The organism is Polaromonas sp., assembly GCF_039930745.1.
Taxonomy (GTDB): domain Bacteria; phylum Pseudomonadota; class Gammaproteobacteria; order Burkholderiales; family Burkholderiaceae_C; genus Polaromonas.
On sequence record NZ_JBDTTH010000018.1, the window covers coordinates 1 to 56914 of the forward strand.

Annotated in this window: 53 protein-coding genes and 1 tRNA gene (1 of these 54 cut by a window edge); 19 read left to right on the top strand and 35 right to left on the bottom strand. The window is 62.9% G+C overall.

Features of this window, described 5'->3' with window-relative positions; translation table 11 throughout:
• The 7 genes from ABI660_RS08330 to ABI660_RS08360 all read right to left on the bottom strand — a co-directional run.
• A partial coding sequence (locus tag ABI660_RS08330) for a hypothetical protein (protein ID WP_348066798.1) occupies window positions 1-205 on the bottom strand: 205 nt, incomplete at its 3' end.
• Between the two features lie 263 nt (window positions 206-468).
• Window positions 469-1686: a hypothetical protein gene (locus ABI660_RS08335; RefSeq protein WP_348066800.1), complete on the bottom strand. Its 1218-nt coding sequence runs from the start codon at window positions 1684-1686 to the stop codon at window positions 469-471.
• 51 nt (window positions 1687-1737) lie between these two features.
• Window positions 1738-2493, bottom strand: coding sequence for a hypothetical protein (locus ABI660_RS08340; RefSeq protein ID WP_348066802.1), 756 nt, complete (start codon window positions 2491-2493; stop codon window positions 1738-1740).
• A gap of 33 nt (window positions 2494-2526) precedes the next feature.
• Complete coding sequence (locus ABI660_RS08345) at window positions 2527-3093, bottom strand: hypothetical protein (protein ID WP_348066804.1); 567 nt, start codon at window positions 3091-3093, stop codon at window positions 2527-2529.
• Window positions 3094-3132: 39 nt separating this feature from the next.
• Window positions 3133-3408, bottom strand: coding sequence for a DnaJ domain-containing protein (locus tag ABI660_RS08350; protein WP_348066806.1), 276 nt, complete (start codon window positions 3406-3408; stop codon window positions 3133-3135).
• A gap of 196 nt (window positions 3409-3604) precedes the next feature.
• A complete protein-coding gene (gene lolD / locus ABI660_RS08355) occupies window positions 3605-4279 on the bottom strand; it encodes a lipoprotein-releasing ABC transporter ATP-binding protein LolD (RefSeq protein ID WP_348066808.1) in 675 nt (224 codons plus the stop codon).
• 160 nt (window positions 4280-4439) lie between these two features.
• The gene (locus ABI660_RS08360) at window positions 4440-5693 is read right to left on the bottom strand and encodes a lipoprotein-releasing ABC transporter permease subunit (RefSeq protein WP_348066810.1); all 1254 of its coding nucleotides are present in this window, start codon (window positions 5691-5693) and stop codon (window positions 4440-4442) included.
• 45 nt (window positions 5694-5738) lie between these two features.
• On the opposite strand from ABI660_RS08360, the gene ABI660_RS08365 reads away from it, so the two are divergent.
• The 3 genes from ABI660_RS08365 (at window position 5739) to ABI660_RS08375 (ending at window position 8731) form a co-directional block, all read left to right on the top strand.
• Entirely contained in the window at window positions 5739-6806 is a 1068-nt protein-coding gene (locus tag ABI660_RS08365; RefSeq protein ID WP_348066812.1) for a hypothetical protein, read from the top strand.
• Window positions 6803-8527 carry a single-stranded-DNA-specific exonuclease RecJ gene (recJ, locus tag ABI660_RS08370; protein ID WP_348066814.1) on the top strand — a complete coding sequence of 575 codons (1725 nt, stop codon included), beginning with the start codon at window positions 6803-6805 and terminating at the stop codon, window positions 8525-8527. Before ABI660_RS08365 ends, recJ begins: the two co-directional genes overlap by 4 nt.
• 75 nt (window positions 8528-8602) lie before the next feature.
• On the top strand, window positions 8603-8731 hold the full coding sequence (locus ABI660_RS08375) for a hypothetical protein (protein ID WP_348066816.1): 129 nt from the start codon (window positions 8603-8605) through the stop codon (window positions 8729-8731).
• 73 nt (window positions 8732-8804) lie between these two features.
• Here ABI660_RS08375 and ABI660_RS08380 read toward each other — a convergent pair whose 3' ends face one another.
• Complete coding sequence (locus ABI660_RS08380) at window positions 8805-9476, bottom strand: glutathione S-transferase (protein WP_348066818.1); 672 nt, start codon at window positions 9474-9476, stop codon at window positions 8805-8807.
• 149 nt (window positions 9477-9625) lie between these two features.
• Here ABI660_RS08380 and ABI660_RS08385 point away from each other — a divergent pair, with 149 nt between their 5' ends.
• The 6 genes from ABI660_RS08385 (at window position 9626) to ABI660_RS08410 (ending at window position 14988) form a co-directional block, all read left to right on the top strand.
• A complete protein-coding gene (locus ABI660_RS08385; protein WP_348066820.1) occupies window positions 9626-10486 on the top strand; it encodes a 3',5'-nucleoside bisphosphate phosphatase in 861 nt (286 codons plus the stop codon).
• On the top strand, window positions 10483-11388 hold the full coding sequence (locus ABI660_RS08390) for a DMT family transporter (RefSeq protein WP_348066822.1): 906 nt from the start codon (window positions 10483-10485) through the stop codon (window positions 11386-11388). Before ABI660_RS08385 ends, ABI660_RS08390 begins: the two co-directional genes overlap by 4 nt.
• Before the next feature lie 21 nt (window positions 11389-11409).
• Window positions 11410-12045: an L-threonylcarbamoyladenylate synthase gene (locus ABI660_RS08395; protein WP_348066824.1), complete on the top strand. Its 636-nt coding sequence runs from the start codon at window positions 11410-11412 to the stop codon at window positions 12043-12045.
• A gap of 160 nt (window positions 12046-12205) precedes the next feature.
• A complete protein-coding gene (locus ABI660_RS08400; protein ID WP_348066826.1) occupies window positions 12206-12874 on the top strand; it encodes a site-2 protease family protein in 669 nt (222 codons plus the stop codon).
• A 2-nt stretch (window positions 12875-12876) separates the two neighbouring features.
• Window positions 12877-14202 (top strand): tryptophan--tRNA ligase, encoded by a 1326-nt coding sequence (locus tag ABI660_RS08405; RefSeq protein WP_348066828.1) that lies wholly within the window; start codon window positions 12877-12879, stop codon window positions 14200-14202.
• 201 nt (window positions 14203-14403) lie between these two features.
• A complete protein-coding gene (locus ABI660_RS08410) occupies window positions 14404-14988 on the top strand; it encodes a response regulator transcription factor (RefSeq protein ID WP_348066830.1) in 585 nt (194 codons plus the stop codon).
• On the opposite strand, the gene ABI660_RS08415 is transcribed toward ABI660_RS08410, so the two are convergent.
• The 7 genes from ABI660_RS08415 to ABI660_RS08445 all read right to left on the bottom strand — a co-directional run bounded on the left by ABI660_RS08415 (window position 14985) and on the right by ABI660_RS08445 (window position 21010).
• On the bottom strand, window positions 14985-16424 hold the full coding sequence (locus ABI660_RS08415; protein ID WP_348066832.1) for a HAMP domain-containing sensor histidine kinase: 1440 nt from the start codon (window positions 16422-16424) through the stop codon (window positions 14985-14987). The two genes, ABI660_RS08410 and ABI660_RS08415, sit on opposite strands and share 4 nt — an antisense overlap.
• Window positions 16425-16503: 79 nt before the next feature.
• Window positions 16504-16866: a HipA domain-containing protein gene (locus ABI660_RS08420; RefSeq protein WP_348066900.1), complete on the bottom strand. Its 363-nt coding sequence runs from the start codon at window positions 16864-16866 to the stop codon at window positions 16504-16506.
• A gap of 113 nt (window positions 16867-16979) precedes the next feature.
• A tRNA-Ser gene (locus ABI660_RS08425) sits at window positions 16980-17067 on the bottom strand.
• 157 nt (window positions 17068-17224) lie between these two features.
• Complete coding sequence (gene serS, locus ABI660_RS08430) at window positions 17225-18565, bottom strand: serine--tRNA ligase (RefSeq protein ID WP_348066834.1); 1341 nt, start codon at window positions 18563-18565, stop codon at window positions 17225-17227.
• Window positions 18566-18609: 44 nt separating this feature from the next.
• Window positions 18610-19551, bottom strand: coding sequence for a threonine/serine dehydratase (locus ABI660_RS08435; RefSeq protein ID WP_348066836.1), 942 nt, complete (start codon window positions 19549-19551; stop codon window positions 18610-18612).
• A 2-nt stretch (window positions 19552-19553) separates the two neighbouring features.
• Window positions 19554-20543: a 4-hydroxy-3-methylbut-2-enyl diphosphate reductase gene (gene ispH, locus ABI660_RS08440; protein ID WP_348066838.1), complete on the bottom strand. Its 990-nt coding sequence runs from the start codon at window positions 20541-20543 to the stop codon at window positions 19554-19556.
• Window positions 20543-21010 carry an FKBP-type peptidyl-prolyl cis-trans isomerase gene (locus ABI660_RS08445; protein WP_348066840.1) on the bottom strand — a complete coding sequence of 156 codons (468 nt, stop codon included), beginning with the start codon at window positions 21008-21010 and terminating at the stop codon, window positions 20543-20545. The genes ispH and ABI660_RS08445 overlap by 1 nt, the downstream gene beginning before the upstream one ends.
• 159 nt (window positions 21011-21169) lie before the next feature.
• Between ABI660_RS08445 and radC the strand changes: the two genes are divergently transcribed.
• Window positions 21170-21844, top strand: coding sequence for a DNA repair protein RadC (gene radC / locus ABI660_RS08450; RefSeq protein ID WP_348066842.1), 675 nt, complete (start codon window positions 21170-21172; stop codon window positions 21842-21844).
• Window positions 21845-21848: 4 nt separating this feature from the next.
• Entirely contained in the window at window positions 21849-22511 is a 663-nt protein-coding gene (locus ABI660_RS08455; protein WP_348066844.1) for a Smr/MutS family protein, read from the top strand.
• Between the two features lie 164 nt (window positions 22512-22675).
• Here ABI660_RS08455 and ABI660_RS08460 read toward each other — a convergent pair whose 3' ends face one another.
• The 17 genes from ABI660_RS08460 to apbC form a co-directional block, all read right to left on the bottom strand.
• Window positions 22676-23539, bottom strand: coding sequence for a hypothetical protein (locus tag ABI660_RS08460; RefSeq protein WP_348066846.1), 864 nt, complete (start codon window positions 23537-23539; stop codon window positions 22676-22678).
• A gap of 393 nt (window positions 23540-23932) precedes the next feature.
• On the bottom strand, window positions 23933-25027 hold the full coding sequence (locus ABI660_RS08465; RefSeq protein WP_348066848.1) for a patatin-like phospholipase family protein: 1095 nt from the start codon (window positions 25025-25027) through the stop codon (window positions 23933-23935).
• Window positions 25028-25084: 57 nt separating this feature from the next.
• Window positions 25085-25501, bottom strand: coding sequence for a group II truncated hemoglobin (locus tag ABI660_RS08470; RefSeq protein ID WP_348066850.1), 417 nt, complete (start codon window positions 25499-25501; stop codon window positions 25085-25087).
• 111 nt (window positions 25502-25612) lie between these two features.
• On the bottom strand, window positions 25613-28156 hold the full coding sequence (locus tag ABI660_RS08475) for an FtsX-like permease family protein (protein WP_348066852.1): 2544 nt from the start codon (window positions 28154-28156) through the stop codon (window positions 25613-25615).
• 9 nt (window positions 28157-28165) lie between these two features.
• Entirely contained in the window at window positions 28166-29710 is a 1545-nt protein-coding gene (locus ABI660_RS08480) for a C13 family peptidase (protein ID WP_348066854.1), read from the bottom strand.
• A 23-nt stretch (window positions 29711-29733) separates the two neighbouring features.
• On the bottom strand, window positions 29734-30606 hold the full coding sequence (locus tag ABI660_RS08485) for a formate dehydrogenase accessory sulfurtransferase FdhD (RefSeq protein WP_348066902.1): 873 nt from the start codon (window positions 30604-30606) through the stop codon (window positions 29734-29736).
• A 74-nt stretch (window positions 30607-30680) separates the two neighbouring features.
• Window positions 30681-31067 carry a hypothetical protein gene (locus tag ABI660_RS08490; RefSeq protein ID WP_348066856.1) on the bottom strand — a complete coding sequence of 129 codons (387 nt, stop codon included), beginning with the start codon at window positions 31065-31067 and terminating at the stop codon, window positions 30681-30683.
• A gap of 14 nt (window positions 31068-31081) precedes the next feature.
• Complete coding sequence (locus tag ABI660_RS08495) at window positions 31082-32278, bottom strand: formate dehydrogenase subunit gamma (protein ID WP_348066858.1); 1197 nt, start codon at window positions 32276-32278, stop codon at window positions 31082-31084.
• A gap of 10 nt (window positions 32279-32288) precedes the next feature.
• Entirely contained in the window at window positions 32289-32519 is a 231-nt protein-coding gene (locus ABI660_RS08500; RefSeq protein WP_348066860.1) for a hypothetical protein, read from the bottom strand.
• Entirely contained in the window at window positions 32516-33133 is a 618-nt protein-coding gene (fdh3B, locus tag ABI660_RS08505; RefSeq protein WP_348066862.1) for a formate dehydrogenase FDH3 subunit beta, read from the bottom strand. Before fdh3B ends, ABI660_RS08500 begins: the two co-directional genes overlap by 4 nt.
• A gap of 2 nt (window positions 33134-33135) precedes the next feature.
• Window positions 33136-36111: a formate dehydrogenase subunit alpha gene (locus ABI660_RS08510; protein ID WP_348066864.1), complete on the bottom strand. Its 2976-nt coding sequence runs from the start codon at window positions 36109-36111 to the stop codon at window positions 33136-33138.
• 39 nt (window positions 36112-36150) lie between these two features.
• Entirely contained in the window at window positions 36151-36351 is a 201-nt protein-coding gene (locus ABI660_RS08515) for a twin-arginine translocation signal domain-containing protein (RefSeq protein WP_348066866.1), read from the bottom strand.
• 214 nt (window positions 36352-36565) lie between these two features.
• Window positions 36566-37186, bottom strand: coding sequence for a molecular chaperone TorD family protein (locus ABI660_RS08520; RefSeq protein WP_348066868.1), 621 nt, complete (start codon window positions 37184-37186; stop codon window positions 36566-36568).
• A 5-nt stretch (window positions 37187-37191) separates the two neighbouring features.
• Window positions 37192-39279 carry a 4Fe-4S binding protein gene (locus ABI660_RS08525; protein WP_348066870.1) on the bottom strand — a complete coding sequence of 696 codons (2088 nt, stop codon included), beginning with the start codon at window positions 39277-39279 and terminating at the stop codon, window positions 37192-37194.
• A complete protein-coding gene (locus tag ABI660_RS08530; protein ID WP_348066872.1) occupies window positions 39209-39901 on the bottom strand; it encodes a DUF3306 domain-containing protein in 693 nt (230 codons plus the stop codon). The genes ABI660_RS08525 and ABI660_RS08530 overlap by 71 nt, the downstream gene beginning before the upstream one ends.
• Window positions 39894-40487 carry a DUF3305 domain-containing protein gene (locus tag ABI660_RS08535; protein WP_348066874.1) on the bottom strand — a complete coding sequence of 198 codons (594 nt, stop codon included), beginning with the start codon at window positions 40485-40487 and terminating at the stop codon, window positions 39894-39896. The genes ABI660_RS08530 and ABI660_RS08535 overlap by 8 nt, the downstream gene beginning before the upstream one ends.
• A 14-nt stretch (window positions 40488-40501) precedes the next feature.
• Window positions 40502-41593: an iron-sulfur cluster carrier protein ApbC gene (apbC, locus tag ABI660_RS08540; protein ID WP_348066876.1), complete on the bottom strand. Its 1092-nt coding sequence runs from the start codon at window positions 41591-41593 to the stop codon at window positions 40502-40504.
• A 180-nt stretch (window positions 41594-41773) separates the two neighbouring features.
• On the opposite strand from apbC, the gene metG reads away from it, so the two are divergent.
• On the top strand, window positions 41774-43876 hold the full coding sequence (gene metG, locus ABI660_RS08545) for a methionine--tRNA ligase (protein WP_348066878.1): 2103 nt from the start codon (window positions 41774-41776) through the stop codon (window positions 43874-43876).
• A 7-nt stretch (window positions 43877-43883) separates the two neighbouring features.
• Here the strand turns inward: metG and ABI660_RS08550 are convergent, their stop codons facing one another.
• Window positions 43884-45650 (bottom strand): 7TM diverse intracellular signaling domain-containing protein, encoded by a 1767-nt coding sequence (locus tag ABI660_RS08550; RefSeq protein WP_348066880.1) that lies wholly within the window; start codon window positions 45648-45650, stop codon window positions 43884-43886.
• A gap of 147 nt (window positions 45651-45797) precedes the next feature.
• Here ABI660_RS08550 and ABI660_RS08555 point away from each other — a divergent pair, with 147 nt between their 5' ends.
• Window positions 45798-47468, top strand: coding sequence for a SulP family inorganic anion transporter (locus tag ABI660_RS08555; protein ID WP_348066882.1), 1671 nt, complete (start codon window positions 45798-45800; stop codon window positions 47466-47468).
• Window positions 47469-47525: 57 nt separating this feature from the next.
• Here ABI660_RS08555 and ABI660_RS08560 read toward each other — a convergent pair whose 3' ends face one another.
• A complete protein-coding gene (locus ABI660_RS08560) occupies window positions 47526-48047 on the bottom strand; it encodes an outer membrane protein assembly factor BamE (protein ID WP_348066884.1) in 522 nt (173 codons plus the stop codon).
• 126 nt (window positions 48048-48173) lie between these two features.
• Between ABI660_RS08560 and ABI660_RS08565 the strand changes: the two genes are divergently transcribed.
• From ABI660_RS08565 to nadB, 6 genes are all read left to right on the top strand, one after another.
• Entirely contained in the window at window positions 48174-48395 is a 222-nt protein-coding gene (locus tag ABI660_RS08565) for a DUF3460 family protein (protein WP_348066886.1), read from the top strand.
• A gap of 164 nt (window positions 48396-48559) precedes the next feature.
• Window positions 48560-49357, top strand: coding sequence for a ScpA family protein (locus tag ABI660_RS08570; RefSeq protein ID WP_348066904.1), 798 nt, complete (start codon window positions 48560-48562; stop codon window positions 49355-49357).
• A gap of 189 nt (window positions 49358-49546) precedes the next feature.
• Window positions 49547-51250, top strand: a complete 1704-nt coding sequence (locus ABI660_RS08575) for a ShlB/FhaC/HecB family hemolysin secretion/activation protein (RefSeq protein ID WP_348066888.1) — start codon at window positions 49547-49549, stop codon at window positions 51248-51250.
• Between the two features lie 55 nt (window positions 51251-51305).
• The gene (locus tag ABI660_RS08580) at window positions 51306-53534 is read left to right on the top strand and encodes a filamentous hemagglutinin N-terminal domain-containing protein (RefSeq protein WP_348066890.1); all 2229 of its coding nucleotides are present in this window, start codon (window positions 51306-51308) and stop codon (window positions 53532-53534) included.
• An 86-nt stretch (window positions 53535-53620) separates the two neighbouring features.
• Window positions 53621-54364: a hypothetical protein gene (locus ABI660_RS08585; protein ID WP_348066892.1), complete on the top strand. Its 744-nt coding sequence runs from the start codon at window positions 53621-53623 to the stop codon at window positions 54362-54364.
• Between the two features lie 266 nt (window positions 54365-54630).
• Window positions 54631-56304, top strand: coding sequence for an L-aspartate oxidase (nadB, locus tag ABI660_RS08590; protein ID WP_348066906.1), 1674 nt, complete (start codon window positions 54631-54633; stop codon window positions 56302-56304).
• Window positions 56305-56315: 11 nt separating this feature from the next.
• Here nadB and pabB read toward each other — a convergent pair whose 3' ends face one another.
• On the bottom strand, window positions 56316-56914 hold the 3' end of the coding sequence (gene pabB / locus ABI660_RS08595) for an aminodeoxychorismate synthase component I (protein WP_348066894.1). It continues 1180 nt past the right edge of the window; 599 of the gene's 1779 nt are visible here — the last part of the coding sequence; the start codon falls outside the window, past its right edge — the gene reads right to left on this strand; it ends in the stop codon at window positions 56316-56318.

The window sequence follows — 56914 nt, forward strand, 5'->3', positions numbered from 1 at the left end:
CGCGCTTCAAGGACTCCGGATGGGAGTTCGGTATCTGTATTCGGATTTGCGTTTGTTTTCTCCCCCACCCGTCGGGCTGGGCCGAGGAGCGCAGGCGAAAACGGATCAGGGCGAGCGATTGTCTGAGCGCAGCGAGTTCGAGCTCGACCCCGTTTTCGGCGAGCACCGCAGGTTGCCTGGAGCGAAGCGCAAGGACCCAGACCATCGGGTCGCCTTTCTTTTGGGTACTTTTCTTTGGCGAAGCAAAGACAAAGTGCCTCGCCCGCCGGGGCGAGACCCGGCTTGCTGGCAAACTGACAGAAGCGAAGGGCTGAAGTAGTTGGTGAACCTGGATCCCGGATCAAGTCCGGCTGACAGCCTGCGCCAAGAATTAGCTATGAATTCAATAGCTACTCGCGCCCGTCAGACAAGGGCTGGAGGCCGAAATCGCTTACAAAACGTGTCTCGCAACCCAGGGCGCCAACCACCCTACTGCACATGACATTCCCGCCGCAGCAAGGCCAGCGCGTCGTTGAGCGAGTGCACCGCATCGCTTTCCAGCGTGGCCTGCGCCTCGTCCACAAAAGCCTCCCACAAGCTGGCGTACGCATCCTGGTGCTGCACCGGCGCGTGGTCCGCAATGTACTGGTGGGCCAGCGCGGGCATGAAACCGGATTTGCGAATTTTGCGCACCAGGGTCGCAGCGCTTTTTTCGGTCAACATGGTTTTGGGAGGGGCGGCCGCGGCCACGCACAGGAACAGGGTGAGCAAAGAGCCATCGTCCGCATTGCCGCCGGTGACCTTGTTCCACGCGGCAGATGCCGCGCGGTCATGGTGATCGATCTCGTTCAAGCCGTCGTCCACCCAGAAATACCGGCCCATGAAGGCCGGGCTGCGGTCGAACAAGGAGCGCACTGGCACGGTTGCATCGAGTATTTTGGGCGCGTCGGCCATGACCGACTGCCGCGCCGCTTCGACCGCTGCCTGCAATTGAGCCGGCAGCTTTTTCGGAATCGCAACCGTCATTGCCGCAGGTGCTGCGCCATGTTTTTTTCTCAGCAGGGCGATCATTTTTTCAAACGCAACCCAGTCGGGCATCTCGGTGCGGCCTGCGGCCATGACCAGCAGGGCGGTACGGATCACTGCATCGGCGTCCTTGCCCGCCTCCTCGAGTTCGTCCGCGTCCACGCCCAGCTCGCCAGCCATCCACAAGGCCGCATTCACCACGTGCGCCACCTGGCTGCGCCGGGCGAGTTCGGCCTGGTAATCGGCCAGGCTGCGCAGCGACCATTTGGCCAGCAGCGGAATGTGCTCATCCCTGAAGCCACCGCGTTCATTCATGCCGAAGTGGCTGTTCTGCGGCATGGCAATCAGGGCTTTGAGCATGTCAGAGCCGCCCTTGGAGCGCGACAGCAGCGAAAAATCGCGCAGCGACTCGGCGGCCTGCTTCAGGTCGCCGCCGCTTGTGCTTTCCAGGTGCAGGCTGATGAGGTTCACCATGCGGTCGCGGGCTTTTTCAAGCTCTGGGCGCAGGAATTCGTTGCCGAAGTACCGCGCAATCTGCACCATGCCCTTGGGTCCTTCGGCACGCATGGCCTCGATTTTTTCCGGGCCGATGATGCCGCTGCGCACACCATGCTGCAGCGCCTTTTCAAAAAAAGGACGTGCGTCGTAGAGCGAAACGGCAGAAGGCGAGGACAGGGACACGCTGCTTGCTTTGATAAGGAAATGATTCGGGGCGCTCGGCTCTATGCGCCGTCAGATCGCCGATTCTTCGTCCGACTCGCGCGCCGTCGGCGTGGCCTTGCCACGATCGGTGTCGCCGGTCTCGACCTTGCCGTCGTCCTCAATATCTTCCTCGTCCTCATCGACGGAGGCGGCAGCCTGGTGCGCACTGACCTTGGCGCGCAGCACCATCAGCATTTCAATAAACAGGTCCGGCAGTTCGTAGCGCAGGATCCAGGCGAGCTGCATCCAGTCCTGGTCGGCAATTTCATCCTGCTGCACGCGCGGCTTCTCCCAGGCCGAGGCCAGCAGGGCGGTTTGCGACAGCATCTTGCCGTACTCGTCAGCCGGCTCGAAACTTCCGCTGCGCGCAAATCCTTCGACGCGGCTCCACTGGTCGGAAAAATAATCGGCCAGGGCCTCGACGCCACCGTCGAGCTCGCCGATCGCCGTGAGGAACTCCACCGGGTCCGCATCTTCCCGGAAGATGACCGCGTTGACCATGCCGCGCAAGTGCGTGCGGGTCAGGTCCTTGTAGAGCTTTTCAATCACCACGGCGCGCGCGAACTGCGCAGGCGATACCAGCAGGCTGACCACCGACTCGCGCGAGTTGTCGTACTCGCGAATGACGGCCAGCACATCCTTGGGCGGCAACTGTTCCAGCACCACCATCAGCGCGCCGTCACCTTCGGCGTCTGCCAGCCCGACCAGCGCCGACTCGGCGCCAACGATGTCGCCGGCCGCAATCAGGCTTTGGGTTTTTTCGATCAGGGCGAGATGGGTTGTCATCAGGGTTTCACCTTCCAGGTCATGTTGCTTGCATCAGTCTTTGTGGTCAAAGCCCTGCTGGACCAGCCAGTCGGCGCCCGCTTCGTGGCGGGATCGGGCATCACCGCCATCCTGGCCGTCACCATCGTCCTCCAGGACTACCAGGCCATCGTCGCCGTCCTGATCGCTGTCTTCGTCCTCGTCCTCGTCACTGACGATGAGACCGGCGGCGACGGGCTGGCCCGCCATGTATTCGAGCCCGGCGGTCACTGTCAAAAATTTGTCGCCCCCCGGCGAGTCCAGGACAACGTCGGCCAAGTCCCGGGCCCAGGGCGCCAACTCAAAGCTGCCGGCCAGACTGCTCCATTCAGGGCACGCATCGCCGTCATGCGTGAGCAGATGCTCCATGACGGCTTTTCCCGTGAAATCAAAGCCCTGGTGAAAGACGACGGCCACCATCTCGGGGCTGATGTCCATCATCTGGACCAGAAAAGCGATCTCCTGGCGTTTTCCTGCCAGGCGCTGCTGCAGCACGTCGCGCCCTTCGGAGTCGAAACGCAGATCGTCCATCTCGGACTGGTAAGCCGAGCGAAGGTCGAGAAAATAAGGAGAGATGCTCATGCGGACGGTTTTTTCATGTTGCTTCCAGGGTCCGCTGGCTCACAGCAGCGGGTTCAAATAATCGGTCCAGATCACACGCGCCGTGTCTATCGGGCTGTCCAGCAGGTTGCGGCGGCGGTTGTCGTCATAGGCCTGGCGCTTGTCAGCATCCGCCAGCACCTCGTAGGCCTGCTGCACGGCCCGAAAACGAGCAGGCGCCTGGGGATCGGAATTCCTGTCCGGATGCCAGGCCGATGCCAGCTGGCGAAAGGCTTTTTTGATGTCGGCCAGCGTTGCTGCGCTGTCCAGTCCGAGGGCGCTGTAATGATCGGTCATGCGAAAGTGGCGTGGTGCTGGACCCGCGGGCAAAGGGGTGGCCGGGGCGGAAAGACACCAGACCAGGGAAAGGCCAAGGGTGCGCTGAGGAGGCTGGAGGATTATGCACGTCCGCCGGCCATTCCATTCTTGAGGCGTGGATTGCCCTTATTCGGCCATGGCGCCGGCCAAGCGGCGCTGGGCCGAGCGCTTCGCCTCAGACCCAGGCGGAAAGCCGGCCCGACACCAGCCTGAAACGCCTGGCGCAGCGCGCCGCCAGCGTTTCATCGTGCGTGACCAGCACAAAGGCTGTGCCGAAATCACGAGCGAGTTGCAGCATCAGTTCAAACACGCCGTCGGCCGTGCTGCGGTCGAGGTTGCCGGTTGGCTCGTCGGCCAGCACGCAGGCTGGCTGCGTGACGAGCGCACGCGCAATCGCCACGCGCTGGCGCTCACCGCCTGAAAGTTCTGCGGGGCGGTGGTGGATACGGTCTTTGAGCCCTACGGCAGCCAGCATCTTGGTGGCCACGCGCGCGCATTCTGCGGGGGAATCACGGCGAATCCACAGCGGCATCGCGACGTTGTCGAGTGCGCTGAACTCGGGCAGCAGGTGGTGGAACTGGTAGACGAAGCCGAGGTGTTTGTTGCGCAGGTCGCCTTGCTGTTGGGGTGACAGGGCTGAGAGCGTCTGGCCTTTGAGTTCGACTTGGCCGCTGGTGGGTGCGTCGAGGCCGCCCATCAGGTGCAGCAGCGTGCTTTTGCCGGAACCGGAGGCGCCGACGATGGCGAGGGTTTCGCCGGCGTGCACTTGCAGGTCTACGCCGTGCAGCACGGTTAAATCGATCATGCCTTCGTGGAAGCGTTTGGTTAGGCCGCTGGCTTTTAACACCACTTCGGTGTTGGTTTGAGGCTGCTGGCCCTCACCCCTGCCCTCTCCCAGGGGGAGAGGGAGTGAAGATGCAGGCGCGACCTGAGTTAGTGAAGACGCAGGTACAGTCTGAGGGCGTGAAGACCCGGGGGCGGGGAGCGTTGAGGTCATATCGTTTTTAAGTTCACTCATAGCGTAGGGCCTCCGCTGGATTCACGCGGCTGGCGCGCCAGCTGGGGTAGATGGTGGCCAGGAAGGCCAGCACCAGCGCAATCACGGCGATGGGCATGATGTCGGCGTACTGCGGGTCACTGGGCATGCGGCTGATCAGGTAGATGTCTTTCGGTAAAAAACTGGCGTTGAGCAGGCGCTCCAGCGCCGGCACAATCACGTCGATGTTGAGCGCAATGCCCAGGCCCAGCAGCAAGCCGGAGAAGGTGCCGATGACACCCACCATGGCGCCCTGCACCATGAAGATGCCCATGATGCTTTTCGGGCTGGCGCCCAGGGTCCGCAGGATGGCGATGTCGGCGCGTTTGTCGGTCACCGTCATCACCAGCGTGCTGACCAGGTTGAAGGCAGCCACCGCAACGATCAGCGTCAGGATGATGAACATCATGCGTTTTTCGAGCTGCACGGCGGCAAACCAGGTTCTGTTCTGCCGTGTCCAGTCGCGAATCAGGAGGTCGCCGCTCAGGCTGCGCGACAGCTCGGCCGCCACCTCGCGCGCTTGATGCAGGTCCTTGAGCTTGATGCGTATGCCGGTGGGGCCCTCCAGCCGGAAAATCCGGGCGGCGTCGTCCTGGTGCAGCATGACCAGCGCCGAGTCGTATTCAAAGTGGCCGGAATCAAAGGTGCCCACCACCGTCATCTGTTTGAGGCGCGGCACCACGCCCGCCGGAGTAACCTGGCCGCTCGGGGCAATCAGCGTCACGCTGTCGCCCTCGCGCACGCCCAGTGCACGGGCCAGCTCGCCCCCGAGCACCACGCCGAACTGGCCAGGCACCAGCCTGGCCAGCGTGCTTACCGAGGCGGCCGCGAGATCGGTGACCTCGCCCTCCAGCGCCGGATCGATGCCGCGCACAAGCGTGCCCTTCATGTCCTCGCCGCGCGCCACCAGGGCCTGTGCCGCGATAAAACTGGCGGCGCCAACCACATTCGGGTTCTGCCTGATCTCGGCCAGCGTCTTCTGCACATTGGGCAGGGCCGCGCCGTTGGGCGCAAACACCTCGATATGCGAGATCACGCCCAGCATGCGGTCGCGCACCTCCTTCTGGAAGCCGTTCATCACGCTGAGCACAATGATCAGTGCCGCCACGCCCAGCGCAATGCCCAGCATGGAAACGCCGGAGATAAAGGAAATAAAACCGTTGCGCCGCGTGGCACGGCCCGCGCGGGTGTAGCGCCAGCCCAAAATCAGTTCGTAGGGAATTTGCATGGGGCAATTGTGGCACTGGCCCGCGCCATCCCGGACAATACACGCATGCCCGACTCCTTCTCCCCGGCCCGGCACCACTGGGTGCTGCCGTTCGCCGCCTGCGCCTCCGATGAATGGCTGCCTGCGGTAAAGGCCATGCCGTCCACAAGTTTTCACCACTTCGGCAAGCTGCTGCAGGGCATGAAAGAAGTCCACAGCGACCGTGGCGACGTGTATTCACTCTCACCGCCGCATGAACGTGTACAGGCCCGCGCACTGGGCCTGCCCGCAACCGACGGCCTGATCCCCTGGGCAGCCTGGCAACAGTTGAAGGCAACCGAGGTGTGTGATGGCAAGGCCTGGGCTTACATCACGCCTTGCCACTGGGCCATGGGACGCGAGCTCGCCACCATGACCGACCCGGCCGCGCTGGGCCTGCAGGAGAACGAGTCGCGCACGCTGCTGGCGGCCATGCAGCCCTATTTCGAGACCTATGGCGTCACGCTGCACTATTCGGAACCGACACGCTGGCTGGCCGAGGGTGAGCTGTTTCGCAACCTGCCCAGTGCGTCACTGGACCGCGTGCTGGGCCGCAATGTGGCACCCTGGTTGCCGGGCGCTGGAAGCGTGGCGGCCAACCGTTTCGGCGCCGGACCGCCCCAAGCTGAAGCAGCCCCCTCGGAGGGCAGCGTATTACACGACGTGAAAAGTGTGGGGGCCAGCGCCATGCGGCTGCTGCAAAACGAGATGCAAATGCTGCTTTACACGCATACAGTCAACGACGCGCGTGCAGCCAGCAGGCAACCCGCCGTCAACTCTTTCTGGATCAGCGGCAGCGGCGCCTTGCCGGAGAATTTCAGCCCCAAGCCGCAAGCCGATGTTGTCCTCTCGCGCAGCCTGGCACAGGCGGCCTTCATCGACAACTGGGCCGCCTACGCGCAAGCCTGGGCGGCACTGGATGCCGGCGAAGCGGCCCGCCTGCTTGCCTTGCAGCAAGGCGGCGAAACCGTCCGCCTGAGCCTGTGCGGCGAACGCCATGCCGTGAGCTTTGAAACCACCAAAACCGGTATTTTCTCCAGAATGACCAAGCTTTTTAGCCCACAGCCCTTGCCAGCCGTGCTGGAGCAGCTATGAAAATAATAGTACGCGAAGCACCACCGCGCAGTGTGTGGGCGCTGCAGCAGGCCGGCGTTCACCCGCTGCTGGCGCAGCTGTATGCGGCACGCGGCGTGCTGACGGCCGACGAGCTCGACGATGGCCTGGGCCGGCTGCTGCCGCCCGACACCATGAAAGGAACGCAGGAGGCCGCCGTGCTGCTGGCCGATGCCATGGCCGCACAAAAGAAGATCTGCGTGGTGGCCGACTACGACTGCGACGGTGCCACCGCCTGCGCCGTCGCGCTGCGCGGCCTGCGCCTGCTGGGCGCGGCGCAGGTCAGCTACATCGTGCCCGACCGCGTGGTGGACGGCTACGGGCTGACCGCACCCATCGCCGAGCGCGTCAAAGCGCTGGGAGCCGACCTGCTGGTCACGGTGGACAACGGCATCGCCAGCATGGACGGCGTGGCGCGCGCGCGCGAACTCGGCCTGCAGGTACTGGTGACCGACCACCACCTGCCGGCCCTGCGCGACGGCCAGACCGTGCTGCCCGATGCCGAAGTCATCGTGAACCCGAACCAGCCGGGTTGCGCTTTCGAGAGCAAGTCGATTGCCGGCGTTGGCGTGATGTTTTATGTGTTGCTCGCATTGCGGGCGGAGCTGCGCAAGCGCGGCGTGTTCGACGCCACCACACAACCAAAGCTCGATGCATTGCTACCGCTGGTCGCGCTAGGCACCGTTGCCGACGTTGTGAAACTCGATGCCAACAACCGTCGCCTGGTGGCGCAAGGCCTCAAGCGCATACGCAGCGGCGCCTTGCCGGCCGGTGTGGCGGCGCTGTTCACCGCGGCAGGCCGTGTGGCCGCCATGGCGACCAGCTTCGACTTCGGCTTTGCCCTCGGACCGCGCATCAACGCCGCCGGCCGGCTCAGCGACATGACCCTGGGCATCGAATGCCTGCTGACCGACGATGCCGGCCGCGCCGGCGATCTGGCGAAAACACTGGACGGCATCAACCGCGAGCGGAAGGGCATCGAGGCCGGCATGCGCGAGCAGGCTCAGTACGCGGCCGACGCCATGATTGACGAAGACGAGGTGCCGCCACCGGCGATTGCGATTTTTGACCCCGACTTTCACGAAGGTGTGGTCGGCATCGTGGCTTCGCGCATCAAGGACAAGCTGCACCGCCCGACCTTTGTGTTTGCCGCCAGCCAGGCGCCGGGCAAGGAGCACGAGCTCAAGGGCTCCGGCCGCTCGATTGCCGGTTTTCACCTGCGCGATGCGCTGGACCTGGTGGCCAAGCGCCACCCCGGCGTGCTGCTGCGTTTTGGCGGCCACGCAATGGCGGCCGGCTGCACCATCAACGAGGAGCAGTTCGAAGTGTTCGAGCAGGCGCTGCAGCAGGTGGCGCACGAGTGGCTGGACGCTGCCACCCTGATGCGCCGTCTCGACACCGACGGCCCGCTGGCGCCCGAATACCGGCGCGCCGACCTGGTGGACACGCTGCACAAGGAGGTCTGGGGTCAGGGCTTTGCCGCGCCGACCTTCAGCGAAGAAGTGGAGGTGGTGTCGCAGCGCCTGGTGGGGGAAAAACACCTGTCGCTCAAACTCAAGCACCAGGGCCAGCCGGTGGACGGCATCTGGTTCGGCCACACCGAATCTCTTCCGGCGCGCGTCAAGCTGGCCTTCCGGCTCGACGCCGATGAATGGCAGGGGATCAAGCGCGTGCGTTTTCTGGTGGAAGCTGCCGAGCTTTGACAGGCTTGTCGGACTAGCACTTGTCTGACGGCCGCTGGCAAGGGCTGCCTACAGCCGGCGGCAGCCGTCCCAGCCATGATCTGGACTCAGAAGGCGCCCACACCGGAACGCCACACAGCCCGGAAAACCATGAACACCATCATTTACATCGTCGGCCTTGTTGTCATCATCGGCTTCATCCTCTCTTACTTCGGCTTTCGCTGAAATTCAAGCCTTTTAAGCCTTCAGCCCAATAGGAATGGGCGCAAGCAGCTATCAAGACGATAGCAAGCGGGGCTCAGGTCAGTATCGAATATTCGCCGCCGCGTTCTATGGCGCGCTGGTAGGCCGGCCTGGCGTGGATGCGGCGCAGAAAGTCCATGAGCCGCGGCCGGCTGTGGTTCAGCCCACCGCGCGCGGCTGCGGCCTCCAGCGCAAAGCTCAGCTGGATGTCCGCGCCGCTGAACGCCTCGCCCGCAAACCAGGTGCTTTTGCCTAGCTCGCCTTCCAGGTAGTCCAGGTGCTGCCGGATCTGCGGCTCGATCAGCGTGCTCTTGACCTTCCCGCAAATGGCCTTCGCCACCGGTTTGGCAAAAAAGGGCATGGGCGAGGTTTCTATCTTGTCGAACACCAGCTTGAGCAGCAGCGGCGACATGGCCGAGCCTTCGGCGTAGTGCAGCCAGTAGTTGTAGCGCAGGCGCGCGGGTGTCCCCAGCGCGGGCGAGAATTTCCCGGCACCGTAACGCTCAATCAGGTAATCAATGATGGCGCCTGACTCTGCCAGCGTCAGATCCCCGTCCGTGACCACCGGCGACTTGCCCAGCGGGTGCACCTTGCGCAGCGAAGCCGGGGCCAGCATGGTTTTGGGGTCTCGCTCATAACGTTCGATCTCGTAGCCCAGCCCCAGCTCTTCGAGCAGCCAGAGAATGCGTTGCGAGCGGGAATTGTTCAGATGGTGCACAGTGATCATGGCAAAAATTCCGGTGAATTCAGAGGAACCGCCATGGTAGGCGATCACGTTGCCAAGGCCGGAAAACCGGTGACAGGCCTGCCCCTGCCGTCGGCCCGGCCATGCCCTGGCCCACAGCGACGGCCAGGCAGAACGCCTAAAATGAAACGGTGACTGCCAAAAACATCCTGAACGCCGACCTGCATTGCCATTCTGTCGTGTCGGACGGCACGCTGACACCGGAGGCGCTGGCGGAACGGGCCAAAACCAATGGCGTTGAACTCTGGGCCCTGACCGACCATGACGAGATCAGCGGCCAGCACCGCGCCGCTGCAGCAGCCAAGGCGGCCGGCCTCCACTACCTGACCGGCACTGAAATATCGGTGACCTTTGCCGGCGAAACCGTGCACATCGTTGGCCTGGGTTTTGACCCCGACGACGCGGGTATGCAGCAGGGCCTGCGCAACACGCGCGGCGGTCGTGAGCAGCGCGCCATGGAAATGGCAGCCGGCCTGGCCCAGGTCGGCATCCACGGCGCCTACGAGGGCGCATTGAAGTTTGTCGGCAACCCGGACCTGATTTCGCGCACCCACTTTGCCCGCTTCCTGGTGGAGTCCGGGGTCTGCAAGGAAACCTCCGAGGTATTTCGCAAGTACCTGACCGAAGGCAAACCCGGCTACGTACCGCACCGCTGGGCCAGCCTGCACGATGCCGTGGCCTGGATCACCAGCGCCAAAGGCGTGGCCGTGATCGCCCACCCGGGCCGCTACAAGTTCACCCCGAATGAAGAGTACGCACTGTTCACCGAATTCAAGGCCCACGGTGGTCAGGGGGTGGAGGTGGTCACCGGCAGCCACACCACGCAGGAATACGTGAAATACGCCGAAACCGCGAAAGAGTTCGGCCTGGCCGCCTCGCGCGGAAGCGACTTCCACAGCCCCGATGAAAGCCACACCGACCTGGGCACCCTGCCCTTCCTGCCTGGCAACCTGACCCCGGTCTGGGAGCTCCTGGAAGACCGCATCCAGTGAGCCGTGCGCCTTCCGCCCTGGCGGGCATTGCGCTGGTCATCGCAGCCGTCGCCTGTTTTGCCATGCTCGACACCACCACAAAGTTTGTCAGCGCCAGCGTGCCGATTCTGATGGCGCTGTGGTTTCGCTACTTTTTCCAGGCCGTGGCCACCACCGCAGCCATGTTGCCCGTGCGCGGCTTGAGCATTCTGCGAACAGCGCACCCGAAGTTCCAGTGCCTGCGCGGCCTGCTCTTGATGATGAGCAGCCTGTTTGCCTTCCTGAGCCTCAAATACATGCCGGTGGCCGAGTTCACCGCCATCGGCGCCATCGTCCCCCTGGTCATCACGCTGGTCGCGGCCACTGCACTCGGTGAGAAAGTCTCGGCCCTGCGCTGGTCGCTGGTGGTCGGCGGGTTTGTGGGCACGCTCATCATCATCCGGCCGGGCGGCGAAAACTTCACCTGGACCCTGCTGCTGCCGCTCGGCATGGTCGTCACCAACACCGGTTTCCAGGTGCTCACCAGCCGGCTGGCCCGCACCGAAGACCCGATCACCATGCACCTGTACACGGGCTGGGTCGGCACGCTGCTGGTGTCGACCGTCCTGCCTTTCGTCTGGACCAGCCTGTCCTCCTGGTCGCTCTGGGGCTGGCTGGTACTGATGGGCGCGGCGGCCACCGTCGGGCATTTCCTGCTGATCCTGGCTTACATGCGGGCGCCGGCCGCCACGCTCACACCCTACCTGTATGCCCAGATTGCGTTTGCGATGATCGGCGGCTGGATCGCCTTTTCGCATGTGCCCGACCGCTGGTCCCTGGTCGGCATGGTGATGATTGCCATCTGCGGTGCCGCCGGCGCCTGGCTGACCGCGCGCGAAAGCCGGGTACTGAACCAGTTCAATGTGCAACCGGCAGAGTCCTGACATCATTACGCCCTACCCACCATGGCCCAGTATTTCGAAGTTCACCCCGACAACCCGCAAGCGCGGCTGCTCAAGCAGGCCGTGGCGCTGCTGACGCGCGGCGCGGTTGTTGCCGTGCCCACCGATTCGAGCTACGCGCTGGTGTGCCATCTCGACGACAAGACCGCCGCCGACAACCTGCGCCGCATCCGCGGAGTAGACGACAAGCATCACCTGACCCTGCTGTGCCGTGACCTCAGCGAGTTGGCCAACTACGCGCGGGTGGACAACAAACAGTTCCGCCTGATCAAGGCCGCCACGCCGGGGCCCTACACCTTCATCCTTGAAGCCAGCAAGGAAGTGCCGCGCCGCCTCAGCCACCCCTCGCGCAAGACAATAGGCCTGCGCGTACCCGGGCACAAAACCCTGCAGTGCCTGCTGGAGCTGCATGGCGCACCCTTGCTTGCCACCACCTTGATCCCACCCGGCCAGGCCGAGCCGCTGAACGACGCCAGCGAAATCCGCGACCAGATGGAGCACGAACTTGCCGCCGTCATTGACGCCGGCGCTTGCCCGCAAGAAGCCACCACCGTGATCGACCTGACCGCCATGGGCCAGGGCGGCGAGCCGGTCGTGGTGCGGCAGGGGCGCGGCGACCTCGCCGCGTTGGGCTTGTAGAGCCCCCACGGTCGCTCACTGCGAGCCTGCGGCAGCTCCCTGCCCCTTGCACTGGAAGGGGGTCGCTGCGCCTGCGGCCCGGCAAAGCCGGTTCCGCGGCCCCGGCTGGTCTGGAGATCTCACCTTGGGAGCAGCGCAGCGTGCGGGCGATAATCCACAGATGGACTTTGCCAACCTGATTCAAACCGTCGCGATCTACGCCCTGCCGGTGCTGTTTGCCATCACCGTGCACGAGGCGGCGCATGGTTACGTCGCCCGCTACTTTGGCGACAACACGGCCTGGATGCTGGGCCGCGTCACGCTGAACCCGGCCAAGCACATCGACCCGGTGGGCACCATCCTGATGCCGCTGCTGCTGTATGTCGCCACGTCGGGCACCTTTTTGTTCGGCTACGCCAAGCCGGTACCGGTTCAGTTCGGCAATCTGCGCAATCCCAAGCGCGACATGATCTGGGTGGCCTTGGCCGGCCCGGGCGCCAACCTCGCGCAAGCCCTGCTGTGGGGTATCGCGTTCTACTTGCTGCAGGGCGCCGGCATCACCGAGCCCTTTTTCCTCAAGATGTGCCAGGCCGGCATTCTGGTCAATATCGTCATGTTGGTGTTCAACCTGTTCCCCTTGCCCCCGCTGGATGGCGGGCGTGTGCTGGTGGGCCTGCTGCCCTGGAAGCAGGCCGAACTGGTCTCGCGCATCGAACCCTGGGGATTCTTCATTGTGATGGCGCTCGTGATTTCGCGGGTGATCACCGACCTGTGGATGCGGCCCCTGATGACCCTGACTTATGCCCTTCTTGAAATTGTGTTGATGCCGCTGGCAATGCTGGTTCGATGATCATGACAAAAAAACAAAACTCCGCGCCGCAGCGCTTCCTCACCGGCATCACCACCACCGGCACGCCGCACCTGGGCAACTATGTCGGCTCCATCCGCCCCTCCGTGGCGGCGAGCACGGGCACTGGCGCGGAAAGCTTTTACTTTCTGGCCGATTACCACGCCCTCATCAAATGCGACGAGCCGGCGCGCATCCAGCGCTCCACACTGGAGATTGCCGCGAGTTGGCTGGCCGCCGGGCTAGACCCGGAGCGCGTCACTTTTTACCGCCAGTCCGACATTCCTGAAATTCCCGAACTCACCTGGCTCCTCACCTGCGTGACGGCCAAGGGTGTGCTCAACCGCGCCCATGCCTATAAGGCTTCGGTGGACAAAAACACCGCCGCCGGCAACGACCCCGATGCAGATGTGAGCGCGGGCCTCTTCATGTACCCGGTGCTCATGGGTGCCGACATCCTGATGTTCAAGGCGCACCAGGTGCCGGTCGGCCGCGACCAGATCCAGCACATCGAAATGGCGCGCGACATGGGGCAGCGCTTCAACCACCTCTACGGGGAGCACTTTGTGCTGCCGCAGGCCCTGATTGAGGAATCCGTCGCGCTGTTGCCAGGCACGGACGGCCGCAAGATGAGCAAGAGCTACGACAACACCATTCCCCTGTTCACCCCGCGTGAGCAGCTGAAAAAACTCATTGCCGGCATCGTGACCGACTCACGCGCGCCGGGTGAGCCGAAGGAAACCGAAGGCTCTGCCCTGTTCCAGATCTACCAGGCCTTCGCCAGCGAACAGGAAACCGCCGCGCTGCGCCAGGCCTACAACGAAGGTATTGGTTGGGGAGATGCCAAACAGCTGCTGTTCGAGCGTATTGACCGTGAAGTGGCGCCCATGCGCGCGCACTACCAGGAACTGATGAACGATCCCGCGAAGATCGAGGGCATCCTGCAGGCCGGCGCCGACAAGGCCCGCCGGCTCGCCAAGCCCTTCATGCGCGAACTGCGCGAAGCCGTTGGCCTGCGTCACCTGGGTCTGGGTGCCCAAGCCGCCTCCGCCGCCAAGGGAAAAACGGCCAAATCATCCCTGCCGGCCTTCAAGCAGTATCGGGAAACCGACGGCCGCTTCCATTTCAAACTGATGGATGTCAAGGGCCAATTGTTGCTTCAAAGCAACGGATTTACCTCCCCCAAAGATGCCGCGCAAGCCATTGTGTTGCTGCAGACGCAAGGTGCCGGTGCCCTGTTTGGCCTGGAAGGCAAACTGCAATCTGTTCCCGGCGTAGCGACAGAGGCTGTAGAAGCAGCATTGCAGCAATTGATCGATGCGAAAAGCTGACAAAAAGAGCAAGATGGGTCCTTATGCCCGCTGCACTTTGGCACAGGTGCATTACTAAAAAAGAATGCATTTTTGGGAAATACTGTGTATTAGTGCCGGAATGAATATTTTTAGTTAGCTCGCCAACTTGACATACACCGGGTATGCTTACTTTTTGCACCACTAACTGACATTATTTAACACTTCGAGCGCCATCACCCCATGCGTATTTTTGTCATAGACGACCACCCGCTCATGCGCGAAGCAGTGGTCCTTCTTATTCGTCGCCTGCATACCAAAGCTTCAGTGATCGAGCTGGACCGGCTGGCCGCCATCGGTGCCGCCGTTGAACAGCACGGTGTACCGGATGTCATCTGCCTGGACCTCAAATTACCTGACACCCATGGTGTGTCGGGCGTGCGCGAGGTGAGGCAGCAGTTTCCCGAAGTACCAATTGTGGTGTTGTCCGCCGCGCCGGCGCAGGACTACCAGGAGCTCTCGCTGGAAGCCGGAGCCGATGTTTACATTGAAAAATCGGTCGGTGCCACCGAGATCTCCAAAGTCCTGAGGTCTTTCCTGGACGACAGCACCGATCCGGAGGCCAGCACAGAACCCGAAAAACTGTCCAAGCGTCAAAAGCAGTTGCTGGTCATGCTGGACAGAGGCATGAGCAACCGCGACATTGCCGCCGAATTGCAGATCAGCGAACACACCGTCAAGGTGCACCTGTGGCGGCTGTTCCGCAGGCTCAATGTGAAAAGCCGCTCGCAGGCCAGCCACCTGGCCCGTACACAAGGCCTGCTTTAAGGCCTTTCCTGGGCCGTTTCGAAGTTGTCTTCGGGACCTCTGGTGGGGTCGGCCTTGTCGTCAAAAGCCGGAATATCCACCCGAAAAAGGCTGCCCCTGCCCGGTACTGAGCGCATGCTCACACCGTGGCCCAGGGCCTCGGACAAGCGGGAAACAATGGACAAGCCCAGCCCGAACCCCTCCTCGGTTCCGTTGTGTTTGGCCACACGGTAAAACTCTTGAAAAATCGCCTGCTGGTGCTCGGGCGCAATTCCCACGCCGGTGTCCCACACGTCCACCCGCCAGCCTTCGCCCGCGCGGCGAACAGCCAGCAAAACCCCTCCCCGCTCGGTATGGCGCACCGCGTTGGACAGCAGGTTGCCAAGCAGCCGCTTAAGCAGCACCGGATCTGACAGCACCTGCGCTTTCACCACATGGGTACGCAGTGCCAGGCCCTTCTCGCGTGCCACTGGCGCGTACTGCAACTCCAGCTCCCCGATCAGCGACAGCAGGTCTATCCGCTGCAGGTTCACCTCGATCACCCCGGCGTCAAGCTTGGCCAAGTCAAACAGCGAATTAAACAGCTCATTGACGGCGTGGGTGGACTGCACGATTTTCGGCGTGATCTGCAGAACCAGTTCGGGCTCGGCTTGCAGCCAGTCGGCATACAGGCTGAGCGCATGCACGGGCTGGCGCAGATCGTGGGCGGCACTGGCTATAAAGCGGTTCTTCGCCTCTACCGCCTCCAGTGCCGTGCGTGTCTTTTCTGTCAGCGAGGCGATCAGCGCCGAATTGGCAAACTGCAGCTCAAAGGTCTTGCGCAGCCCCTGGTTAAAACGTTTGCCGCCCAGCCTTAAGGCCAACCAGTAAATCAGCACCAGCACGACCAAGCCATAGGTCGCGGCGGTACCGATAAACGGCTGCTCCACCATCACGCTGTAGCCCACAGCGGCCAGGGTGCTGTACGCCAGGCCATTGGTGTAGCCCATGAAGTAGCGCAACGACGCAGAAAACGCCCCCACGGCGAATCCCGCCATGCCGGCCAGCACGATCAGGCAGATGAACTGGTCGTGGACCGGGGCCTTGCGGAAATGCAGGAACATGGACGCTCCCCAGACCACGGCACTCATGGTCCAGGTCCAGCTGTGGCGCGACGTGAAGGCACGCAGCTTCGCCCCGCTGGCGCCCGCGTATTCGCGGTGGTAGAGGTTGACCACGTGGTAGCGCCACAGCGTCATCCCAACAGCAGCCAGCGTCCAGAGAAACAGGGCCAAATCGTCCACATCGCCATACAGCACCACCACAATGATCGGGATCACCATCGACGCGGAATGCAGCCCCGGCAGGCCGCTGCGCATGAAGCTGCGCATCAGTTTCGCCTCGACCCACTCATCGCGCGCGGCAAGGTCCATCACCACATGACGGCTGTCAGACACGGGTGGGCTTGAAGAATTCATGGGTGGAGTTTAGCGGCCGAAGGTGCGCCGCCAAACGGCATCAACCCATGTAAGACGAAAGGATCAAGTTATCAAGGCGTCAGCCGGCCAACCGGAACGCTTCTGTCATTCGCTCCTGTTCTCGGGGAGAAAGATGCAGGCTGCGGGCAATCTTGGGCCACTGTGCCACCACTGTTTGACTGCGCTCGATGATTTCGTCTGCAAGCTTCTTCGAAACCCGGAAAACCGGCGCCACAGAGCGCGCGAGATCGAGGTCCATCGCGTTGTCCGCCCCGCTGACGTTGAGCTTCAAGCCGCGCGACTCCGGCACAGGATTCATATCGTAGGCATCGGACAAGCGCCAGCCCTTTCCGGGTACGAGAATAAAGCCGTGATTGCGCAGGTGATCGTCGGTGTTGGAGACAAGCATGTTGAACACGATGCGCGACCACAGTTCGCGCAGATCAGCGTGCTACATGTCGTGCTACGGCGAAGGCGGCGCAGTATGCGCCCGCAAAAAAACCCCGGCTTGCGGGGCTTTTGGGGGTCTGTGTTGGACTACATCAAACCGTTTCTTGGCGGAGAGGGTGGGATTCGAACCCACGGTACCTTGCGGTACGCCTGATTTCGAGTCAGGTACATTCGGCCACTCTGCCACCTCTCCAGTGTGGAGCCGTGATTCTAGCAGCCATCTAGAAGCCCCCACGGTCACTCACTTCGTGTAGTTCCCTGCCCCCCGAGGGGGCCGCTGCGCCAGCGGTCCGGCTAAGCCGGTCCCGCGGCCCCTGCTGGGCTGGGCTGGGCTGGGGTTTCTCAGCTCGTTACTTTCCTGCAGAGCTCAAGACCGTGATGCCGCCCATATAAGGCCGCAGCACCTCGGGCACGATGACAGAGCCGTCAGCCTGCTGGTAGTTCTCCAATACAGCCACCAGCGTGCGCCCCACCGCCAGGCCGGAGCCGTTGAGGGTGTGCACGAATTCGTTTTTGCCCTGGGCGTTCTTGAAGCGGGCTTGCAGGCGGCGGGCCTGGAAGGCTTCGCAGTTGGAGACGGAGCTGATTTCGCGGTAGGCGTTTTGCCCGGGTAGCCAGACCTCGAGGTCGTAGGTCTTGCTGGCGCCGAAACCCATGTCGCCGGTGCACAGCAGCATCACGCGGTAGGGCAGGCCCAGCTTTTGCAAGACGGCCTCGGCGTGGCCTGTCATGGCCTCGAGCGCGTCGTAGCTGTGGTCGGGGTGCACGATCTGCACCATTTCGACCTTGTCGAACTGGTGCTGGCGGATCATGCCGCGGGTGTCGCGGCCATAGCTGCCGGCCTCTGACCTGAAACAGGGCGTATGGGCGGTGAATTTCAATGGCAGTTGCGCCTCTGGCACCACTTCATCACGGACAAAGTTGGTCAGCGGTACCTCGCTGGTGGGTATCAGGTACAGCGCTGTGCTTTCGGCTTCTGCGGCGCCTTCCTGTCCGCCCTTTTTGGCGGCAAACAGGTCTTCTTCAAACTTGGGCAGTTGGCCGGTTCCGCGCAGCGAGTCGGCGTTGACGATGTAGGGCGTGTAGCACTCGGTGTAGCCGTGCTCGGCGGTCTGCACATCCAGCATGAACTGCGACAGCGCCCGGTGCAGGCGAGCCAACTGGCCTTTCATGACGGTAAACCGCGAACCCGTGAGCTTGGTGCCGAGTTCAAAGTCCAGCCCCAGCGGCTGGCCCAGGTCCACATGGTCTTTCACCTCGAAGGCGTAAGCCGGTGGCTCGCCGCCCATGCCTTCCACCGGTGTCCATTTGCGCACCTCGACATTGCCCTCTTCGCCCTTGCCTTGCGGCACGCTTTCATGCGGCAGGTTGGGCACGGCCAGCAGCAGGGCCTGCATCTCGCCCTGGATCTGCTCAAGCCGGACGCTGGAGGCTTCGAGCTCGGCCTTGGAGCTTGTTACCTGCGCCATCACGGCGCTGGCGTCTTCACCTTTGGACTTGAGCTGGCCAATCTGTTTGGACAGGGTGTTGCGCTGGTTCTGCAGCTCTTCCGTCTTGATCTGCAAAGCCTTGCGCTCGACTTCCAGCGCCTGGAAAGCTTCCACGTTGAGGAAGACTTGCGGGCTCTTGCGCGTTTCGAGGCGGGCAATGGCGGAAGGCAGGTCTTTACGAAGGAGTGTGATGTCTAGCATGGGGTCATTGTATTTAGTGACGCAGGGGACGTAGGGGGAAGGGCTCAGCTCAGACTGGCCGGGTCAAGGTTGGCGCCGCAGATGATGAGGCAGACTTTTTCATCGGCACGCGGCACATAGACGCCGCTGTGCAGCGCGGCCAGCGGCAGGGCGGCGGCGGGCTCTACCGCCAGCTTGAGTTCTTTCCAGAGCCACTGCTGCGCGCTGCGGATAGCTTCGTCGCTGAGCAGCAGCGCATCGCGCACATGGGCCTGGGTGGCGGCCCAGGCCAGGTTGCCAATGCGTTTGGCGCCGAGTGAATCGGCAGCAATGCCGCTGACGGCCACATCCATCGGCTGCCCCGCTTCACGCGCCCTGAACAGGGTGGGCGCCAGCTCGGGCTCCAGCGCCACAACGCGCGAACGCTGTTCGAACCAGCTGGCAATGCCAGCAATCAGGCCGCCACCGCCCACGCTGACCAGCACGGCGTCAGGCACGCCGGCCTGCTGCTCGATCTCCAGCGCCAGGGTGCCGGCGCCGGCCACCACTTCGGGCTGGTCGTAGGCGTGGGTCAACAGCGCGCCGGTTTGCTGCTGGCGCGCCAGGCAGGCCTGCAGGGCTTCGGAATAGGCGGCGCCTGTCACCACCACTTGCGCGCCCAACTCGGCCAGTTTGGCGCGCTTGGCCGGGCTGGACACTTCAGGCACAAACACCTCGCAATGCACACCCAGTTCGCGCGCAGCGGCAGCGGTGGCAATGCCGGCGTTGCCGCCCGAGGCCACGATGACGCCGCTGGATGGAATGGGGTTGGACAGCAGGCGATTCAGCATGCCGCGCGCCTTGAAGCTGCCGCCGGTCTGCAAATGCTCCAGTTTGAGCCAGACTTCGGCGCAGTCCACACCCAGCGCCTTGCCGGGCATCTTCCACACCGGAGTTTGATGAATAAAGTGGCTGTAGCCCTTATGGAACGTGCGCTGACAGCTCTCTATTTGATAGCGATCCGTCATCGTCAGGGCTCGGCGTGCAAGCCGCTGTCGATGGCGTCCAGCGCCGAGCCGTGCAGCTTGAGCCCCTTGGGCAGCGGGAACTTGATGGTTTCTTCGATGCCCGCCATCTTGCGCACCGACACAGCGCCCAGCGCCTTGATGCGGTCTATCACCTGCTTGACCAGGATTTCAGGGGCAGAGGCGCCCGCAGTCAGGCCAACGCGGCTTTTGCCTTCAAACCACTCCGGCCTGAGCTCGCTGGCGTCGTCGACCATATACGCCTCGGTGCCCAGCTTGACGGCCAACTCGCGCAGGCGGTTGCTGTTGGAGCTGGTCGGGCTGCCGACCACGATCAGGATGTCCACCTGCGGGCTCATCACCTTGACGGCGTCCTGCCGGTTTTGGGTGGCGTAACAGATGTCCTGCTGCTTGGGCTCGCGCACCTGCGGAAAACGCGCCTTCACGGCGGCGCTGATCTCGGCGGCGTCATCCACACTCAGCGTGGTTTGCGTCACCACCGCGAGTTTTTCAGTCTGCGCGGGCTGGATGCGCGCCACGTCGGCCACGTCCTCCACCAGGTGAATGCCGCTGTCGAGCTGGCCCATGGTGCCTTCCACCTCTGGGTGGCCCTTGTGGCCGATCATGATGAACTCGTAGCCTTCCTTGTTGAGCTTGGCCACTTCCACATGCACCTTGGTCACCAGCGGGCAGGTGGCGTCAAAAATGCGGAACCCTCGCCTCTCGGCCTCGCGCTCGGTCGCCTTGCTGACGCCGTGGGCGCTGAACACCAACGTGGCGCCGGGCGGTACGTCGTCGAGGTCTTCAATGAAGATGGCGCCTTTTTCCTTGAGCTCATTGACGACGTAGGTGTTGTGCACGATTTCGTGGCGCACATAAATCGGCGCGCCGAACTTGCCGATGGCGCGCTCGACGATCTCGATGGCACGATCAACCCCGGCGCAAAAGCCGCGCGGTTCGGCGAGGATGATTTCCTGAGGGGATGTTTTATCCATCACAGCACACCGATCACTTGAACCTCAAACACCACTCGCTGGCCAGCCAATGGGTGGTTGAAGTCAAACTGCACCGCGTCGCCCGCTTCCTTGACCTGCTGCACGGCGCCAGCGTACTGGCCCATGCCGTCCGGCGTGGGGAACTGCACCACATCGCCGACCTTGTATGTTTCGTGCGGGTCGCCCAGCTCGTTAAGCAGCTTGCGCGCCACCCACTGCAGCAACTCGGGGTTGCGCTCGCCAAAGGCCTCGCCGGCTGCCAACTCGAAGCTGGTGCGTGTGCCTTCCGGCAAACCCAGCAGGCGCTGCTCGATGGCAGGCGACAGCTCGCCAGTGCCCAGGCTCAGGGTGGCCGGCTTGCCGGCAAAGGTATTGATAATGTCGGCGCCGTCCGGGCCGGCCATGCGGTAGTGCAGGGTCAAGAATGAGCCTGGCTGGACGAGCGCAGGTGTTTCCAGGGTGGACATAAGGCTTTCGGGGCGGCCCGGGGGCCGCCAACTGTTTGTAAACTGCCCCTATTGTAGAAAGTGCGGCCCAGGCAGAGGCAGCGGGGACGATTTACCCCTGATACTGCCCCCGTAACGGTGTTTTTGCCTGTCTTCCCTCCTTCCCCAGCCTACCCACCCATGCTTCTCAAAGACTTGCCCGAAGACGCCCGCCCCCGTGAAAAGCTGCTAGCCCGTGGCCCTGCCGCGCTCAGCGATGCTGAATTGCTGGCGCTGCTGCTGCGCAGCGGTATTCCCGGAAAAAATGCGCTGCAAATGGGGCAGGAGCTGTTGGATGCTTTTGGCGGTGTGGCCGGGCTGCTGCACACCGGTCACAAGGCATTGGAAAGTATCAAGGGCCTGGGGCCGGCCAAGCGGGCGGAGTTGGTGGCGGTGCTGGAGCTGGCGCGTCGCGCACTGGCGCAGGAACTGCAGGACAAGCCGCTTTTTGACACCCCACAGGCCGTGCGCGACTACCTGCAACTGCAGCTGGGCAGCCGCCCGCATGAAATTTTTGCCGTGCTGTTCCTCGACAGCCAGCACCGCCTGATTGCGCTGGAAGAGCTGTTTCGCGGCACGCTGACACAAACCAGCGTCTACCCGCGTGAGGTGGTGGTGCGGGCGCTGGCCCTGCACGCCGGCAGCGTGGTGCTGGCACACAACCACCCCAGCGGCGAAGCCCGCCCTTCGCGTGCAGACGAGGCGCTGACCCAAACGCTGAAAGCCGCGCTGGCGCTGGTGGACGTTCGCGTGCTGGACCACTTCATCGTGACCAGTGCGCAGGCGGTGTCAATGGCTGAGATGGGGCTGCTGTAAGACCATGGCAACCCGGCCGACCGCCATCAAGGACCTGAAGGGCCTGAAAGCCGTCAAGCTCGAGATAGAAACCCGGGCCCGGCAGGAAGCCGAACTGAAGGCGGCGCGCGCAGCCGCTGCGGCCAGGCTGAAGGCGGAAAAAGAACTTTTCTCGCGCGCCATCGGCCCGGTCAAGGCGCTGCCGGCCAGACACTTGCCCGGCCACCGCGCACAGCTGGTACCGGCCCAGCCCGCGCCCATCCCGGTGCAGCAGCAGCGCGACGAGCTGGCGGTGATGCGCGAGGCGATTTCCGACGGTTTTGACGTTGAAAGCCTGCTGGACACCGACGAAGCGCTGAGCTTTCGCCGTCCCGGCATGGGGCCGGACGTGGTGCGCAAACTGCGTCGCGGCGGCTGGAGCATCCAGCGCCAGCTTGACCTGCACGGCCTGCGCCGCGAGGACGCGCGCGACGCGCTGTCGGTGTTCATTCGCGACGCCCACAAGGCCGGCCTGCGCTGCGTGCGCGTGGTGCATGGCAAGGGCCTGGGCTCACCCGGCAAGACGCCGGTGCTCAAGGGCCGGGTGCAGAGCTGGCTGATCCAGAAAGCCGAGGTAATCGCCTTTGTGCAGGCAAGGCCGGCCGAGGGCGGCGCGGGGGCGCTTGTGGTGCTGCTGGCGCAGAGCTGAGGCACCCCGAAACGCTATTAATTCAGGAGCTGCTTGCGCCCGCTACATAAGGGCTAAAGGCCTTTTTCTTCTGAATTTCAACCCATCCGCTGCAGCCGATGCTGGCCTTTCCGACCTTCACGATTCATGGCTACCCTCAGCCCACACCAGCCGGGCGGGAGTCGCTATTTAATCTGTAGCAGTTGATCGGCTACGTCCTCAAGCGCGTTGCGCAAGGTGATCTGCCGTAGACCCAGTTCCAGCGCCTCCGCATGCAACGTGGCGGCAAAGGCGGGGCCAACCGCCTCAATGCCTTGCAGGTCCAGCACCAGTTCGCGCGGAACCCAGCGCGGCGACCGGCCTGAGGCCAGAACGCGACTTTCGTCTCTCGGTAGCCGGCTCATGAGAATTTCGGCCTGGTGGCGCGCCTCCAGCCGCTCAGACCCCAGCAGACGCAGCACGGGCATGGTCACCACCTTTTGCCCGGCCTGCGCCTGCATCAGGGCGTAGGTCTCGCTCCATGTCTGACCCTGTGCGCGCTTGAGAAGGTTCATGTTGGCTGGGTCCCCGCCCAGAACGCGCAGCACTTCGTCAGCAGGCACACCGGTTTGCGGTTTGATGATGATGCGCTCGGCCAGGCGCTGGTTAACCGAAGGCAGGGACAGGCCATCGTTGACTGCCCACAGCACATCGCCTGCGCACTGGTTCAGGTGAGTCAGCACGCCGCGGTCGTGACCAAGAGCCCATTGCACGGGCGCATAAACATCTACTTCGGCACGGGCGTGGTCAGGCGGTACGCCGATTGCCAGCAGGTTGAGCAGCAGGGCCGGGCCGAAGCGTTGTTGCAGTGTGGCTAGCGGCGCCGCATGCAACGCCAGCGCCCAGCGCGTGGACGCACTCACTGCCACCACCAGCTTGGCTGGGCGGCAGTGCACCAGCCCCAGAGACCAGGGTCCGAGCGCGCTACCAGACGCACTCGCATCAACAGCTAGTTTGGCCGGCAGCTTGAGAGAGCGAGCCAGTTCCCGGGTGACGTGCAGTGTGACCATGGACTTACAGGCGGACGGCGACCAGGCCGGTCACCTCACTGCCAACTGAAACCGCCGCGCACTGCGTGGCCCCGACGGACACCCGGGGGCTTCTGAACGCACGCAGTGGTCGGAGTGAATCACCAAGCTTGATTTCGGGCATGTGGTTATGGCGCAGGGGCTGCTGCATGAACAGCGGTAACGGGCTGAAAAGCGTTTTGATTATCAAACGAATTTGGAGGACTCCTCGGTCTGCAGCCCCCCGAGCTGTGCGCCGGCGCTGGTGCAGAGGCGGACACACTCGCATTCAATCGCTATTAAATATGGAGCTGCTTGCGCCCGCCGCATAAGGGCTAGAGGCCTTTTTTGCATATAAAAAGCACAAAAACCGGCTTCAACCGATCACCCCGACAGTCAAAACCCGAATACGGCGCGGCCGGCGGTGGCTGACTCGTGGCCGTGTCTGAAGAGAAGCTCGTAGGTCGGCAGCGGCACTTTTTTGAGCGAGGTGGGGTAGGCGGCCGCGGCCTTGACGCTTGCGCTGTCCAGCCAGTCGCCGGTGGGGCAGGTGGTGCCGGACCGCTTGGCCATGTCCTGGGCGGTCAGGCCGAGCCGCAGGTAGGCGGCGCGCCCGCTTTCCTTTTTTGCGTAAGCCATGAGGCCCCTGGCACGCAGCGCGCGGGTCTGGTCGGACATGATGTCGGCCACGTGCTTGAGCCGGAACAGGCTGAGCCGCCCCATGTTGAAGCCCTGGGACAAAGGGGCTCCCGCGTCGGACGAAATAATCAGGCCGTCGATTTTTGGCTTGGGGCCAAACCCGGCATCAAAAAACGGCTCCAGCCCGAGGTTGTCGTAAATGCCACCGTCGTAGAGATGGATTCTGGCGAAGCGGTCTTCCGCCGGCCGGGCCTCGTCACCCGACGCAAACATCGGAAGGCTCCAGTCGAAACTGTCGGTATGCAGTACGTAGGGGCCGATCAGCCCTGGAAAGGCGGCCGACACGGCCATCGCATCACGCAAGGGCAATTTCTTCATCGGGGTGGAGCCCAGCGTCCAGTCGCGCAAATTGCCGTTCTCCAGGCAGGCGCGCTTGCCGGTTTCAGCGGTGGTGGCATTGATGGCCCAGACCGGCGATGCGGGCAGATCATCGAGCAGGGCATCAATGCCCCAGGTACGGCCAATGGCCGAGGCAAGCACATTGGCGCGGGAAAGCGCAAACCGCCAGTTGGCCGGGTGCAGCATGGCGCGCATGGCCGCATTCTGTAGATCTCTTCGGGTGAGCACATCCTTGAGCTTCGGCAGCAAGCCAGTGAGGTATTCGTCATCGGTCGGCCAGCGCATGCCGTTGAGCTGCAGCAGCAGGCCCATCAGCAAGCTGCCGCCGGAGACGGTGGAGACCCGGTTCACCCGCGCAAGCGCCTGGTTCTCTGCCAGGAATTTCAGCACGCCGCAATGGAACACCATGGCGCGTGTTCCGCCGCCCGACAGGGCGAGGTAGATGGGCTTCATGCGTGCGCTTTCCGGAGTGAAGGTATTGGCGGCATTGGCGGGCGCAGAGCCGGGCATTCACTCGCCACGATTACGCATCCAGTCCGCGGTCTGGAAAAACGAGGCCCGCAACCGGGTGCGCAACTCTTCATCCACCCCGGTCTCGCCCATGGCCTGGTCCATACAGGCCAGCCACTGGTCGCGCTCGAGAATGCCAATGACAAAAGGCATGTGCCGCATGCGCAGCTTGGGGTGGCCAAAACGCTCGGTGTAATGCTGCGGCCCGCCGAGCCAGCCGCAGAGGAACCAGAACAGGTGCTGCCGCGCTTTCACCAGATGGTTGCCGTGCGCCGCGCGCAGCGCTGCATAAGCGGGGTCGAGGTCCATCAAGTCGTAGAAGCGTTCGACCAGCGCGTGAACGCGCGCCTCGCCGCCTATCCAGTCAAAGGGGGTGGCAAATGGCGGTGTGCCGGGTGGTTTTTCTTCGATTTGCATGGCTGAATCATTCTATTTTTCGATTGTCCCTTTGTCCCCTCGCCCGCTTGCGGGGAGGGCGCGGGGAAGCCCTCACCCCTGCCCTCTCCCACAGGGAGAGGGAGAAAGAGACTATTGCGCCTTGCGCAAGGTTTCCACGACAGGCGTGTTGAGCACCGAACGCAGGCCCCACCAGCCTGCTGCCAGTGCCAGCGCTGCGCCAGCCAGGCTGCCGAGCAACGGCACCGTCCAGGAGCCGGTCCAGCTGAAATCGAACACATAACGTGCCAGCCCCCAGCCGACGGCCAGCGCAACGATGGAGGCCAGGAAGCCCGCCAGCAGGCCGACACCGGCGAGTTCGGCGCGCTGCACCTGGCGCAGCAGCGAGGCACGTGCACCGACGGCGCGCATGATGGCGAATTCCTTGGCGCGCTCTTCTCGCGTGGCGGTAATGGCCGCAAACAGCACCACCAGCCCAGCGGCCAGGGTGAAGCCAAACAGGTATTCGACGGCACGTATCACCTGGTCCAGCACGCGCTGCACCTGGGCGATGGTGCTGCTCATGTCGACGTTGGTGATGTTGGGAAAGGCCTTGACGAGTTCATTGTCAAAGCTGCGCGGCCTTTCGCCGTTGATTGCGGCCTTGCGCTCAGGCGCACGAAAGGCGCTGATGTAGGAGACCGGCACGTCGGTCATGGTGGCTACCGGGTACATCACGAAGAAGTTGACCCGCATCGAGCCCCAGTCCACCTTGCGCAGGCTGGTGATTTTGGCCTCGCTGATCTGCCCGCCGATGTCAAAGCGCAGGCTGTCGCCGAGCTTGAGGCCCAGGGTGCTGGCCAGTCCGTCTTCCACACTGAGGGCACCCGCCTCGTCGGGCGTCCAGCGGCCGGCGACCACCTGGTTGTGGGAGGGCTGCTGCGCCGCATGGGAGAGGTTGAACTCGCGGTCCACCAGCCGCTTGGCCCGGTCGTCCGCGTAGTCATCGGGCGCGACGGCCTTGCCGTTGACGGCCACCAGGCGGCCGCGAATCATGGGGTACCAGTCGAACTTTGTCACGCCGCCATCACGCAGCGCCTGCTGGAAGGCCTCGCCCTGCTCGGGCTGCACGTTAATGACAAAACGGTTCGGTGCGTCGGGAGGCGTGGCGCGGCGCCAGCTGCTGATCAAATCGGTGCGCAACAGCACCAGCAGCATCAGCGCGAGCAAACCCACGGCCAGCGCACTGACCTGCACCACCGCATAGGCAGGGCGTGCCGACAGCTGGCGTGTGGCCAGCACCAGCCAGCGCGGCGCCGTGGTTTCGCTGACGCTGGCACGCAGTACCTTGACGGCTGCAAAGCTGGCTACCGCAAACACCGCCACTGCGCCGGCAAACCCGCCCACGGCAATCAACCCCAGCTTGAGGTCGCTGCTGGCAGCCACCAGCAGGGCCGCAAAACCGAGCACACCCACCAGCAGCACCGCCAGTGAAGCGGGCCGCAGGTTGCCGACATCGCGGCGGATCACGCGCAGCGGCGGCACCTGCGCCAGCTGCAGCACCGGCGGCAGGCCGAAAGCCAGCAGCAGGGTCAGTCCCATGCCCATGCCAAACAGCACCGGCCAGAAGGTGGCAGCGGGCAGCACGGTTTCGACCAAGCCGGCGAGCAGCAGCACGAAGCCGTAGTGCACTGCATAACCAATCACCACCCCCAGCGCGCTGGCAGCCATGCCGGCCAGCACAAACTCGAAGGTGTAGGCCAGCGCAATGGTGCGCTGCGGCTGGCCCAGCACACGCAGCATGGCGCAGTCGTCCAGGTGTTTGGCAGCAAAACCACGCGCGACGATGGCCACGGCCACGGCACTGAGCAGGGCTGCCAGCAAGGCCACGAGGTTGAGGAATTTTTCGGCACGGTCCAGTGTCTGGCGCATCTCGGGGCTGCCGCTTTCCAGCGACTCGAGCCGCACGCCGCGCAGTTCGGACTTCTTAATCTCTTGCGTGGCCCATTGCACATAGGTTTTCACGGCCGCGTCTGTACCGGCGACGGCAAAGCGGTAGTTGGTGCGGCTGGCAGGCTGGATCAGCTTGGTCGCGGGGAGGTCAGTGCTGTTGACCATCACGCGCGGGGAAAAATTGATGAAGCCTGCGCCGCGGTCGGGCTCCTGGACGATCACACGCGTGAGCTTGAAGCTTGCATCCCCCATCAGCAGGGTCTGGCCGACCTTGAGGCCCAGTGCATCGAGCAGCGATGCGTCGGCCCAGGCCGTGCCGGGCGCCGGAATGTCCCGCGTGGCCGCGCCAGCACCCTCAACGCTGTCGGCCACCGTCATGCTGCCGCGCAGCGGGTAGCCATCGGGCACAGCCTTGAAAGCCACGAGTTTGCTGGCGCCGCCGTCGGCCTCCAGTGCGCGGCCCATGGTCGGGAAAGTCACGGTCGAAATCGCCTGCAGCCCCAGGCTGCGCGCCTTGGCGATAAAAACCTCCGGCGTCACGCCGTCGCTGCGAAGGACGGCGTCACCGCCCAGCAGCTGGCGGGCATCGCGCTGCAGGCCGCCCTTGAGCCGGTCCGCAAAAAAACCGACGGCCGTCAGGGCGGCAACGGCCAGCGTCACCGCGACGATCAGCAAACGAAGCTCGCCGGCGCGCAGGTCGCGCAGCAGGGTGCGCCAGCCGAGCTTGAGAAAAAGTGGATTCATGGGTTGACCTTAACGCAAAGCCCCTGGCCCTGGCTCATCGGCGGGTTTGGGCGCAGTGGGCCCAGCCGCTGTGGCGGGCTGCGGCAGAGCCTGCAGTCGCTGCTCAAGCGCACGCAACACGGGGCTGATGTTGGCGCCCACTCTGATCTGCGGATTGGAGAAGCCGTCGTCCTTGCCGGCGTCGATCTCGCGCTGCTGGATCACCGGCACGGCCCGGGCGAAAGCCTGCTCGAAGGAATGGGTGTTTCGCAACTGCTCATCAAACATGGCGCGGCCGAAAAAAGTCAGCTCGGACAACCGGCCGCAGCCGTAGGACGTGTGTGTGGCATCCGCCGCCGTCATGACCAGGGTGTTGTCGTCGGCCAGGGCATCGATCCAGCCACCCGAATAACAGGCCGAAATGGCAATTACCCGGTGGCGGATGCCGGCCTTGTCCAGGGCTTCGCGCAGCTCGGCCGGGCTCAGGGGCGGCACCTCCAGCGGCCAGTGCGAGGCGGCGAGCTTGAAGTCCCGGGCACCGTGCGAGGTCAGGTAAACCACCAGCACATCGTTATCCTTGTCCATGCGCCCGGCCAGCGCCTCGATGGCGCGCTGCAGGTTCAGCGTGGTGGCCCAGGGGTGGGTTGAGGTGGTGGTGGCGTGGTTGACCAGATGGACCACACGGCCGGCCGCATCAAACCGGTCGGCCAGCACACGGCTGACCAGGGTGCTCTCGCGCAGGAAAACATCTTCCGCCGCATAGGGTGCGAACACCAGGCCATACACGTCGGTCACGCCAGGGCGCTGCGGCGCAATGGCGGCTACCGTGCGCCGCCACAGCGCCTGCTGTTCTTCCAGGGTTTGCTGGCTCAGGTGCAGCCTGGCCCTGCTGCTCTCAGCGCCAGCGCTGCGTGTGTAGTCTTTCTCCCAGGTACGGACCTCGAATTGCCAGGTGGTCACGCCCGTGCAGGTGAGCAATACCAGCGCAAAAAGCGCTGCGCGCCCGGTCCAACCGGCAAAACGCAGTACCAGAAACAAACTGACGCCCAGCGACCATGCGGTAAAAACGGCATAGATCGCCCAGTGAAGCCAGGGCCAGGACAAGACCTTGCCCTTGACCCAGCCGTGAACCATGGCCGCCATCAGCCCTTCATACACAAGGGTGTTGGGCAGGGAAGCCACCAGCCACAACACCAGGCAGGCGGTCACGCCGCCGTGCGGCTGCATGCTGCCCGCGCTTTTATGCGAGGGAAAAGCCCACCACGCCAGGCCCGCGAAAACAGGCAAGGTCCACCAGCCGGACAACCAGGCCTGAAGATTGAAAATCGCCGGGCCCACAACCTCGACACGTTGCGCTGCGGCATCGACGGCAAACACGACAAGCGCGATGACCAACAACTGCCAAGGTTCAGGCACGCGTCCCGCTTCCCGGGGCGGCAGAAAAAACGCAGCGCGCAGGCCTTCCACCAGCCAGCGGCCAGTTGGCAAAAAGGTCGCAGACGCAGGCCGTTCACCCGGATACATCAGGGGCTCGGGAATGCCGGGCAAGGTGGGTTGGGCTTGGGACTCGTGCATGGCGGCATCATGCCACGCCAGATTCAGGATTCCGTGGCGGACGCGCGTGGTTTGGGGCCTGCCAGTTCAGGCTCCAGATGGAGGCGCTGCGGATGGGCGTAACAGACAAAACGCTTGTTGGTCGCGCGGCCAATCGCGCACAATCCCACCGCCTGCGCTACTTGGTGGCCCATCTGCGTGATGCCGCTGCGCGACACCACAATCGGCACGCCCATCTGCGCCGACTTGATGACCATTTCGCTGGTCAGACGGCCCGTCGTGTAGAACACCTTGTTCGCTTCACTCACCGCAGGACTGTCTTGCATGGAGATCCAGCCAGCGATGGTGTCGATCGCGTTATGGCGGCCCACATCTTCAACAAAAAAGAGCATTTCGGGGTCGCCAGCCGTCATGGCAAACAGCGCGCAGGCATGCACCGAGCCCGCTGACTTGTAGGTGGTCTCCTTGAGCCGGATGGTATTGACCAGACTGTAGAGCTGGCGCTGCGTGATGTGCGCATCGGGCGGCAGCACGATCTGGTCCACCTCGTCCATCAGGCCGCCGAACACGCTGCCCTGCCCGCAGCCGGTGGTGACCACGCGCTTGGCGGTTTTTTCTTCGATGTCGGCTATACCGTGGCGCGTCTTGACGGCGGCGGCGCCGACGTCCCAGTCCACCGTGATGGACTCGACATCACCCACATCGCGGACCAGGCGCTGATTGCGCAGATAACCAAGCACCAGCAGTTCAGGATGCGCGCCCAAAGTCATCAACGTGACGAGTTCGCGCTTGTCCACGTAGACAGTCAACGCGCGTTCGGCGGGAATGGAGACTTTTTGCGACTCACCGTATTCATTGACGGCATCGATCTCGCAGGTCAACGGCGCCTGGGCTTGGGTCAGAAAGGGCATGGACATGGACATGGACAAAGCCTATCGCAAAAAAGGCCGGCACCTCGCGGTCCGGCCTTTTCATTGTGAAGCAGTCGGTCTCAGGGCTTCTTGGCCGGGTTGCCGTTGGCGTCAGGCAGCTTGGTGTTGGGCGGGCTGGTGGCGGTGCCGGCTGGCGAATGCGCACCCGCCGCCTCTAGCGGTTTGGCCTCGGGCGGAGTGTAGGCAAACGGCCCGGGATCGGCACATGCTGGCGCAGCCATCGGTGGTTTGGTCTCCTTGCCAGAAGCCTTGGCGGTTTTGTAATAACTGGCAGCGACTTTGTCCTGGGACTTGCACAACAGGTAAGCCTCGACCTTACCGGTCCAGGCTGCCTTGGCGGCTGCTTCGGCGGCCTTGGCTTTGGCTTCGTCGCTCAAGGCAGGGAGTTTGGCCAGCGCCATCGATGAGGCAGCCACCAGCAAGCTCGCGAATAAAAATTTCTTCATACGAAAAGTCCTCGTTATACCTGCACGGTCTGGCTGGGCTGCGCAGGCTCGCTGCGCTGGGCCGGAATCTTGCCGGCTTTCACATCGTCATACCAGTATTCGTGGTGCTCCTTCGCCCAGGTCTCGTCCACATAACCGGTTTTCATGCCGTCATAGGCGCCTTGCATGCCAATGGTGCCAATATAGATATGGCCGATGAACATTGCCATCATCAGCACCGTTGCCACCACATGCACCATGTTCGCCACCTGCATGGCGTCGCGCACATACAGCAGCCCGGGCACCAGCTTGTCGAGCACCAGCCCCGAACTCACCACGATCAGCCCCAGGAAGAACACGCCGGCCCAGAAAACCACTTTTTCGCCTGCATTGAAACGGTGCGATGGCACTTCCTTGTCAGACAACAAGCCACCGCCTTTGAGCAGCCAGCCGATATCTCCACGACTGGGCAGGTTGTCGCGAACAAAGGTGAAGAACACAATCACGAGGGACACCGCAAACAGAGGACCGGCGAAGTTGTGCATGGTCTTGAGCACATAAGTCAGCCAGCCAAACAGGGTGAGCCCCATCACCGGCAACAAGAAAAACTTGCCAAAGGCCATCACGATGCCGGAGATGGCCAGAATGCAGAACGCAATCGCATTGGACCAGTGCGCCGAGCGCTCGAAAGGGGTGAAACGTTCGATCTTGCGGCCGGTTTCGGCGCCGTGCAGGTTGATGCGTCCCTTGCCCAGGTAAAACAGCGCAATGGCGCCGATCACGATCAGCAGCAAGGACCCGCCGTAAGGGATGAGCCAGTTGTTGCGTACCTGTCGCCAGGCCTCACCGGCATTGGTCAGGCGGGAACCGGGGTACTGCACAAAAGGCTGGATCAGGTTGCCGGCTTCAGGCGCCTCGCTTTTGGGCAGGCTGCTGTAGCCGGTGACACCCTGGCCCACCTGGCGCCACATCGGGGCGTTGTTACCGGGCTGAACCTTGGCGCGCTCGGCATTGGTCTGCGCCGCGTAGTTGGGGTCAGCGCTGGCGTCAGGCTTGACCTCAAAAATGTTCTGGCTCTGAATGCCGCCCGGGGCCGGGACTGCGGCTGCGGCTGGCGCAGGGGCTGCAACCGCTGGCGCGGCAGGTGCAGCCGCGGTCTGCGCCGAAACGGCGGCAGACCAGCCGAGGGCCACGAAAGCCAGGGCGGTCAGGACTCGTGAGGGGCCTTGCATGGGAACTCCCTTACTTCACGCGGTTGTATTCGTTTTGGCCGTTCTGCAGACGCGTCTTGAGCTGCTGCTCCCAGGCGCTCTTGTCGCCAGCTGCCCAGCCCGGTGCGCTGAAGGCGCTGCCGGGGCCGGTCACTCCCTGGAATGAGGCCGCATCGCTTTTGACACCGGAAGCAGTCTGGGGTTTGTCGCCGCACGCAGCGAGCACCACGGCCGAGGCGAGCATGACAACAAGCCGCATCATGATTTGCCTCCGTTCGGCTGGCCTGCCTGTTTCGAGCCGTAGGCCGTACCCCAGCCCCAGACTTCGGCACCCTTGCCGCGTTGGACCACGCGGTTGCGGAAAATGTCGGCAACCACATCGCCGTCGCCGGCAAGCAGAGCCTTGGTGGAACACTGCTCGGCGCAGGCCGGGAGCTTGCCCTCTGCGAGCCGGTTGCGGCCGTATTTCTCGAACTCGGCCTGGCTGCCGTTGGCCTCGGGGCCACCGGCGCAAAAAGTGCATTTGTCCATCTTGCCGCGCACGCCGAAAGTGCCCTGCGACGGGAACTGTGGTGCGCCAAAAGGGCAGGCGTAGGAGCAATAGCCGCAACCGATGCAGACGTCCTTGTCATGCAGCACCACGCCTTCGTCGGTGCGATAGAAGCAGTTGACCGGGCAAACGGCCATGCACGGTGCGTCGCTGCAATGCATGCAGGCCACCGAGATGGATTTCTCGCCCGGCACTCCGTCGTTGAGCGTAACCACACGGCGGCGGTTGACGCCCCACGGTACTTCGTTTTCGTTCTTGCAGGCGGTGACGCAACCGTTGCACTCGATGCAACGCTCGGCGTCACAGACAAATTTCATGCGTGCCATGGTTATGCCCTCTCCACATTACAGACGGTTGTCTTGGTCTCTTGCATCATCGTCACGCTGTCGTAACCGTAGGTTGTTGCCGTATTGATGGCCTCGCCGCGCACCACGGGTGCCGCACCCTTGGGGTAATAGGCCAGCATGTCGGCACCCTGCCAGCGTCCGGAAAAGTGGAAAGGCAGGAAGACGGTGTCCGGCCCCACCCGTTCAGTGACCAGCGCCTGGACATTGATGCGCGCCCCGGTCGGCGTGCTGACCCAGGCACGCTCGCCGTTGCGTATGCCTTTTTCCGCGGCCACCTTGGGGTTGATCTCGATGAACATCTCCTGCTGCAACTCGGCCAGCCAGGGGTTGGAGCGGGTCTCTTCGCCACCGCCCTCGTATTCCACCAGCCGTCCCGAGGTCATGATCAGGGGGTATTTTTCGTGCACCTTGTCGGCGATATTTTTCTGCTGCACGGTTTTGTACAGCGTTGGCAGGCGCCAGAAAGCCTTCTTGTCATCGTGCGTCGGGTATTTGGCCATGAGGTCTGGCCGGTTACCGTACAGCGGCTCGCGATGCTGCGGAATGGCGTCGGGGAAGTTCCAGACCAGGGCGCGCGCCTTGGCATTGCCAAATGGGTGGCAACCGTGATTTTTCATGGCCACCCGGATGATGCCGCCCGACGAGTCGGTTTTCCAGTTTTTGCCTTCGGCGGCTGCCTTTTCGGCGTCGGTCAGTTCATCCCACCAGCCCAGTTTTTTCACCAGCAGGTGATCAAACTCAGGGTAGCCAGTCTGGATATCCGCTCCCTTGGAATGGGAGCCATCTTCCGCCAGCAGGTTTTTGCCCTCGCGCTCCACTCCGAAGTTGGCACGGAAGTTACCGCCTCCGTCCATGACGTGTTTGGAGGTGTCGTACAGGTTGGGGGAGCCGGGGTGTTTCATTTCCGGTGTGCCGAAGCACGGCCACGGCAGGCCGAAATAGTCACCGGTGGTGTCGTAACCGGTTTCCTTGTCTTTGCCGCCTTTGGACTTGAGCGTCTTGACGTCAAACAAGTGCATGTTGCGCATGTGCGCCTTCAGGCGCTCCGGACTCTGGCCGGTATAGCCGATGGTCCACACGCATTTGTTGATCTCGCGCAGGATGTCTTCCGGCACGGGCTCGTCCATGCCCTTGACCTTTTGCATCTTGTAGTTTTTGGAAAGCTCCGTGGCAAAGCCGAGCTTTTCCGCCAGCTGATGCATGATCATGTGATCGCTGCGGCTTTCCCACAGCGGCTCAATCACTTTTTCGCGCCACTGAAGGGAGCGATTCGATGCAGTCACGGAGCCGCTGGTCTCGAACTGGGTCGCCGCCGGCAGCAGGTACACCGCGCGGTTCGGGTTGAGGTCTTCGGCCTTGCCAGGCATGGCAGCCATGGCCGCCGTGGCTGACGGGTAGGGATCAATCACCACCAGCAGGTCCAGCATGTCCATGGCGCGTTTCATTTCCAAGCCGCGGGTCTGGGAATTGGGGGCATGGCCCCAGAACACGCAGGCACGCAGGTTGGCGTCCTGGTCGATGAACTCGTTTTTCTCCATCACGCCGTCGATCCAGCGCGAGACGGTGATGCCGGGCTTGCCCATCATGGCCGGCGAGGCATAGCGGCCCTTGATCCAGTCAAAGTCAACGCCCCAGGTCTTGGCGAAGTGTTTCCAGGAACCTTCAGCCAGGCCGTAATAACCCGGCAGGGAATCGGGGTTGGGGCCGACGTCAGTGGCGCCCTGGACGTTGTCGTGGCCACGGAAAATATTGGTGCCGCCGCCGGACACGCCAACATTGCCCAGCGCCAGCTGCAGGATGCAGGAGGCGCGAACCATGGCGTTGCCGATGGTGTGCTGCGTCTGGCCCATGCACCAGACAATGGTGGACGGCCGGTTTTTGGCCATCATCTCGGCAGCCATGAGCACACGGGCTTCCGGCACGCCGCAGGCTTCCTCCACCTTGTCCGGCGTCCACTTGGCCAGCACGTCTTCCTTGACCTTGTCCATGCCGTAGACCCGGTCGTTGATGTACTTGGTATCTTCCCAGCCGTTCTTGAAGATGTGATACAGCATGCCGAACAGGAACGGAATGTCCGAGCCGGAGCGGATGCGGATGTACTCGTCGGCCTTGGCGGCCGTGCGCGTGAAACGCGGATCGACCACGATCATCTTGCAGCCGGTTTCCTTGGCATGCAGCATGTGCAGCAGGCTGACCGGATGGGCTTCCGCGGCGTTGGAGCCGATGTACAAGGCGACCTTGCTGTTCTGCATGTCGTTGTACGAATTTGTCATGGCGCCGTAGCCCCAGGTGTTGGCTACACCGGCCACCGTGGTGGAGTGGCAGATGCGCGCCTGGTGGTCGCAGTTGTTGCTGCCCCAGAAGCTGACGAACTTGCGCATCAGGTAGGCTTGCTCGTTGTTGTGCTTCGAGGAGCCGACCCAGTACACCGAATCAGGGCCGCTGGCCTTGCGCAGCTCCAGCATGCGGGCGCTGATCTCGTTGAGTGCTGTATCCCAGCTGATGCGCTCGTATTTGCCGTTGACGAGCTTCATCGGGTAACGCAGACGGTATTCACCGTGGCCGTGTTCGCGCAGTGCAGCACCCTTGGCGCAATGGGCACCCAGGTTGATGGGGGAGTCGAACACCGGTTCCTGGCGCACCCACACCCCGTTCTCCACAACTGCATCCACCGCGCAGCCCACCGAGCAATGTGTGCACACGGTGCGCTTGACCTCGATTTTTCCGGTGCCGTCGCCGGCACCCGGCGTGGCGGCCTTGGCCTTTTTAACCAGCGTCAGTTGCGTGGCGGCCAGCCCGACGCCGACCCCGAGACCCGAGCGCCGCAAGAAAGCACGGCGGTCCATGGTGGGCAGGGCATGCGAGAGGCCGCGCGAGAGGCTTTGTACAAAACGTGCGGATCCCGCGCGCTGCGCCGGGTCGCCATGAATACCGTGGGGTTTTTTCGTGAGCAGCATGGAGCTCTCCGTAAGAAGGAAACGGGAAGAGAAATCAGATCAGATGCGCGTGGTCTGGTAGTAGCGCTTGACGTGATCCGAGAGGCTGTAGCCGCCGCCTTTTTCAGGCGCCGGCTTGGGCGCCTGGACGGCTACCTCGGGGGCTTGCACTCCCGGCAAGGCGACTGCCACGGCAGCGCCGGTTGCGGCAGCGCCGAAAAAGAAACCCCGGCGTGAGGGTTTTGGCTGGCTATCCTGCATGGTGACCTCCAAGGATGCTTGCTATGAGTTATGAAGTAATTTGCATACTTACTGACTGGCCTACTTTACGTCAGACCCGCGCACCCGACAATGACCGCGCGACATCAAATACAAGGCCTAGGGGAAAACGATAGGGCATCTTAGTTTTTACCTGGCCGCATCAATCCAACGATGCCAAAAGAAGTGTCGCAATTTGAGAAACAATAGTCTGCGCTCAGGCGAGCATGTCAAAGCCCTGGGTTTCGACAGCAAGGAAAGTGTGGGTGAATCCGGCCACACAGCGGTAAAAATCAGCCTTCGGGTGAGCACTGACGGCGTCGCACAGAATGCTCGCCCAGGGCTGGAGATGGCGCGCAAAAAACTCGCGCTGGCGCGTCAGGTTGGCCACCTCCACATCGTCACCTGCAATCAGGTAACGCATGACCTCGAACAGGTAGGCGATGTGGTCCTCGGTCTCGGACATGGCTTCGTCGCGTCCCAGGCCCAGCACGTCCAGGTCCGTGCGCAAAGCGGCCAGCGGTTTTTCGTTGAGAAACCCGCTGAGGTAATGGGAGCCGAAGAGATAAACCTCGGGCTTGCCGATGCCGCCGAAAAGCGTTTCGTATTCCCCTGCAATTTCCTCGTCAGACAGCCTGCGCGCCGCGCCGACAAGTTCGCCCCATGAGGCCTCCAGCAGCGCGCCGGCTGCCGGTGCTTCTGTCACGGCCACACGCAGGTTGCCGACCAGGCTGGCGGACGGAGGCGCGTAGAACAGTGCGGCCAGCAGGCCATACACCTCGGCACGGGCGGTTTCTTCGTCCAGCGCGGACGTTACGAGGGGGGCAGGCTGATTCATGAAAGTCAGTGAATATCGGTGATCTTGATTTCGTTATCGGCCGAGTAGATATCGATCACGCGGCAGTCGCTGCACATTTTCAGGCGCTCGGCTGCCGCGCCCTGGAACATCGCATGGCCGGCCAGCTTGCCGAGCATGGACTCGATGGCCTTCAGGGTACCGAACGGCTTGCTGCAGCGTATGCACTGGTAGGGCTGGCTTTCATTGAGCACCCGGGCTTCCCGGCGCTGCGGCGTGAGCAGCAGGCGCGGCTGCAGGGTGATGGCGTCCTCCGGGCAGGTGGTGGCGCACAGGCCGCACTGCACGCAGTTTTTTTCAATGAACTTGAGCTGGGGCCGTTCCGGGTTGTCCTGCAGCGCGCTGGCGGGGCAGGCACTGACGCAGCTCAGGCACAGCGTGCAAGCGTCCTTGTTGATGGCCAGTGTGCCCAGCGGCGAGCCGGCCACCGGCAGGGCAATGGCCTCGGGCTTCGCGGGGGCTTGTGTCATCAGGCTGTCGAGTGCCAGCTCCAGGGTAGCGCGCTTGTCGGCCTGCGCAGCAAAGCCGGCCGCCTGCGTCACGCCCTGGGCCGCAGGCGCCTGCAACTGGGCATCCAGCGCGGCGAGGTCACGCGCGTCTTTCGCCTGGAGAATCCGGAAGTGCCCACCCTGGTAACCCAGGCCACTGAGGATGGCTTGCGCCACGTCCATCTGCTCGCGCACGGCATCGCGGTACTGCGGCGCATCTTCGTCCGTCATGAGCACCCAGACCTGGGAAGCCCCATACGCAATCGCCGACAGCCACAACTCCAGCCCCACCGACACGGTGTGCCACAGGGCCAGCGGCAAAACCCGCGCCGGCACGCCGTGCGTGGCCGGGTCGAGCCGCGCCAGGCGGCCCAGCTCACCCAACAGGCGCGTCCCCGCTTCCTGGCTGTGCAGCAACAGGGCTGCCTGTTTGCCACCGGCTCGCGTGTAGGTGCTCAGCAGGGTCTTGATCTTCGCGCCCTGCTCCGCCGGACGCGGATAGGCATAGGTCAGCGCGCCGCTGGGGCAGACCGTGGTGCAGGCGCCGCAGCCCACACAGAGATTCGGGTTGACAACAATCTGCTGCCGATCACGCTGGCTGCTGATGGCCGAGGCCGAGCAGACATCGATGCAGGCGGAGCAGCCGATTTTTTCATTGCGGCTGTGGGCGCAGAGTTTTTGCTTGTAGTTGAAGAATTTTGGTTTTTCGAACTCGCCGACGAGAGACCGCAGGGTGATCAGAGTGCGGCTGTCCTGGCTGTCCCAGAGAAAGTAGCCCTGCGGCAAGGCGTGCTGCGTAAAGGCCGGCGTGGCGCGCAAGTCCAGAACCAGATCAAACTTCTCGCTCAAGGTTTCGGGTGCGCGGCTGAAATCAATGGCTCCGGCCACGCCGCAAGCCTTGACACAGGACCGGTGCGATTTGCACAGGGCGTTGTCGATCTGGTAGTCGAAGCCGATCGCTCCTTCCGGACAGGCGGCGAGGCAGGCATTGCAGCGCGTGCACAGGTCAAGGTCAATCGCGTTGTTGCGCTCCCAATGCAGCTCGAAAGCCCCGAGCCAACCGGTCAGGCGCTGGAGCTGACCGGCCAGCACCGGGTAGCGCCGCTCCTGCACGCCGCCGTCATGGCCGGCGCCCAGGCTGAACAGGGTGACATCCAGCACGTCCGACACCAGTTCGGCCGCGCGTTCGGCCGCGCCGAGTTCGCCGATGATGAGCAGGCGGCCCGCGCTTTTGTAGGTCACGGTGGCCACGGGTTCGGCATCCGGCAAATGGGCCACCGCCAGCAGGGCTGCAATTTTCGGACTGGCCTGGCCGGCGTCCCGGCTCCAGCCTCCGGTTTCCCGGATATTTACAAATTTGATGACGGAAGTGGCGCCTTCGGTCTGCTGCGCCAGTTCCGCGAAAAGCCGCGTTTCCTGGGTGCAGGCGACCACCACGTCATCGCCGGACTGAACCGCTTTCTGGAAGGCGCCCGCTTCGCGCCGGCAAAGCGCCGAATGCAGGTTCAGTTTTTCATCAAGTACCGCGCCCAGCGTCTGGGGCTGGAGGGGCATCGTCTGGTTGCAGTCGCAAATCAGTGTGGGCATGGTTTTCGTGGCTGGCACCGGAGCTGATCGGCAACTCGGGTTGGCTGGAGGGGTCGGGAGCACGAAGCGGATCGCTTATGGCCGGATTTTCATAGGACTGTGCCATGGTTTCGTCCGTGGGGTTATTCGCACTTTCCCGCGGCGAAGAAACCGGCGCTGCCTGCTTGTCCTTGTCTTCATCATCAAAAAGATTAAGAAACCTGGCGCCTACCATCTGCCGGAGCATGGACTCGGGAATGGGGTCGGGCTTGGAGTAGTCGTCAATATAGATGTCCAGCCCGTCCATCACATTGAAGTGCGGATCGGCAAACAGCTTCTTCATCGCGGCGTTGCGCACTTCGGGCCCGACATCACCTGCCATGAAAGGCTTGAAGTCGGAGTCCTTGTTCAGCAGCTTCACGTCTTCCAGCGTCAGGAGTTTTTTTTCGGGCTGCGCTGCGGCATCGGCCGGCGCCGGTGCAGGCTCCGCCGGCGCCGGGCTGGAAGGCCGGGCCGCAGTGCCCTCCGCCGCTGCCGGCGGAGTTGCCGGGGCAACAGGTTCGGCAAGCGGTTTGCCTTGCAGCGCATCCGTCTTGCGACGCGCCCACCGGCCCAGGAATCCGCGGGCTTCTTCGTCAGCCATGGCTGCCTCCGCCCGACTTCTTGTCGGTGCTCACCCGCGCGGGATTGCCAAACCGGTCCTGCAGGGGCTTGAAGCTTTGCGGGCGCTGCCGGCGCTTGGCCTCCAGCACGTAGTGGGCGTCCACAAAAGCCTGCACCCACTCCACCACGTCACGCGGCGCGGCCACCTGCTCCACGGTTTCCTGCGCGTCCAGCCAGCGCCCGGCATCGTGGTAACTCAGCGTCACGGTCTGCGGCACGGCGATTGGCTCATCGGCCAACGCTGCCTCTTCCTCCATGCGCCAGACCACCCAGAAACAGGGCTGGGGGGTGGTGACGTTGAGGTAATAGCCTTCGGCGTCGTCGGTGAACAGCTCGACCTTGAAGCCCGGGTGCAGCCAGCGCTCTTCCTGCTCATCCTTGAGCAGAAGGCGCGGCTGCGTGCCAAAGCCGTCTTCATGCGGCACGATGTCGGCGAGCGACCAGCGCCACGGCTGCCAGCGGTTGTCTATGCGCTCGCGGCGCATGACAACAGCCACCGCGACACAGGGCCGGCGAACGGCCGGGTCCGTCTCAGGTGACTGCAGCAGAAAGCCAGGGTGTGCCATCGACGGGGGCCGGCTCAGGTGTTTTTCGAGATCGTGATGGTCGGGAATTTGGCGGAAAAGTCTTTTGCCTTGGCGGCAATCGTGATGGCCACCTGGCGCGCCACTGCCTTGTAGATGCCGGCGACGTCGCCGTCCGGGTCAGCCACCACGGTGGGCCGGCCGTTGTCGGCCTGCAGCCGGATCTGCATGTCCAGCGGCAGCGCACCGAGGTAACTCATGCCGTAGTCGGCCGCCATTTTCTTGCCCCCGTCTTCGCCAAAAATGTGTTCGGTATGGCCGCACTGGCTGCACACGTGCACCGCCATGTTTTCCACGATGCCCAAAATCGGCACGCCCACCTTCTCGAACATCTTGATGCCTTTTTTGGCGTCCAGCAAGGCGATGTCCTGCGGCGTGGTGACGATCACCGCGCCCGTCATGGGCACGCGCTGCGACAGGGTGAGCTGGATGTCGCCGGTGCCGGGCGGCATGTCGACGATCAGGTAGTCCAGGTCTTTCCAGTTGGTCTGGCGCAGCAACTGCTCCAGCGCCTGGGTGGCCATGGGGCCGCGCCAGATCATGGCCTCGTCCTGCGCGACCAGGAAACCAATCGACATGACCTGGATACCGTAGTTTTCCATCGGCTCCATGTTTTTACCGTCCACGCTTTCGGGCCGGCCCTCAATGCCCATCATCATGGGCTGGCTCGGGCCGTAGATGTCGGCGTCAAGCAGGCCCACCTGCGCGCCTTCAGCGGCCAGCGCCAAAGCAAGGTTGACGGCGGTGGTGCTTTTGCCGACGCCGCCCTTGCCGGAAGCCACCGCCACGATGTTTTTGACATTGGGCATCAGCTGCACGCCGCGCTGCACGCTGTGGCTGGCAATTTTGAAAGTGACATTCACCGACACATTGCCCACACCGGCCACGCCTTTGGTAGCGTTGATCAGCAGCTTGCGGATGGCGGCGAGCTGGCTTTTGGCGGGGTAACCCAGTTCGACGTCAAAAGACACGTCGTCGCCAGCGACCTGCAGATTTTTCAGGGCCTTGGTACTGACAAAATCCTTGCCGGTGTTGGGGTCGAGCACGCCTTGCAGGGCGCTCAGGATTGCCTGTTGTTCTACAGCCATGGGGGAAGATCTCCAATTGATTCAGACAAGGTAGCCGGTGGCGCCTTCATTGCCGACAAGTCTAACGCCGCAGCGCAGCGCACAAGGCCATAAGGGCTTCCCGCCCGCCCCTCACTGCCCGCCGACTTAAAATCGTCGGTTAGCCTCCAAAGCCAACAAAAGCCTTCCAAAGCCCTCTTTATGTCCCAGCGCCGCCTTTTCGTCACCACCGCCCTGCCCTACGCCAATGGCAACTTCCACATCGGCCACATCATGGAGTACATCCAGGCCGACATCTGGGTGCGCTTTCAGCGCATGCAGGGCCACGCGGTGAACTTTGTCGGCGCCGACGATGCCCATGGCGCGCCCATCATGATCGCGGCCGAGAAAGCCGGCAAAACACCGCAGCAGTTTGTGGCCGACATCGCGGCCGGGCGCAAACCCTACCTGGACGGTTTTCACATCAGCTTTGACAATTGGCATTCGACCGACGCGCCGGAGAACCACGAGCTGGCACGGCAGATCTACCGCGACCTGCGTGACAACCCGCAGGGCTCGCTGATCGAGACCAAGACCATTGAACAGTTTTTCGATGCCGAAAAAAACATGTTCCTGCCCGACCGTTACATCAAGGGCACCTGCCCCAAATGCGGCACCAAAGACCAGTACGGCGACAACTGCGAAAACTGCGGCGCGGTGTATGCGCCCACGGATCTGATCAACCCGTATTCGGCTTTGTCCGGTGCCACACCGGTGCTCAAGAATTCGGAACACTTTTTCTTCAAGTTGTCCGATCCGCGCTGTGTGGACTTTCTTGAAATGTGGACGCAGGACGGCAAGTTGCAGCCGGAGGTGGCCAACAAGGTCAAAGAATGGTTCAGTGTGCGCACGAATCCCGACGGTAGCCAAAGCGAAGGCCTCGGCGATTGGGACATCTCTCGCGACGCACCCTACTTTGGTATCGAGATCCCGGACGCGCCAGGCAAGTATTTTTATGTGTGGCTGGACGCACCGGTCGGCTACCTTGCCTCTTTGAAGAACCTGCTGGAAAAGCGCGGCGAAAGCTACGACGCCTACATGGCCAGCCCGGGTCTGGAGCAGTACCACTTCATCGGCAAAGACATCGTCACCTTCCACACCCTGTTCTGGCCAGCCATGTTGCATTTCAGCGGCCGCAAGACGCCGGACAATGTGTTTGTGCACGGCTTTCTGACGGTGAACAATGGCGAGAAGATGAGCAAGAGCCGCGGTACCGGTCTGGACCCGCTCAAGTATCTGAGCCTGGGCATGAACCCGGAGTGGCTGCGTTATTACCTGGCGGCCAAGCTCAATGCGAAGAACGAGGACATTGACTTCAATGCCGATGACTTCATGGCGCGGGCCAACAGCGATTTGATTGGCAAGTATGTCAATATTGCCAGCCGTGCGGCGGGATTCATTGCAAAACGATTCGACGGAAAAATGGGTCTCATCAAAGGCGATTCCAAGCATTTGCTAGAAACGCTCATTAGCGAAGCTTCGAGCATTGGCGATTTGTATGACGCTAGAGAATTTGCAAAAGCCTCCAAAGAAATCATGTTCTTGGCTGATCAAATTAATGCTTATGTGGATGCAAACAAGCCGTGGGACTTGGCGAAACACCCTGATCAACGCGAAAAGTTGCACGAGGTCTGCTCAACCTGCGTCGAAGCATTTCGCCTGCTCACCATTTACCTGAAACCCGTATTGCCCGCTCTCGCAACAGATGTAGAAGCGTTTCTGCGAATAGAGCCCCTTCAATGGACGGATCAGTTCAAATCACTCCGGACAGGCCACGTGATCGGCGACTACAAACACCTCATGCAGCGTGTCGACATCAAGCAACTTGATGCATTGTTTGAGCCCCCAGCCCAGGAATTACCTGCGCAAGCAGCTACTGATTTGATAGCAGAAGCAAGCACGCCTGGCGGTGAGGAGTTCGCCCCCACCATCACCATTGACGACTTCAGCAAGGTCGATTTGCGCATTGCGCTCATCGTCAACTGCGAAGCCGTCGAAGGCTCGACCAAGCTGCTGCGCCTGACACTGGACGTGGGCGAAGGGAAAATGCGCAATGTGTTCAGCGGCATTGCCTCGGCCTATAAACCCGAAGACCTGGTCGGCAAACACACGGTGATGGTGGCCAACCTGGCGCCGCGCAAGATGAAGTTCGGCATCAGCGAAGGCATGGTGCTGGCCGCCAGCCATGCCGACGAAAAAGCCGTACCCGGCATCTTTGTGCTGGAGCCCTGGCCCGGCGCCCAGCCGGGTATGCGCGTCAGATAAGACGCGCTCAGACGAGAAAACGCAGGGCCTTGCCGGGCCGGGCGGCCAGCTCGGTGACCACAGCATCCAGCGCCTGCAGGAGTGTCGCCACGGCCGGCGCACGGAAGGGTGCAGCGGCAATGCCCACCTTGAGCTGTAACACGGCACCCGGCGGCAGCAGCTCGCTGGGTGACAGCCCGCGCGCAATCAGGCGCTGGCCTATTTCCGAGATCTGGTCGCGCGTGACCCGGCCCTCCAGAATCAGCACAAAGTCGCCGTCGCGGTGCCGCGCCACGGTGTCGCCCTCGCGGGCCACCTGGTTGATGCAGGCACCGGCGTGGACCAGCGCCATCTGCGCGACCTGCAGGCCGTACTCGTCACGGATCTGCTGGATATTGCCGATACGCACCCGCAACACCACCCCCAGCGCCGGATCGCGCAGCTGGTGCTGCTGTAGCTGGTGCAGACGCTCGAGCATCACCCGGTGGTTGGCCGCACCGGTCAGCGGGTCCACCCGCGACATGGCACCGACGCGGGCCTGGTTGCTGCGCCGCTCGCGGCTGCGCAGGTACAGGGCAACCAGCAACAGCGGAATTTCAATGGCGACGCCCAGTTGCGCACCATACTGCGTCATGAAGGACAGGGGCACCAGCTGCATGTTGCGCAGGATGGGAAACACCGAACCGGCAAGCACCGCCAGCATGCCGGCCAGCACCCACAAACCGACGCGGGGAATGCGCCAGGCGTACCAGGTGGCGACACCCAGGTAAACCACAAAACTAGCCAGGTAGTAAGGGCCGCTAAGCGCAAAAAACGGGTTCCGCCCAACAAACAGGAAGCACAGCGCCAGCACAGCCCCCGCGGCGGCCAGGGCCAGCATCAGGTGGGTGAGCCAGCGGACACCGCGCCCCCGCACCAGCTCCCGCAGGAAGAGATGGCCCAGGGCCGCCCCCGTCACCGGCAGCACATTGGACGCCGCATCGTTCCACCACGGGTTGTCGGGCCAGAAGTATTCACCGGCCAGGCCGGTCAACGTGAACTGGCCGACGGCAATCACCAACACATAAGCCGCGTAATAAAAATGGATGGAATCACGCCATGAATAGGCGTTGACTGTGCAGATCACGATGACCAGTGCCACCAACCCGGCATACGCGCCCAACAGGAAATGCCAACGTTTGCTGGACTCCTGGAAATCGCGTGCCCTCCATACACTCCAGCGCACGCTGATAGGGTGGCTGTGTTGCACCCGCAGGTAAGTCGGACGCGCTTCTTCCGGCTGCTGCACCAGTTCAAACGCCGGATGCAGGTAGCGCAAGGGCCATTGCGATACCGCGATCGAGTCACCCGAACGCTCGACGTGCCAGCTGCCGTCGGCGGCAGGCCGGTACAGCTCCACGAGATTCATGCCGGGATGCGGCAACGCCAGCACCAGAGGTGTGGCCACTCGCACAGCGGGCAGGGCTAGTTCGTACCACAGGGCCGCACCATCGCCGGCCGGCATGATGCGGTCCGCACTGGCCGGTGTGGCCTCGCCCAGCGCAAAACGTTGCCGGACCTGCTCCAGCGTCTGGCTGCCTGATGCATCGACGACCACCCGCGCCTCGCCCTGCCGCCCCAGCCACGACGCAGCAGGAGCCCGTCCTTCCTGTGCATCCTGCGCCAGAACAGACAGGCCAGCGCCGAAGCAGCAAACCGCCAGGACGAAGGCCAGCAGTTTGCGCAGGCGCACCCATTGCCCCAGGCGGAAGGCAAGCTGGTAGCTCAGGAACGAAGGGCGGGAAAAAAGTGGCATGGTCTGTGCTGCACCGGCTTAAGATAGCCAACGGCGGATTTTGAAACAGGAAAAGCAGGCCGCACTTTAACAAGGGGCTCCCGGTCTGACCATCCCTCAGTTAGAGGATGCAAGCGGGCAGCGGGCCACTTTGAACTCTCTTCTCTGATGAATTTGCCCACCTACCTCGCGCCTTTTCGCCCACGCATTGTCTCAGCGCTGCGCGGCTACACGCGCGAACGCTTCACCAAAGACCTGGGTGCCGGCCTGACCGTCGGCATCGTCGCCCTGCCTCTGGCCATGGCCTTTGCGATTGCCTCCGGCCTGTCTCCGCAGGCCGGCATCTGGACCGCCATCATTGCGGGCGGGTTGATTGCGCTGTTGGGCGGTTCGGCGGTACAGATCGGCGGGCCGGCAGGCGCATTCATTGTGATTGTTTACGGCATCGTTGAGCAATACGGCCTGGCCAACCTGCTGATTTCCACCGCCTGTGCCGGGGTGCTGCTTTTTTTGCTCGGGTTTCTGAAAATGGGCACGCTGGTGCGTTATGTACCCGTCAGCATCGTGGTCGGTTTCACCAACGGCATTGCGGTGCTGATCGCGCTGTCACAGCTCAAGGACCTACTGGGTTTGCAAATAGCCAAAATGCCGGCAGATTTTTTCTCGCAGATCAAGGCCATCTCCCTTCACATTGACTCCTTCAACCCCTACACGCTGGGCCTGGGCGTGGTCTGTTTTCTGGGCCTGATCCTCTGGCCCAAGCTGTTCGCCAGCCGTTCCATGACGGCCAACAGCTTCACCGCGCGGCTGCTCAGCCTGGTCCAGGCGGTCGAAGGCGTGCAGTTGCAGCGCGCCACGCGTGCGGTGTCCCGCGTGCCGGGGCCCATCGTGGCGCTGACCACACTGACGGCTTTCACTTATGTCCTGAGCCTTCCGGTGGAAACCATAGGCACACGTTTTGGCGGCATCCCGCAGGCCCTGCCGGCGTTCGCGCTACCGGCTTTTTCATGGGACACGGTGCGCCTGCTGCTGCCGCCCACGCTGACCATTGCCGTTCTGGGCGCGGTGGAATCGCTGCTGTGCGCGCGCGTGGCCGACCAGATTTCGGGCTTGCCCAAACATGACCCCAACCAGGAACTGATGGCCCAGGGCGTGGCCAATTTTGTCGTGCCCTTTTTCGGCGGCATGCCGGCCACCGGCACGATTGCCCGCACCGTCACCAATGTGCGTTCAGGCGCCACCTCGCCGGTCGCGGGCCTTGTGCATGCGCTGATGCTGATGCTGATCGTGCTGATCGCCGCACCGCTGGCCATGCATGTGCCGCTGGCCGTGCTGGCCGGCATTTTGCTGCACGTGGCCTGGAACATGGGCGAGTGGCGCGAGCTGGCGCACCTGCGCCAGTACAGCAACCATTACCGGCTGCTGATGCTGGGTACCTTCTTCCTGACGGTGGTGTTCGACCTGACAGTCGCGCTGCAGGTGGGCCTGCTCCTGGCCTGCGTGCTTTTTGTGCGGCGCATGAGCAGTTTGTTCCAGGTGGTGGAAACGGGGCGCACCGCCGATACCATCCATTTCCAGCTCTACGGTTCGCTGTTTTTCGGCGCGGTCGCCAAGATCGACCCAGTGCTGTCGGTGGTTGAAAGCGCGCCGCAGGGCCTGCTGGTCCGGCTTGATGCCCAGTCGCTGCAGTCACTCGATGCCTCCGGGCTGGACGTGCTGGGACAGCTGCACAAGGCTATTACTCTGCGCGGCGGCCGGCTGGTGATCTCGGGCCTGAACGCCCAGCCCCGTGCGGTGATGGAACGCGCGGGCTTTCTGGCGAAAGTTGAAGAACTATGAAAATGATAGCTGCCTGCGCTTGTTCCATAAGGGCTGCAGCCTTTTTTTCACGTAATTTCAGCGGTTGGGACCGCTGGGTCCGGTCACCTCGGCATCGACCGAAGCGGTGCGCACGACGCGCAGCTCCCGGTCAAACACCACGGTAAAAATTCTCGGCGTGACCGGGGGCGACAGGTAACGCCAGTCGTAGTGCGTCTCCTGCTGCAGCGCATAGGGCGTGACTTTCATCGGCTTGCCCAGCATCTTGCGCACCTGCTCCATCGGCATGCCGGGTAGCACCAGGGCAAAGTTCTGCGGGCTCAAGACCTGGCGCAGCGCACTCATCTTGCCGTCGGCACCTATGGTGATCATGTAGTTGACCTGGCCCTCGGGCTGGCGGTTGTATTCCAGCGTACGCGCGCCGGGCTGGGCGGCGGCGCCGGGAAAAGGGTTGCCCGCCAGATCGGCAGCGCTCCAGATTTTCTCGGGCTCGCCAAAACGGGCGCGCACATCGGCCTCGGTGGCCACACCTTCCTCGAGTTCGGCGATGCGCTGCGGGTCGCAACCCGCCATCCCCAGCAATACCGACAGCAATCCCATGAGAGCAAGAGTCCTTGTGCGCGCCCGGCCCGCCGCTGTGCGGCTCGCCCGGAAAGCGAAAAAAGGCAGGCGCATGGTGGTCCCCGGTAAAATCAGTCAATTCAACGTTTCAGGCAGTTTAATTCCATGTCCATCTTCGCCCGGCCCCACTACAGCTCGGAAGCAACCCAGTTCATTGACGAACTCAAGGCGAAAAAGCCCTCGCTGGAGGCCGAACAGCGCGCAGGACGCGCGATCTGGTGGGACAAGAAGCTGAACCGCTCCGAGCAGGCCGACTACCAGGATGCCCGCGTGCCGCAGCAGCCCTATGTGTACGGCACCAGCGGTCACCCGAACAGCAAACCCTGAATTGAGGGTTAAAAAGGCCTCCAGCCCTTACGGGGTGTGCACTGATGGCTATATTTTTCATAGCAGCACAAGACCCTGACTCCCGCCCCATGTCCACGATCACCGAACTGCCTCCTTCGCCTTCCGCGCCGAGCCAGCCTTCCGAGGCCCTGGCGCTGGATGGCATGCCCGGGGTGATCGACCAGGTGGCGCTCGCCCGGCTGTATGGCGAGCCGCTGTTTGCGATGCCGCAGGACCTGTACATTCCGCCGGACGCCCTGCAGGTCTTTCTGGAGGCCTTCGAGGGCCCGCTGGACTTGCTGCTCTACCTGATCCGCAAGCAGAACTTCAATATTCTCGACATCCCGATGGCGGCGGTCACGCGCCAATACCTGGTGTATGTCGATGAAATCCGCAGCACCAACCTGGAGCTGGCTGCCGAATACCTTTTGATGGCAGCCATGCTGATCGAGATCAAGTCGCGCATGCTGCTGCCGCCGAAAAAGGTGGCCGAGGGCCAGGAGCCGGAAGACCCGCGCGCCGAACTGGTACGCCGGCTGCTGGAGTACGAGCAGATCAAGCTGGCCGCGCACAAGCTCAATGAAATTCCGCAGTTTGGCCGCGACTTCCTGCGTGCCCAGGTGTATGTGGAGCAGGCGCTGCAGCCGCGCTTCCCGGATGTCAGCGTGGTCGACCTGCAGGAAGCCTGGCGCGACATCGTCAAACGCGCCAAGCTGGTCCAGCACCATGTGATTTCCCGGGAGGAGCTGTCGGTGCGCGAACACATGAGCATCGTGATCCGCAAGCTGCAAGGCCAAAAATTTGTCGAGTTCGAAAACCTGTTTGATCCGACCCGCGGCATGCCCGTGCTGGTGGTGACCTTCATCGCGCTGCTCGAACTCTCCAAGGAAGGCCTGATCGACGTGACCCAGGCCGAGGCCTACGCGCCGATCTACGTGCGCCTGGCTTACACGCCAGCCTGATCCCGCGCGGGCGGGCTTGGGCCCTCCCTAGAGCCCAGAAAAGCTGTAACACACCCGGCGGCGCAACTCGCTAGCAATAATTTCAGTTTTATTATTTTCAGCAGTTACCTCTGCGGACAGACAGCGCTGCGTCCTACCTTTTTTTACAAAGCTTACATAGAGGATGGGTTCACTACCTAGGAACCCACCATGAAGACGAAGCAAGGATGCGCACCCGCACCCCGCGCCCTGAAAAATACCTTGCTTCCCCTGGCCATGCTGGCCCTGAGTCAAGGTCTTCTGGCCCAGCAGCTTCCGGGTGCCGGTAGCCAGATCCAGCAGCTACCACCCGTTCCCGTGCCACAAAAGGCAGCGCCAGAGATCCGGATCCAGGAAGGCCCTGCTGCACCGGGCAAATCGGCACCCAGCACCGAAAAAATCCTGGTTAAAAGCCTGCAAGTGACCGGTTCCCGCGTGTTTTCCGAAGCCGAGCTTCTTGGCCTCACGGGTTTTGTTTCCCCTTCCGAGCTCACCCTGGGCGAGCTGCAGGCCATGGCCGCCCGCATCACGGACCACTACCGGAAAAACGGCTATTTTGTGGCCCGGGCCTACCTGCCTGCGCAAAGCATCAAGGACAACGCCGTCACCATCGCAGTCAGTGAAGGGCAGTACGGAAAGATCGTGCTGAACAACCAGACCGACTTGTCTGATGCCCTGGTCCTAAATATCCTGGGCGGCGTCAACAGCGGCGACCCCATCACCAACGACACCCTTGAAAACAGGTTGCTCCTGCTTTCGGACATTCCGGGGGTCAAGGTCAAGTCAACACTGGTACCCGGGGAAACACCGGGCAGTTCCGACCTGATTGTTGACATCACGCCGGGCCAGCGAATCAGTGGCAGCGTGGACGTGGACAACGCCGGGAACCGCTACACCGGCGAATACCGACTGGGCGGCACGGTCAATATCAACAACCTGCTGGGGCAGGGCGACGTTGCGAGCCTGCGGGCGGTGACTTCCGGCTCCGGTCTCAACTACGGCCGCGCTTCCTACCAGATGCAGTTTGGCAAGGCCACGGCGGGCGTGGCCTACAGCCGCCTGGCCTATGAGCTGGGCAAGGAGTTTGCCCCCCTGCAGGCCAACGGCACCGCAGAAGTGGCCAGCATCTACGGCAGCTATCCCCTGATCCGCTCCCGCGGCACCAACCTTAATGCAGGGCTCAGTTACGACCACCGGACTTTTCAGGACCGCATCGATGTGATCCCCTCAGTCGTCGACAAAAAGGCGAACGTTCTTACCGGGAGCCTTTATGGCAACCACCAGGACAGCCTGGGCGGCGGCGGGGTGAGCGCTTTTTCGCTGGGCCTGTCTGCCGGCAACCTGGACATTGAAACGCCATCAGCACTGGCGGCAGATGCGGCCAGCGCTCGCACCAACGGCTCTTACGGCAAGCTGGCCTTCAGCCTGAGCCGGCTGCAGCGCGTCACCGATACCCTTTCCCTGTTCGCCGGCATCAACGGACAACTGGCCTCCAAAAACCTGGACGCTTCCGAGAAGATGGTCCTGGGCGGCATGGATGGCGTCAGGGCCTACCCGCAGGGTGAAGCTTTTGGCGACCAGGGCTACCTCGTCAACATTGAAGCCCGCCTGCTGCTACCCAAGCCGGAGCGCCTGCCCGGCCAGATTCATCTGATCGGTTTCATCGATAGTGGCAGCGTGACCATCAACAAAAGCCCATGGGCGGCGGGCAACAACCACCGCAACCTGGGCGCCTACGGCCTGGGATTGACCTGGGGCGAGCCTGGCAATTTTGCAATCAGGACCTACTACGCACGCAAGCTCGGTAACGAACCGGCGAATTCAGCCCCCGACAAGTCAGGCCGGTTCTGGATTCAGGCCATCAAGTATTTTTAAGCGCAGCAGCCCGACCCCTCGTACCCGCACCAGCAAGCTTTTTGAAAGACGTCCCATGAACCACATCTATAGAACCATCTGGAACGCCAGTTCCGGCGCCTTTGTCGCGGTTGCCGAAAGCACCGGCGGGCAAGGCAAACGAAAATCGTCACGCGCTGCCGCGGGCAGGGCGCGCCCTTCTTTTGCGGTCACCCTGCTGTCGGCCTGCCTCATGCTCGGCTTCGGCAGCGCCGCCCTTGCTTTGCCTGCCGATGGCGTGGTTGCAGCCGGCTCGGCCAACATTTCGAGCGCGGGCTCCACCATGACCATCAACCAGTCCACCACCAATGCGGTGATCAACTGGCAAAGCTTCGGCATTGCGGCCGGACAGACCGTACAGTTTGTTCAACCCGGCAGCACCTCGGTTGCCCTGAACCGCGTACTGGGAGCTGACGCTTCCAGCATCCTCGGCAACCTGTCGGCCAACGGCAAGGTCTTTCTGCTCAATCCCAACGGTGTTCTGTTCGGCAGCGGATCGCAGGTCAACGTCGGCGGCCTGGTTGCCACCACCATGAGCCTGAGCGACGCGAAATTCATGACGGGCGACTACAGTTTCAGCAACGCCGGAAACGGATCGGTGGTCAACCAGGGCACCATCAATGCGGCGGATAGCGGGTATGTGGCCCTGATGGGCAAGACAGTCATCAACCAAGGCGTGATCACTGCGCATCTGGGAAGCGTGGCCCTGGCCGGCGGCCAGGCGGCCACCCTGGACTTGGCTGGCGACGGCCTGCTGCATGTCTCGGTGACGCAAGGCGCGGTCAACGCGCTGGTGGACAACGGCGGCATGATCCGTGCCGACGGCGGCAAGGTGCTCATGACCACCCAGGCAGCGGGCAGCCTGCTGCACACCGCGGTGAACAACAGCGGTGTCATCCAGGCGCAGACGATTGGAAGCCGAAACGGCACCATCTTGCTGTTGGGCGACATGGATTCCGGCACCATGAACGTGGGCGGCACTCTGGACGCCAGCGCGCCCGCAGGCGGCAACGGCGGTTTCATCGAAACCTCGGCGGCCAAAGTAAGCATTCAGAACGGGGTGCGCACCACCGCCGCGCCCTTCGGCCAGACCGGCCAGTGGCGCATCGATCCGCAGAACTTCATCATTGGCCCCGGCGGCAATATCTCCAGCGTCCAGCTGGGCCTGGACCTTGGCAACAGCAACGTCACCATCATCACGGCACCCGGACCCGGCGATGGGGATATTTTTGTCAACGACGCGGTCACTTGGACCCCCCCTGTTGGGCAGCCCAACACTACATTGACCCTTAATGCCGATCGCGACGTCAATATCAATGCGCCCATCACCGCGACTCGCGGGAATCTGGTGGTGTGTTGCGGACGGGATATCAATGTGAACGACGCGATCACCACCACGGACGGAAGCATCCTGCTGTCTGCCGGGCGCGACGTCAATAAGAACGCCGCCATGACGGCCAACCGTGGCAACATCATGATGTGCGCCGCCAACAACCTGAACCTTAGTGCTGCACTTACGCTCACTGACGGCAACCTCGATCCGACCCGTAGCCTGGGCTTGCCGCGCGGCCTGACCCTCAGCGCAGATACCGACGGCACTGGCCCCGGCGTGGCCGGTGGTACCGTCATATTCGCTGCGCTCACCCCTCCCTGGGCCATCACCAACGCACCGGTTACCGTCACCTATAACCCGGCTGCCTACACGACACCGACGGACTATTCGTCCAGATTCACCCTGACCGCAGGGGCCGCGCTGACCCAGCGCATGCTGGTATTCCCCGAGGTCACCAAAACCTTCGACGGCACCACCTCGGCAGTTCTGGCGTCGTTGAAAGGCAACCCCGCAGGAGTAAGCCTTGTTGCCAATCCCGGCAGCACCGCCGTTTTCAGCTCTGCAGACCCAGGCACAGGCAAAACAGTCACCTTCACCGGTTACACGCTGGCAGGACCCAATGCCGGCCGGTACGCGTTGGCAACTTCATGCTGCGGCCCCATCGTGAGCAAGACCACCGGCACCGTCACCGCCGCGCTGCCCTACTCTGCGCTGCCCTACTCGTCACTGGCTTTCTCGGGCGCGACCGTCCTCGCCATGGCGGGCTTCACCCAGTTTCCGTCGGACCTGATGCCCGCGCCCTACGCCGGCAACGAGGATGTGTTTCTTGCGCTTGCGGAGGAGGAAAAGGTGGCGGCGCCCACGGCCATTCCTTCCATCCCGCCCAAACCCTATGTCGCGCGACGTTACGCCCCTAAACCGGAACGAAACTAGCCACCAGGTTCAAGGTTCAGGCACGCCACATGTCAACCCTGTTTCTTGCAAGCCCTTGCACATCCCTGGTAGAAGCCGCCAGAAAAATGACTGCAAGAGGAGCGTGCCTGGCCGTGCTGTTGACCGTGTCGGCCCTGCAGCTCGCATCGGCAGCAGGCGAAGCCTCGCCCCCCGCATCCGTCGCGCACAAACGCGCCAGCTTCGGCCAGCAACAGGTGTCCAGTGAAGTCTCCGGTCTGGCTGCGTGGATTCTTCATTCCGCAGACAACCAGGGCATGCCGTTCATGATTGTCGACAAGGTCAACGCGCAGGTTCTGGTCCTTGACAAGGACGGACAACTCAAAGGCGTAGCGCCGGCATTGCTGGGGCTGGCGCCTGGCGACGACTCCACACCCGGCATCGGCGAGCGCAAGCTTTCCAACATCCTGGCGCACGAACGCACCACGCCGGCAGGCCGCTTTGTCGCCTCGCTGGACCGGAACCTTCACGGCGTGGAAATTCTCTGGATTGACTACGCAACCTCCATTTCCCTGCACAAGGTTGTGAAAGGAACGCCGCGTGAACAGCGCGCCCAGCGCCTGAGCAGCGCCACCGCTGCAGACAACCGCATTTCCTACGGTTGTATCAACGTCCCCGTCAGTTTTTTTGACAAGGTGGTCAGCCCGGCTTTCACCGGTACCAACGGCATCGTGTATATCCTCCCCGAGACCCGGACCGCACGCGAGATTTTTGGATCCTATGACGTTGATGAAGCGGCGCAAGCGCTGGCTCCTGCCACGCCTGCGCCGGCACCCGCCGCTGCCTCGCGGGGTCAACGCGCCGTCCAATAGGTCGTGACAAAAGCCGGGCACCCAGCGCCTGACTGATAATTTGCGGTTTGCTGACTAATTCCTTTCCTAAATCATTCGTGAACGCGAAGGCGAAGCGACGACAGTACAGACGTACGGCTAGCGAAGCCGACAAAGTGCACGGATGACTTAGAAATGGAATAACAAGGCCAACGGCTTGTGCCATGCCTGATCCAACAAGGTCATACCGCCCCATGAACGCCCTTCCCGCCTCAGGCCACAAGCAAGCCGGCAAGACCGAGGCCTCCATGCAAAACGCCTTTGACGTGGTCATCGTCGGAAGCGGACTGGCCGGGCTCAGCACCGCGCTCAAGCTGGTCGAAGGCAGCGCTGCGCACGCCACCCCGCTTCGCGTCGCCGTGCTGACCAAAGGCAAGCTGGCCGACGGCGCCAGTGCGTGGGCCCAGGGCGGCATTGCGGCCGTACTGGCGCAGGGCGAGCAAGGCGACAGCTTTGCAGCGCATATCGCCGATACGCAGGTAGCGGGCGCCTGGTTGTCCGACGAGGCGGCCACCGCGCAGGTGGTGCAAGGCGCGCCGGCAGCGATTGCCTGGCTGCAGGCCCAGGGCGTGGCCTTCACGCAGGAGCCCGGCGCCGCACCCGCGCTGCACCTCACCCGCGAAGGCGGGCACAGCCACAGGCGCATCGTGCATGCGACAGACGCCACCGGCGCTGTGGTGCAGGAAAGCCTGATTGCGGCCGTGCGGGCGCACCCTGCCATCGACGTGTTTGAACAGACCACGCTGGTAGACCTGATCGTCCAGAACGACAGCACCACCGGCCGGCCGCGCTGCGTGGGCCTTTATGCGCTGGACAGCCGCGACGCGGAAACAGGCAGCGGCGGAACCGTGCATACCTTTGCCGCAAGCGATGTCTTGCTGGCCACCGGTGGCGCCGGCAAGGTCTACCTCTACACCAGCAACCCCGACACCGCCACCGGCGACGGCATCGCCGCTGCCTGGCGTGCGGGCTGCCGCATCGGCAACATGGAGTTCATCCAGTTCCACCCCACTTGCCTGTACCACCCTGACGCCAAGTCGTTTTTGATCAGCGAAGCGGTGCGCGGCGAAGGCGGCATCCTGCGTCTGCCGGAGTCGGCAGGTGGCACGCGCTTCATGCCGGCGCACGATGAACGCGCCGAGCTGGCGCCGCGTGATGTGGTGGCCCGCGCGATTGATTTCGAGATGAAAAAGCACGGTGTGGACTGCGTCTACCTGGACATCTCGCACAAGGGCGAGGCCTTTGTGCGCGAACACTTTCCGACCATCCATGCACGCTGCCTGGCGCTCGGCATCGACATTGCGCACCAGCCGATTCCCGTGGTGCCGGCCGCCCACTACACCTGCGGCGGCGTGCTGACCGACCTGGCCGGCCGCACCGACATCGCCAACCTGTACGCCGCGGGCGAAACCGCCTGCACGGGCCTGCACGGCGCCAACCGGCTGGCCAGCAACTCGCTGGTGGAGTGCGTGGTGTTCGCGCAGGAAGTCGCAAGCGCTATCAAATCGGAAGCAATAAGTGCCCGTCACATAAGGGCTGGAAGCCAAAATTACTCGAAAATCCCGTTGCCCGCCTGGGACGAAAGCCAGGTGACCGATGCCGATGAGCAGGTGGTGATTGCCCACAACTGGGACGAGCTGCGGCGCCTGATGTGGAATTACGTGGGCATCGTACGCACCAACAAACGGCTGGAGCGCGCCGCCCATCGCATCGCGCTGCTGCAGTCGGAAATCGATGAGTTTTACGCCAACTTCCGCGTCACGCGGGATCTGCTGGAATTGCGCAACCTGGTCCAGGTGGCAGAGTTGATCGTGCGTTCGGCCCAGTCACGCCACGAAAGCCGCGGCCTGCATTTCAGCCGCGATTACCCGCAGACGGACGCCGTGGCCGTGCCAACCGTACTGGTGCCGCAACAAGCCTGACCGCCGCGCTGTCACTCGCGGTGTGGGTCTAGTACCGCATCCAGCCACCCACGCAAGCTGTTTATAAAAACCAACGCCTGCACCCGCGGCAAATCTTCCAGGCGGACCACACCTTCGCTGACCCGGCCGGCTTGCAGGGCCTGGGCACGGCCTATGCCGCCCAGCAGGCCACAGTGCAGCGGTGGGGTCAGCCAGCGGCCATCGAGCAGCAGCGCAATATTGCCGCGCGTGCATTCGGTGATTTCACCTTCCGCGTTCCACAGCAGGGTGTCGAAAATGCCTTCCTCCGCTGGCGCGAGGGCGTCGTAATGAGCGCGCCGTGTGGTCTTGAAGCGCACGAACTCGCTGTGCGCGTCGTCCAGGGCACGGCCGGCCAGCTGCAGCCGAACCCGTTGCGGCGATGGCGGCAAGACAAACGCCTCGGCCCTCGCCTGCCCCTGGGAGTTCAGCAGCAATCGTACGCGCCAGATGCCGTCCGAGTGGGTCTGCACGAGTTGCTGTAGGCACTGCTGCATCTGCTGCTGCGACCACGGATAGGCAAAATGAGCCGCCGCCGCCGCCATGCGCGTGAGATGCGCCTGTGCATCTCGCAAACTACCGTTCTCCAGCG

What these genes read in the sequence shown, in the direction of transcription:
- ABI660_RS08340 (WP_348066802.1), bottom strand. Translation starts at nt 2,493, where the DNA reads ATGACAACCCATCTCGCCCTGATCGAAAAAACCCAAAGCCTGATTGCG.
- ABI660_RS08345 (WP_348066804.1), bottom strand. Translation starts at nt 3,093, where the DNA reads ATGAGCATCTCTCCTTATTTTCTCGACCTTCGCTCGGCTTACCAGTCC.
- ABI660_RS08350 (WP_348066806.1), bottom strand. Translation starts at nt 3,408, where the DNA reads ATGACCGATCATTACAGCGCCCTCGGACTGGACAGCGCAGCAACGCTG.
- ABI660_RS08360 (WP_348066810.1), bottom strand. Translation starts at nt 5,693, where the DNA reads ATGCAAATTCCCTACGAACTGATTTTGGGCTGGCGCTACACCCGCGCG.
- ABI660_RS08365 (WP_348066812.1), top strand. Translation starts at nt 5,739, where the DNA reads ATGCCCGACTCCTTCTCCCCGGCCCGGCACCACTGGGTGCTGCCGTTC.
- recJ (WP_348066814.1), top strand. Translation starts at nt 6,803, where the DNA reads ATGAAAATAATAGTACGCGAAGCACCACCGCGCAGTGTGTGGGCGCTG.
- ABI660_RS08375 (WP_348066816.1), top strand. Translation starts at nt 8,603, where the DNA reads ATGATCTGGACTCAGAAGGCGCCCACACCGGAACGCCACACAGCCCGG.
- ABI660_RS08380 (WP_348066818.1), bottom strand. Translation starts at nt 9,476, where the DNA reads ATGATCACTGTGCACCATCTGAACAATTCCCGCTCGCAACGCATTCTC.
- ABI660_RS08395 (WP_348066824.1), top strand. Translation starts at nt 11,410, where the DNA reads ATGGCCCAGTATTTCGAAGTTCACCCCGACAACCCGCAAGCGCGGCTG.
- ABI660_RS08400 (WP_348066826.1), top strand. Translation starts at nt 12,206, where the DNA reads ATGGACTTTGCCAACCTGATTCAAACCGTCGCGATCTACGCCCTGCCG.
- ABI660_RS08405 (WP_348066828.1), top strand. Translation starts at nt 12,877, where the DNA reads ATGACAAAAAAACAAAACTCCGCGCCGCAGCGCTTCCTCACCGGCATC.
- ABI660_RS08410 (WP_348066830.1), top strand. Translation starts at nt 14,404, where the DNA reads ATGCGTATTTTTGTCATAGACGACCACCCGCTCATGCGCGAAGCAGTG.
- ABI660_RS08415 (WP_348066832.1), bottom strand. Translation starts at nt 16,424, where the DNA reads ATGAATTCTTCAAGCCCACCCGTGTCTGACAGCCGTCATGTGGTGATG.
- serS (WP_348066834.1), bottom strand. Translation starts at nt 18,565, where the DNA reads ATGCTAGACATCACACTCCTTCGTAAAGACCTGCCTTCCGCCATTGCC.
- ABI660_RS08435 (WP_348066836.1), bottom strand. Translation starts at nt 19,551, where the DNA reads ATGACGGATCGCTATCAAATAGAGAGCTGTCAGCGCACGTTCCATAAG.
- ispH (WP_348066838.1), bottom strand. Translation starts at nt 20,543, where the DNA reads ATGGATAAAACATCCCCTCAGGAAATCATCCTCGCCGAACCGCGCGGC.
- ABI660_RS08445 (WP_348066840.1), bottom strand. Translation starts at nt 21,010, where the DNA reads ATGTCCACCCTGGAAACACCTGCGCTCGTCCAGCCAGGCTCATTCTTG.
- radC (WP_348066842.1), top strand. Translation starts at nt 21,170, where the DNA reads ATGCTTCTCAAAGACTTGCCCGAAGACGCCCGCCCCCGTGAAAAGCTG.
- ABI660_RS08455 (WP_348066844.1), top strand. Translation starts at nt 21,849, where the DNA reads ATGGCAACCCGGCCGACCGCCATCAAGGACCTGAAGGGCCTGAAAGCC.
- ABI660_RS08460 (WP_348066846.1), bottom strand. Translation starts at nt 23,539, where the DNA reads ATGGTCACACTGCACGTCACCCGGGAACTGGCTCGCTCTCTCAAGCTG.
- ABI660_RS08465 (WP_348066848.1), bottom strand. Translation starts at nt 25,027, where the DNA reads ATGAAGCCCATCTACCTCGCCCTGTCGGGCGGCGGAACACGCGCCATG.
- ABI660_RS08470 (WP_348066850.1), bottom strand. Translation starts at nt 25,501, where the DNA reads ATGCAAATCGAAGAAAAACCACCCGGCACACCGCCATTTGCCACCCCC.
- ABI660_RS08475 (WP_348066852.1), bottom strand. Translation starts at nt 28,156, where the DNA reads ATGAATCCACTTTTTCTCAAGCTCGGCTGGCGCACCCTGCTGCGCGAC.
- ABI660_RS08480 (WP_348066854.1), bottom strand. Translation starts at nt 29,710, where the DNA reads ATGCACGAGTCCCAAGCCCAACCCACCTTGCCCGGCATTCCCGAGCCC.
- ABI660_RS08485 (WP_348066902.1), bottom strand. Translation starts at nt 30,606, where the DNA reads ATGTCCATGCCCTTTCTGACCCAAGCCCAGGCGCCGTTGACCTGCGAG.
- ABI660_RS08490 (WP_348066856.1), bottom strand. Translation starts at nt 31,067, where the DNA reads ATGAAGAAATTTTTATTCGCGAGCTTGCTGGTGGCTGCCTCATCGATG.
- ABI660_RS08495 (WP_348066858.1), bottom strand. Translation starts at nt 32,278, where the DNA reads ATGCAAGGCCCCTCACGAGTCCTGACCGCCCTGGCTTTCGTGGCCCTC.
- ABI660_RS08500 (WP_348066860.1), bottom strand. Translation starts at nt 32,519, where the DNA reads ATGATGCGGCTTGTTGTCATGCTCGCCTCGGCCGTGGTGCTCGCTGCG.
- fdh3B (WP_348066862.1), bottom strand. Translation starts at nt 33,133, where the DNA reads ATGGCACGCATGAAATTTGTCTGTGACGCCGAGCGTTGCATCGAGTGC.
- ABI660_RS08510 (WP_348066864.1), bottom strand. Translation starts at nt 36,111, where the DNA reads ATGCTGCTCACGAAAAAACCCCACGGTATTCATGGCGACCCGGCGCAG.
- ABI660_RS08515 (WP_348066866.1), bottom strand. Translation starts at nt 36,351, where the DNA reads ATGCAGGATAGCCAGCCAAAACCCTCACGCCGGGGTTTCTTTTTCGGC.
- ABI660_RS08520 (WP_348066868.1), bottom strand. Translation starts at nt 37,186, where the DNA reads ATGAATCAGCCTGCCCCCCTCGTAACGTCCGCGCTGGACGAAGAAACC.
- ABI660_RS08525 (WP_348066870.1), bottom strand. Translation starts at nt 39,279, where the DNA reads ATGCCCACACTGATTTGCGACTGCAACCAGACGATGCCCCTCCAGCCC.
- ABI660_RS08530 (WP_348066872.1), bottom strand. Translation starts at nt 39,901, where the DNA reads ATGGCTGACGAAGAAGCCCGCGGATTCCTGGGCCGGTGGGCGCGTCGC.
- ABI660_RS08535 (WP_348066874.1), bottom strand. Translation starts at nt 40,487, where the DNA reads ATGGCACACCCTGGCTTTCTGCTGCAGTCACCTGAGACGGACCCGGCC.
- apbC (WP_348066876.1), bottom strand. Translation starts at nt 41,593, where the DNA reads ATGGCTGTAGAACAACAGGCAATCCTGAGCGCCCTGCAAGGCGTGCTC.
- metG (WP_348066878.1), top strand. Translation starts at nt 41,774, where the DNA reads ATGTCCCAGCGCCGCCTTTTCGTCACCACCGCCCTGCCCTACGCCAAT.
- ABI660_RS08550 (WP_348066880.1), bottom strand. Translation starts at nt 45,650, where the DNA reads ATGCCACTTTTTTCCCGCCCTTCGTTCCTGAGCTACCAGCTTGCCTTC.
- ABI660_RS08555 (WP_348066882.1), top strand. Translation starts at nt 45,798, where the DNA reads ATGAATTTGCCCACCTACCTCGCGCCTTTTCGCCCACGCATTGTCTCA.
- ABI660_RS08560 (WP_348066884.1), bottom strand. Translation starts at nt 48,047, where the DNA reads ATGGGATTGCTGTCGGTATTGCTGGGGATGGCGGGTTGCGACCCGCAG.
- ABI660_RS08565 (WP_348066886.1), top strand. Translation starts at nt 48,174, where the DNA reads ATGTCCATCTTCGCCCGGCCCCACTACAGCTCGGAAGCAACCCAGTTC.
- ABI660_RS08570 (WP_348066904.1), top strand. Translation starts at nt 48,560, where the DNA reads ATGCCCGGGGTGATCGACCAGGTGGCGCTCGCCCGGCTGTATGGCGAG.
- ABI660_RS08575 (WP_348066888.1), top strand. Translation starts at nt 49,547, where the DNA reads ATGAAGACGAAGCAAGGATGCGCACCCGCACCCCGCGCCCTGAAAAAT.
- ABI660_RS08580 (WP_348066890.1), top strand. Translation starts at nt 51,306, where the DNA reads ATGAACCACATCTATAGAACCATCTGGAACGCCAGTTCCGGCGCCTTT.
- ABI660_RS08585 (WP_348066892.1), top strand. Translation starts at nt 53,621, where the DNA reads ATGACTGCAAGAGGAGCGTGCCTGGCCGTGCTGTTGACCGTGTCGGCC.
- nadB (WP_348066906.1), top strand. Translation starts at nt 54,631, where the DNA reads ATGCAAAACGCCTTTGACGTGGTCATCGTCGGAAGCGGACTGGCCGGG.